The sequence below is a fragment of the Kluyvera sp. CHPC 1.2972 genome (assembly GCF_036759925.1).
Lineage (GTDB): Bacteria > Pseudomonadota > Gammaproteobacteria > Enterobacterales > Enterobacteriaceae > Kluyvera.
The window spans coordinates 56,381-113,589 of sequence record NZ_JAPKIB010000001.1; the positions used below are offsets into that span (position 1 = coordinate 56,381).

Annotated in this window: 53 protein-coding genes, 2 pseudogenes and 1 riboswitch (2 of these 56 running past the window's edge); of the genes and pseudogenes, 24 read left to right on the top strand and 31 right to left on the bottom strand. The window is 55.3% G+C overall.

Going from position 1 to position 57,209, the window contains the following annotated elements; all coding sequences use genetic code 11:
* Positions 1-1,582, top strand: partial view of a potassium/proton antiporter gene (locus tag V6944_RS00295; protein ID WP_333497462.1) — the 3' portion only. 152 nt of this gene lie to the left of the window's left edge; the window shows 1,582 of its 1,734 coding nt (coding positions 153-1,734); its start codon lies beyond the left edge, outside the window; the stop codon is at positions 1,580-1,582.
* Here V6944_RS00295 and V6944_RS23295 read toward each other — a convergent pair.
* The 3 genes and pseudogenes from V6944_RS23295 to V6944_RS00305 all read right to left on the bottom strand — a co-directional run.
* Positions 1,523-1,672: pseudogene (locus V6944_RS23295) on the bottom strand (hypothetical protein); the annotation flags it as partial. The gene V6944_RS00295 and the pseudogene V6944_RS23295 overlap by 60 nt on opposite strands.
* A gap of 10 nt (positions 1,673-1,682) precedes the next feature.
* Positions 1,683-2,753, bottom strand: coding sequence for a catabolic alanine racemase DadX (gene dadX / locus V6944_RS00300; protein ID WP_333497463.1), 1,071 nt, complete (start codon positions 2,751-2,753; stop codon positions 1,683-1,685).
* A gap of 9 nt (positions 2,754-2,762) precedes the next feature.
* Complete coding sequence (locus tag V6944_RS00305) at positions 2,763-4,061, bottom strand: D-amino acid dehydrogenase (RefSeq protein WP_333497464.1); 1,299 nt, start codon at positions 4,059-4,061, stop codon at positions 2,763-2,765.
* Between the two features lie 320 nt (positions 4,062-4,381).
* On the opposite strand from V6944_RS00305, the gene V6944_RS00310 reads away from it, so the two are divergent.
* Positions 4,382-5,914 carry a SpoVR family protein gene (locus tag V6944_RS00310; RefSeq protein WP_185667685.1) on the top strand — a complete coding sequence of 511 codons (1,533 nt, stop codon included), beginning with the start codon at positions 4,382-4,384 and terminating at the stop codon, positions 5,912-5,914.
* A gap of 108 nt (positions 5,915-6,022) precedes the next feature.
* Here V6944_RS00310 and fadR read toward each other — a convergent pair whose 3' ends face one another.
* Complete coding sequence (gene fadR, locus V6944_RS00315) at positions 6,023-6,742, bottom strand: fatty acid metabolism transcriptional regulator FadR (RefSeq protein WP_333494748.1); 720 nt, start codon at positions 6,740-6,742, stop codon at positions 6,023-6,025.
* A gap of 212 nt (positions 6,743-6,954) precedes the next feature.
* Here fadR and nhaB point away from each other — a divergent pair, with 212 nt between their 5' ends.
* Together nhaB and dsbB are read left to right on the top strand one after the other, a co-directional pair.
* Positions 6,955-8,499, top strand: a complete 1,545-nt coding sequence (gene nhaB / locus V6944_RS00320; protein WP_333497465.1) for a Na(+)/H(+) antiporter NhaB — start codon at positions 6,955-6,957, stop codon at positions 8,497-8,499.
* 147 nt (positions 8,500-8,646) lie between these two features.
* Positions 8,647-9,177 (top strand): disulfide bond formation protein DsbB, encoded by a 531-nt coding sequence (gene dsbB / locus V6944_RS00325; RefSeq protein WP_333497466.1) that lies wholly within the window; start codon positions 8,647-8,649, stop codon positions 9,175-9,177.
* Positions 9,178-9,432: 255 nt separating this feature from the next.
* Here dsbB and V6944_RS00330 read toward each other — a convergent pair whose 3' ends face one another.
* The 3 genes from V6944_RS00330 to V6944_RS00340 form a co-directional block, all read right to left on the bottom strand.
* Positions 9,433-9,879: a YcgN family cysteine cluster protein gene (locus V6944_RS00330; protein WP_185667681.1), complete on the bottom strand. Its 447-nt coding sequence runs from the start codon at positions 9,877-9,879 to the stop codon at positions 9,433-9,435.
* 93 nt (positions 9,880-9,972) lie between these two features.
* Positions 9,973-10,632: a fumarylacetoacetate hydrolase family protein gene (locus tag V6944_RS00335; protein WP_333497467.1), complete on the bottom strand. Its 660-nt coding sequence runs from the start codon at positions 10,630-10,632 to the stop codon at positions 9,973-9,975.
* Between the two features lie 56 nt (positions 10,633-10,688).
* A complete protein-coding gene (locus tag V6944_RS00340) occupies positions 10,689-10,970 on the bottom strand; it encodes a YcgL domain-containing protein (RefSeq protein WP_333497468.1) in 282 nt (93 codons plus the stop codon).
* A 127-nt stretch (positions 10,971-11,097) separates the two neighbouring features.
* On the opposite strand from V6944_RS00340, the gene minC reads away from it, so the two are divergent.
* Genes minC through minE form a run of 3 tightly spaced genes read left to right on the top strand, consistent with a single transcriptional unit; the run spans position 11,098 to position 12,914 of the window.
* Positions 11,098-11,805 carry a septum site-determining protein MinC gene (minC, locus tag V6944_RS00345; protein WP_333497899.1) on the top strand — a complete coding sequence of 236 codons (708 nt, stop codon included), beginning with the start codon at positions 11,098-11,100 and terminating at the stop codon, positions 11,803-11,805.
* Between the two features lie 23 nt (positions 11,806-11,828).
* Positions 11,829-12,641 carry a septum site-determining protein MinD gene (gene minD, locus V6944_RS00350; RefSeq protein WP_333494745.1) on the top strand — a complete coding sequence of 271 codons (813 nt, stop codon included), beginning with the start codon at positions 11,829-11,831 and terminating at the stop codon, positions 12,639-12,641.
* 3 nt (positions 12,642-12,644) lie between these two features.
* Positions 12,645-12,914: a cell division topological specificity factor MinE gene (gene minE / locus V6944_RS00355; RefSeq protein WP_035894584.1), complete on the top strand. Its 270-nt coding sequence runs from the start codon at positions 12,645-12,647 to the stop codon at positions 12,912-12,914.
* A gap of 129 nt (positions 12,915-13,043) precedes the next feature.
* On the opposite strand, the gene rnd is transcribed toward minE, so the two are convergent.
* From rnd to V6944_RS00380, 5 genes are all read right to left on the bottom strand, one after another.
* Positions 13,044-14,159: a ribonuclease D gene (gene rnd / locus V6944_RS00360; RefSeq protein ID WP_333497900.1), complete on the bottom strand. Its 1,116-nt coding sequence runs from the start codon at positions 14,157-14,159 to the stop codon at positions 13,044-13,046.
* 81 nt (positions 14,160-14,240) lie between these two features.
* Positions 14,241-15,926 carry a long-chain-fatty-acid--CoA ligase FadD gene (gene fadD, locus V6944_RS00365; protein ID WP_333497469.1) on the bottom strand — a complete coding sequence of 562 codons (1,686 nt, stop codon included), beginning with the start codon at positions 15,924-15,926 and terminating at the stop codon, positions 14,241-14,243.
* Positions 15,927-16,133: 207 nt separating this feature from the next.
* The gene (locus V6944_RS00370; RefSeq protein ID WP_333497470.1) at positions 16,134-16,715 is read right to left on the bottom strand and encodes a Slp family lipoprotein; all 582 of its coding nucleotides are present in this window, start codon (positions 16,713-16,715) and stop codon (positions 16,134-16,136) included.
* Between the two features lie 40 nt (positions 16,716-16,755).
* Positions 16,756-17,451 (bottom strand): tRNA (adenosine(37)-N6)-threonylcarbamoyltransferase complex dimerization subunit type 1 TsaB, encoded by a 696-nt coding sequence (gene tsaB / locus V6944_RS00375; RefSeq protein WP_333497471.1) that lies wholly within the window; start codon positions 17,449-17,451, stop codon positions 16,756-16,758.
* Between the two features lie 58 nt (positions 17,452-17,509).
* Positions 17,510-19,420: an ATP-dependent DNA helicase gene (locus V6944_RS00380; protein ID WP_333497472.1), complete on the bottom strand. Its 1,911-nt coding sequence runs from the start codon at positions 19,418-19,420 to the stop codon at positions 17,510-17,512.
* A 127-nt stretch (positions 19,421-19,547) separates the two neighbouring features.
* Here V6944_RS00380 and V6944_RS00385 point away from each other — a divergent pair, with 127 nt between their 5' ends.
* Entirely contained in the window at positions 19,548-19,892 is a 345-nt protein-coding gene (locus tag V6944_RS00385; protein WP_185667672.1) for a RidA family protein, read from the top strand.
* 99 nt (positions 19,893-19,991) lie between these two features.
* On the opposite strand, the gene V6944_RS00390 is transcribed toward V6944_RS00385, so the two are convergent.
* From V6944_RS00390 to V6944_RS00410, 5 genes are read right to left on the bottom strand one after another with little or no spacing between them, the layout of a single operon-like run.
* Positions 19,992-21,134: an alginate lyase family protein gene (locus tag V6944_RS00390; RefSeq protein WP_333497473.1), complete on the bottom strand. Its 1,143-nt coding sequence runs from the start codon at positions 21,132-21,134 to the stop codon at positions 19,992-19,994.
* 7 nt (positions 21,135-21,141) lie between these two features.
* Positions 21,142-22,236, bottom strand: a complete 1,095-nt coding sequence (locus V6944_RS00395) for an ABC transporter ATP-binding protein (RefSeq protein ID WP_220438837.1) — start codon at positions 22,234-22,236, stop codon at positions 21,142-21,144.
* Positions 22,237-22,246: 10 nt separating this feature from the next.
* Complete coding sequence (locus V6944_RS00400) at positions 22,247-23,086, bottom strand: carbohydrate ABC transporter permease (protein ID WP_185667670.1); 840 nt, start codon at positions 23,084-23,086, stop codon at positions 22,247-22,249.
* A gap of 9 nt (positions 23,087-23,095) precedes the next feature.
* Positions 23,096-24,037: a carbohydrate ABC transporter permease gene (locus tag V6944_RS00405; RefSeq protein WP_333497474.1), complete on the bottom strand. Its 942-nt coding sequence runs from the start codon at positions 24,035-24,037 to the stop codon at positions 23,096-23,098.
* 13 nt (positions 24,038-24,050) lie between these two features.
* Positions 24,051-25,340, bottom strand: coding sequence for an ABC transporter substrate-binding protein (locus V6944_RS00410; RefSeq protein ID WP_333497475.1), 1,290 nt, complete (start codon positions 25,338-25,340; stop codon positions 24,051-24,053).
* Positions 25,341-25,868: 528 nt separating this feature from the next.
* Here V6944_RS00410 and V6944_RS00415 point away from each other — a divergent pair.
* Both V6944_RS00415 and V6944_RS00420 read left to right on the top strand, forming a co-directional pair.
* Complete coding sequence (locus tag V6944_RS00415; protein ID WP_333497476.1) at positions 25,869-27,110, top strand: alginate lyase family protein; 1,242 nt, start codon at positions 25,869-25,871, stop codon at positions 27,108-27,110.
* On the top strand, positions 27,107-29,110 hold the full coding sequence (locus tag V6944_RS00420) for a heparinase II/III domain-containing protein (RefSeq protein ID WP_333497477.1): 2,004 nt from the start codon (positions 27,107-27,109) through the stop codon (positions 29,108-29,110). Before V6944_RS00415 ends, V6944_RS00420 begins: the two co-directional genes overlap by 4 nt.
* Positions 29,111-29,168: 58 nt before the next feature.
* Here V6944_RS00420 and V6944_RS00425 read toward each other — a convergent pair whose 3' ends face one another.
* Positions 29,169-29,897, bottom strand: coding sequence for a phosphodiester glycosidase family protein (locus V6944_RS00425; protein WP_333497478.1), 729 nt, complete (start codon positions 29,895-29,897; stop codon positions 29,169-29,171).
* A gap of 4 nt (positions 29,898-29,901) precedes the next feature.
* Positions 29,902-30,087, bottom strand: coding sequence for a YoaH family protein (locus V6944_RS00430; protein ID WP_035891624.1), 186 nt, complete (start codon positions 30,085-30,087; stop codon positions 29,902-29,904).
* A gap of 90 nt (positions 30,088-30,177) precedes the next feature.
* Between V6944_RS00430 and pabB the strand changes: the two genes are divergently transcribed.
* The 4 genes from pabB (at position 30,178) to V6944_RS00450 (ending at position 35,316) form a co-directional block, all read left to right on the top strand.
* Complete coding sequence (gene pabB / locus V6944_RS00435) at positions 30,178-31,533, top strand: aminodeoxychorismate synthase component 1 (protein ID WP_333497479.1); 1,356 nt, start codon at positions 30,178-30,180, stop codon at positions 31,531-31,533.
* Between the two features lie 2 nt (positions 31,534-31,535).
* Positions 31,536-32,114 (top strand): CoA pyrophosphatase, encoded by a 579-nt coding sequence (locus tag V6944_RS00440; protein WP_333497480.1) that lies wholly within the window; start codon positions 31,536-31,538, stop codon positions 32,112-32,114.
* Positions 32,115-32,279: 165 nt separating this feature from the next.
* Positions 32,280-33,644 (top strand): L-serine ammonia-lyase, encoded by a 1,365-nt coding sequence (gene sdaA, locus V6944_RS00445; RefSeq protein WP_333497481.1) that lies wholly within the window; start codon positions 32,280-32,282, stop codon positions 33,642-33,644.
* Positions 33,645-33,768: 124 nt separating this feature from the next.
* Positions 33,769-35,316, top strand: coding sequence for an EAL domain-containing protein (locus tag V6944_RS00450; RefSeq protein WP_333497482.1), 1,548 nt, complete (start codon positions 33,769-33,771; stop codon positions 35,314-35,316).
* A 142-nt stretch (positions 35,317-35,458) separates the two neighbouring features.
* Here the strand turns inward: V6944_RS00450 and yoaE are convergent, their stop codons facing one another.
* Entirely contained in the window at positions 35,459-37,012 is a 1,554-nt protein-coding gene (gene yoaE, locus V6944_RS00455) for a CNNM family cation transport protein YoaE (protein WP_333497483.1), read from the bottom strand.
* A gap of 459 nt (positions 37,013-37,471) precedes the next feature.
* On the opposite strand from yoaE, the gene manX reads away from it, so the two are divergent.
* The 5 genes from manX (at position 37,472) to mntP (ending at position 41,630) form a co-directional block, all read left to right on the top strand.
* Positions 37,472-38,440 carry a PTS mannose transporter subunit IIAB gene (manX, locus tag V6944_RS00460; RefSeq protein ID WP_035891635.1) on the top strand — a complete coding sequence of 323 codons (969 nt, stop codon included), beginning with the start codon at positions 37,472-37,474 and terminating at the stop codon, positions 38,438-38,440.
* A 62-nt stretch (positions 38,441-38,502) separates the two neighbouring features.
* Entirely contained in the window at positions 38,503-39,303 is an 801-nt protein-coding gene (locus V6944_RS00465; protein ID WP_035891636.1) for a PTS mannose/fructose/sorbose transporter subunit IIC, read from the top strand.
* 12 nt (positions 39,304-39,315) lie between these two features.
* Complete coding sequence (locus tag V6944_RS00470; RefSeq protein ID WP_333494730.1) at positions 39,316-40,170, top strand: PTS mannose transporter subunit IID; 855 nt, start codon at positions 39,316-39,318, stop codon at positions 40,168-40,170.
* 54 nt (positions 40,171-40,224) lie between these two features.
* The gene (locus tag V6944_RS00475) at positions 40,225-40,683 is read left to right on the top strand and encodes a DUF986 family protein (protein WP_333494729.1); all 459 of its coding nucleotides are present in this window, start codon (positions 40,225-40,227) and stop codon (positions 40,681-40,683) included.
* A 198-nt stretch (positions 40,684-40,881) separates the two neighbouring features.
* Positions 40,882-41,057, top strand: a riboswitch (yybP-ykoY riboswitch).
* A gap of 3 nt (positions 41,058-41,060) precedes the next feature.
* On the top strand, positions 41,061-41,630 hold the full coding sequence (mntP, locus tag V6944_RS00480; protein WP_185667656.1) for a manganese efflux pump MntP: 570 nt from the start codon (positions 41,061-41,063) through the stop codon (positions 41,628-41,630).
* Here mntP and rlmA read toward each other — a convergent pair.
* From rlmA to mgrB, 5 genes and pseudogenes are all read right to left on the bottom strand, one after another.
* Positions 41,627-42,424, bottom strand: coding sequence for a 23S rRNA (guanine(745)-N(1))-methyltransferase (gene rlmA, locus V6944_RS00485; protein ID WP_333497484.1), 798 nt, complete (start codon positions 42,422-42,424; stop codon positions 41,627-41,629). The genes mntP and rlmA overlap by 4 nt on opposite strands.
* Before the next feature lie 170 nt (positions 42,425-42,594).
* The gene (cspE, locus tag V6944_RS00490; protein ID WP_001062678.1) at positions 42,595-42,804 is read right to left on the bottom strand and encodes a transcription antiterminator/RNA stability regulator CspE; all 210 of its coding nucleotides are present in this window, start codon (positions 42,802-42,804) and stop codon (positions 42,595-42,597) included.
* Between the two features lie 12 nt (positions 42,805-42,816).
* A pseudogene (locus V6944_RS00495) lies at positions 42,817-42,961 on the bottom strand (DUF2627 domain-containing protein).
* Between the two features lie 762 nt (positions 42,962-43,723).
* A complete protein-coding gene (locus tag V6944_RS00500) occupies positions 43,724-44,023 on the bottom strand; it encodes a YebO family protein (protein ID WP_333497485.1) in 300 nt (99 codons plus the stop codon).
* A gap of 73 nt (positions 44,024-44,096) precedes the next feature.
* Entirely contained in the window at positions 44,097-44,240 is a 144-nt protein-coding gene (gene mgrB / locus V6944_RS00505) for a PhoP/PhoQ regulator MgrB (protein ID WP_035891646.1), read from the bottom strand.
* 168 nt (positions 44,241-44,408) lie between these two features.
* Here mgrB and V6944_RS00510 point away from each other — a divergent pair, with 168 nt between their 5' ends.
* Positions 44,409-44,648, top strand: a complete 240-nt coding sequence (locus V6944_RS00510) for a YobH family protein (RefSeq protein WP_333497486.1) — start codon at positions 44,409-44,411, stop codon at positions 44,646-44,648.
* 43 nt (positions 44,649-44,691) lie between these two features.
* Here the strand turns inward: V6944_RS00510 and kdgR are convergent, their stop codons facing one another.
* Positions 44,692-45,483: a DNA-binding transcriptional regulator KdgR gene (gene kdgR / locus V6944_RS00515; protein ID WP_185667651.1), complete on the bottom strand. Its 792-nt coding sequence runs from the start codon at positions 45,481-45,483 to the stop codon at positions 44,692-44,694.
* A gap of 177 nt (positions 45,484-45,660) precedes the next feature.
* Between kdgR and V6944_RS00520 the strand changes: the two genes are divergently transcribed.
* Positions 45,661-47,034, top strand: coding sequence for an MFS transporter (locus V6944_RS00520; RefSeq protein ID WP_333497487.1), 1,374 nt, complete (start codon positions 45,661-45,663; stop codon positions 47,032-47,034).
* A 92-nt stretch (positions 47,035-47,126) separates the two neighbouring features.
* Here the strand turns inward: V6944_RS00520 and pdxR are convergent, their stop codons facing one another.
* Entirely contained in the window at positions 47,127-48,596 is a 1,470-nt protein-coding gene (gene pdxR / locus V6944_RS00525) for a MocR-like pyridoxine biosynthesis transcription factor PdxR (protein WP_333497488.1), read from the bottom strand.
* Between the two features lie 130 nt (positions 48,597-48,726).
* Here pdxR and V6944_RS00530 point away from each other — a divergent pair, with 130 nt between their 5' ends.
* Positions 48,727-49,203, top strand: coding sequence for a GNAT family N-acetyltransferase (locus V6944_RS00530; RefSeq protein WP_333497489.1), 477 nt, complete (start codon positions 48,727-48,729; stop codon positions 49,201-49,203).
* Between the two features lie 75 nt (positions 49,204-49,278).
* Here V6944_RS00530 and htpX read toward each other — a convergent pair whose 3' ends face one another.
* From htpX to V6944_RS00550, 4 genes are all read right to left on the bottom strand, one after another.
* Positions 49,279-50,163 carry a protease HtpX gene (htpX, locus tag V6944_RS00535; protein WP_035891656.1) on the bottom strand — a complete coding sequence of 295 codons (885 nt, stop codon included), beginning with the start codon at positions 50,161-50,163 and terminating at the stop codon, positions 49,279-49,281.
* Between the two features lie 195 nt (positions 50,164-50,358).
* The gene (gene prc / locus V6944_RS00540; protein WP_333497490.1) at positions 50,359-52,407 is read right to left on the bottom strand and encodes a carboxy terminal-processing peptidase; all 2,049 of its coding nucleotides are present in this window, start codon (positions 52,405-52,407) and stop codon (positions 50,359-50,361) included.
* Positions 52,408-52,426: 19 nt separating this feature from the next.
* A complete protein-coding gene (gene proQ, locus V6944_RS00545; protein ID WP_185667646.1) occupies positions 52,427-53,119 on the bottom strand; it encodes an RNA chaperone ProQ in 693 nt (230 codons plus the stop codon).
* 97 nt (positions 53,120-53,216) lie between these two features.
* Positions 53,217-53,714 carry a GAF domain-containing protein gene (locus V6944_RS00550; protein ID WP_333497491.1) on the bottom strand — a complete coding sequence of 166 codons (498 nt, stop codon included), beginning with the start codon at positions 53,712-53,714 and terminating at the stop codon, positions 53,217-53,219.
* 143 nt (positions 53,715-53,857) lie between these two features.
* On the opposite strand from V6944_RS00550, the gene yebS reads away from it, so the two are divergent.
* Complete coding sequence (gene yebS, locus V6944_RS00555; RefSeq protein WP_333497492.1) at positions 53,858-55,141, top strand: membrane integrity lipid transport subunit YebS; 1,284 nt, start codon at positions 53,858-53,860, stop codon at positions 55,139-55,141.
* On the top strand, positions 55,110-57,209 hold the 5' portion of the coding sequence (locus V6944_RS00560; RefSeq protein WP_333497493.1) for a PqiB family protein. Its footprint extends 534 nt past the window's final position; the window shows 2,100 of its 2,634 coding nt (coding positions 1-2,100); the start codon lies at positions 55,110-55,112; the stop codon falls past the right edge of the window. Before yebS ends, V6944_RS00560 begins: the two co-directional genes overlap by 32 nt.

Sequence of the window (57,209 nt, forward strand, 5' to 3'; positions counted from 1 at the left end):
CGGCATCCCCTTCGATAACTACCCTTTCGCCTATATGGTCAGTAACCTGGCGCTGGCGGTGATCCTGCTTGACGGCGGGATGCGCACCCAGGCCAGCTCCTTTCGCGTTGCCTTAGGCCCGGCGCTGTCGCTGGCGACCGTCGGGGTGCTGATCACCTCCGGGCTGACCGGGATGATGGCGGCGTGGCTGTTCAAGCTCGATATAATGGAAGGGATGCTGATCGGCGCGATTGTCGGCTCAACCGATGCGGCGGCGGTGTTTTCACTGCTCGGCGGCAAAGGGCTGAACGAACGCGTAGGTTCAACCCTTGAGATCGAGTCCGGCAGTAACGACCCGATGGCGGTGTTTCTGACCATTACGCTTATCGAGATGATCCAGCAGCACGAAAGCGGGCTGAGCTGGATGTTCCTGGTGCACATTATTCAACAGTTCGGCCTCGGTATTCTGATTGGCGGCGCTGGCGGCTATCTGCTGTTGCAGATGATCAACCGCATCGCCCTGCCCGCCGGGCTCTATCCGCTACTGGCGCTCAGCGGCGGGATCATGATTTTCGCCGTCACCACCTCGCTTGACGGCAGCGGTATTCTGGCGGTCTACCTGTGCGGCTTCCTGCTCGGTAACCGGCCAATTCGCAACCGCTTCGGCATTCTGCAAAACTTCGATGGCCTGGCATGGCTAGCGCAAATCGCCATGTTCCTGGTGCTGGGGCTGCTGGTAACGCCGTCCGATCTGCTGCCGATCGCCATTCCGGCGCTGCTGCTCTCTATCTGGATGATTTTTATCGCCCGTCCGCTGTCGGTATTCGCCGGGCTGCTGCCGTTCCGCGGTTTTAATTTGCGCGAGCGCACGTTTATCAGTTGGGTTGGTCTGCGCGGCGCGGTGCCGATCATTTTGGCCGTTTTCCCGATGATGGCTGGGCTTGAGAACGCGCGTCTGTTCTTTAACGTCGCCTTCTTCGTGGTGCTGGTATCGTTGCTCTTACAGGGTACCTCGCTCTCCTGGGCGGCGAAAAAAGCCAAAGTGGTGGTGCCACCGGTTGGCTGGCCTATCTCGCGCGTCGGGCTGGATATCCACCCGGAAAATCCGTGGGAGCAGTTTGTCTATCAGCTGAGCGCCGAGAAATGGTGCGTCGGCGCCGCGCTGCGCGACCTGCATATGCCGCCGGAAACGCGGATCGCTGCGCTGTTCCGCGATAATGTGCTGCTGCACCCAACCGGCAGTACCCGACTGCGGGAAAACGATATTCTGTGCGTCATTGGCCGCGAACGAGACCTGCCGTCGCTCGGTAAAATGTTCAGCCAGTCACCGCCGGTCGCGCTGGATCAAAGTTTCTTCGGCGACTTTATTCTTGAAGCCGGGGCGAAGTTCGCCGACGTGGCCATGATTTATGGTCTCGACGGTGGTGAAGAGTTCCGCGATAACCAGCAGTCACTGGGGGATATCGTCGAGCATCTGCTGGGGGCAGCACCGGTCGTGGGTGACCAGGTGGAGTTTGCCGGTATGGTGTGGACGGTAGCGGAGAAAGAGGAAAATCAGGTGCTGAAGGTTGGCGTGCGGGTAGCTGAGGAAGAATCGGAGTAGTGTGTTATTGCCGGATGGCGCTGCGCTTATCCGGCCTACAATAACAATGCCGAACCTGTAGGCCCGGTAAGCGTAGCGCCACCGGGCAATCTTACAAAAGTTACACTGTCACAACAGGCACACGCGGCGCCAGAGCGCACATCAGCTCGTAACCGACGGTGCCCGCGCTGGCGGCCACTTCATCAATCTTAATCTCCTGCCCCCACAGCTCCACCGCCGTACCAATTCCCGCCTGCGGACACGGCGTTAAATCCACCGCCAGCATATCCATCGAGATAGCCCCGACGGTGCCGGTTCGGATACCGTCCACCAGCACCGGCGTGCCGTTGGCGGCAATGCGCGGATAGCCGTCGGCATAACCACAGGCCACGATACCGATACGTTGCTCCTCTTTGGCGCGGTAGCGGCTGCCGTAACCGACGGCATCGCCCGGCTTCAGAGTCTGAATACCAATAATCTGGCTGCTGAGGCTCATCACCGGCTTCAGCCCGGTATTGGCAATATCCTGCCACTGCCCGGACGGCGAAGCACCGTAGAGCACAATGCCCGGCCGCACCCAATCAAAGTGGGTCTCAGGGTGCCAGAGCGTTGCCGCCGAGTTGGCGAGCGAGCGCGGGCACTCCAGCCCTTCAGCGGCCTGTTCGATACGCAGCATCGGCTCCGCCACGCCGTCGGTCAGTTCCGACTGGGCAAAGTGCGACATCAGCGTTATGGTGCTAACGTTGCTAATACCCCGTAGCTGCTGCCACACGGTGTGGATGCGCTCCGGCGCAAAACCGAGGCGGTTCATGCCGCTGTTCACCTTGAGATAGACATCAATCGGCGCATGCAGACGCGCGTTCTGTAACGCCTTAATCTGCCAGTTGCTGTGTACGCTGGTGGTCAGGCGGTACTTATCAAACAGCTCCAGCTCATCGGCATGGAAGAAACCTTCCAGCAGCAGAATCGGCCCTTTCCAGCCGCGTTCGCGCAGCAAAATGGCCTCTTCAAGGTTGAGCATCGCAAAGCCGTCGGTTTCCCGCAGCGCATTCCAGATGCGATCCAATCCGTGGCCGTAGGCGTTAGCTTTCACCACCGACCAGACGCGAGCACCGCCCGCCGCCCGGCGGACAATGCCCAGATTCTGCTTCAGCGCCTGCAAATCAATCGTGGCGAGCACGGGACGTGACATGCGTTCTCCTTATTGGTGTGCGCCATGCAAATGCTGAGGATGTGCCGGGGTAAAGCCCGGCGAATAGCGTGCAACGCTAAGATCATCATAGGGGATAGCCGGCATTCGGCCAGACATTAAATCACTCAACAACTGACCGGAGCCGCAGGACATGGTCCAGCCCAGCGTGCCGTGACCGGTATTGAGCCACAGATTTTTAAACGCGGTTTTGCCCACCACCGGCGTGCCGTCTGGGGTCATTGGACGCAGGCCGGTCCAGAAGGTGGCCTCTTCGATTTTACCGCCGCGCGGGAAGAGATCCCCCACCACCATCTCCAGCGTCTCGCGGCGCGGTTGCAGCAGTTCGGTATTAAAGCCGACGATCTCCGCCATGCCGCCGACGCGGATACGGTTATCAAAGCGGGTAATGGCGATTTTGTAGGTTTCGTCGAGGATGGTCGACACCGGCGCACCGCTCTCCTCGACGATAGGGATGGTCAGCGAGTAGCCCTTTAACGGGTAAACCGGAATATCCACCAGCCCTTTCAGCATCGCGGTTGAATAGGAACCGAAGGCCATGACGTAGGCATCGGCTTTCACCAGTTCGTCACCGCACTTCACGCCAACGATGCGATCGCCTTCCTGAATCAGGCTGTCGACCGGGGTATTAAAGCGGAACGTCACGCCTGCCTGTTCGGCCATTTTCGCCAGTCGCTGGGTGAAGAGCTGACAGTCGCCGGTTTCATCGTTCGGCAGACGCAGGCCGCCGGTCAGTTTGTGGGCCACTTCCGCCAGTGCCGGTTCGACTTCCGCCAGGCGTGAAGCTTCGAGCAACTGATACGGGACGCCCGCATCTTCCAGCACTGCGATATCGCGGGTGGCGTTTTCATACTGTTGTTCGGTACGGAAAAGCTGCAGCGTGCCGCCCTGTCGCCCTTCATAGGCAATACCGGTGGTTTCACGCAGCGTTTTCAGGCAGTCACGGCTGTACTCGGCCAGCCGCACCATCCGCCCTTTGTTTTCCATGTAGTGGCGGGTGTCGCAGTTACGCAGCATCTGCCACATCCACTTCAGCTGGAAGCCGGTGCCGTCCAGACGGATCGCCAGCGGCGCGTGGCGCTGGAACATCCATTTAATCGCCTTCAGCGGCACCCCGGGTGCCGCCCACGGCGCCGCGTAGCCCGGTGAAATTTGCCCCGCGTTGGCCGCGCTGGTTTCCAGCGCCGGACCGGCTTCCCTGTCGATCACCGTAACCTGATGCCCCGCCTGACTTAAATACCAGGCGCTGGTTACGCCAACCACGCCACTTCCCAGTATGACAATGTGCATAGCCACTCCAGAATGAGTAAAAGAACAATCATCTAATTACAAATTGATAACCCAGATGAAAATATTATTCAACATATGCTTTTTTTATGGTGACTTACCTCACAGAGTGCCCACCATGCGGGGTAACGGAGAATTTGATATCTCCTGCTACCCTCTATTTTTTGTCAGCATAAAACTCTGCAAATATGAAAAATAAGCGCTATCAAAATGAATAAATCATGAAGAAAAGAAATGGCGCTTGTTACAGAATTTCTGCGGTGTTCTATTCTTGAAGAGAGGCTCTCCAGACAGAGAGAGTCGCCAACAATGAGGGCGCGCTAATGGCTACGATTGACTCGATGAATAAGGACACCACTCGTCTGAGCGATGGACCCGATTGGACGTTTCCGCTGCTCGAAACCTACCTGGCGGAGATCGACCGGGTGGCGAAGCTGTACCGGTTAGACACCTACCCGCATCAGATTGAAGTCATCACCTCCGAGCAGATGATGGATGCGTACTCCAGCGTCGGGATGCCGATTAACTACACGCACTGGTCCTTTGGCAAAAAATTTATTGAGACCGAGCGCGGCTATAAGCATGGGCAGCAGGGACTGGCCTACGAGATTGTGATCAACTCCAACCCGTGTATCGCCTACCTGATGGAAGAGAACACCGTCACCATGCAGGCGCTGGTGATGGCGCACGCCTGCTACGGCCACAACTCCTTCTTTAAAAACAACTATCTGTTCCGTAGCTGGACCGATGCCAGCTCCATCGTCGACTACCTGCTGTTCGCCCGCAAATACATTGCCGACTGCGAAGAGCGCTATGGCGTGGACGAGGTAGAGCGCCTGCTCGATTCCTGTCACGCACTGATGAACTACGGGGTAGACCGCTACAAACGGCCATCGAAGATTTCCATGCAGGAAGAGAAAGCGCGGCAGAAGAGCCGTGAAGAGTACCTGCAAAGCCAGGTGAATATGCTGTGGCGCACCCTGCCGAAGCGCGATGAAGAGAAAGCCGTCGAGTCGGCGCACCGCTATCCGTCTGAGCCGCAGGAAAACCTGCTCTACTTTATGGAGAAGAACGCGCCGCTGCTGGAGTCGTGGCAGCGTGAAATCCTGCGCATTGTGCGCAAGGTCAGCCAGTATTTTTATCCGCAGAAGCAGACCCAGGTGATGAACGAAGGCTGGGCGACCTTCTGGCACTACACCATCCTCAACCATCTGTATGATGAGGGGAAAGTGACCGAGCGCTTTATGCTCGAATTCCTGCACAGCCACACCAACGTGGTGTATCAGCCGCCGTACAACAGTCCGTGGTATAGCGGCATTAACCCGTATGCGCTGGGCTTCGCCATGTTCCAGGATATTAAGCGTATCTGTCAGAACCCAACGGATGAAGACAAGTATTGGTTCCCGGACATCGCAGGCTCGGACTGGCTCACGACCCTGCACTTCGCGATGCGTGATTTTAAAGACGAGAGCTTTATCAGCCAGTTCCTGTCACCGAAAATCATGCGTGATTTCCGCCTGTTCACGGTGTTGGATGACGATCGTAATAACTATCTGGAGATTTCGGCAATTCATAACGAGGAGGGGTATCGGGAGATTCGTTCGCAGCTTTCATCCCAGTACAACCTCAGCAATCTGGAGCCGAATATTCAGGTGTGGAACGTGGATTTGCGCGGCGACCGCTCGCTGACGCTACGCTATGTGCCGCATAATCGTGCACCGCTGGATAAAGGGCGTCGTGAGGTGCTCAAGCATGTGCATCGTTTGTGGGGGTTTGATGTGCATCTGGAGCAGCAGAATGCAGACGGCAGCGTGGAGTTGCTGGAGCGCTGCCCACCGCGACCAAATGCGCTGTAACCTGGCATCGTAGCCCGGACGAGGTGCAAAGCACCGACTCCGGGGCTGCCTTCCCTTTCTGTTGTAGGCCGGATAAGCGAAGCGCCATCCGGCCTACAGGGAACGAAACTAGCGGCTATGGATAGCCAAATCCCCCGGCAACGTCTTCTGCATCCGATGCCAGATCTCACCGCTATCATGACCGTAACGACGCACCGTTTCATACACCTTATCGTGCGCGCCTTCTTCACACAGCTTCGCCAGCTCGTGATAGAAACCAAGCGCCAGGCTACGTGCTTCCGGGCTTGAGAAATAATGACGACCAAGACGGGTGTACAGACCTTTCATGCCGTTGAGGATCAGCCCATAAATAGGGTTGCCGGAAGCAAACGCCAGACCACGGAACACACCGTAATCCAGCTCAGCAAACGCATCGGCGTAATCTTCCACTTCGCGCGTTTTCGCGAGCACTTCCAGCGCTTTTTCCGGGTGCTGACGGAAAGCGGTGCGGATGTAAATGGTCGCGATATTGGTGCGCACGGACAGCAGATTATCAATCAACTGCGGTACGCTGTCGTGATCGAGGCGCGCCAGCGTTTCCAGAATATTGAGGCCAGACGTTTCCCAGAAATTATTCACTTTCGTCGGCTTGCCGTGCTGAATGGTTAACCATCCATCGCGCGCCAGACGCTGCAACACTTCACGTAAGGTCGTGCGGGTCACACCAATTAATTCCGAGAGTTCACGTTCAGCGGGAAGAATAGACCCTGGAGGGAAGCGATTATTCCAGATACTTTCAACAATATACTCTTCAGCGAAACCCGCCGGGCTTTGCGCCTTAATGACCATAATAAGAATTCCATTACACAGCGTTGCAATTACACTCATCATACCAGAGGCGTCATAGGGCAGATAGCGGGGCCAATGAATTAAAAAGGGATCGCCGTTTCATTTTTCACATTTCTTTTTTACTCAGGAAAATGCTTATCCGGGCACATTTCTGGCAGTGCCGTTGATTTAATGGTAAAAAATGACATCTTTTCAGGAGGAAGACGGTAGTCATGGAAATCTCTTATGGTCGTGCGCTGTGGCGCAACTTTCTTGGTCAGTCACCGGACTGGTACAAGCTGCTGCTGATTATTTTCTTAATCATCAATCCGCTGGTGTTTTTAATTCATCCCTTTGTCGCCGGATGGCTATTGGTCGTGGAGTTTATCTTCACCCTGGCGATGGCGCTGAAGTGCTATCCGCTGATTCCTGGCGGGCTGCTGGCGATTGAGTCGGTGTTTATCGGCATGACCTCTGCCGACCACGTCCGCGATGAGATAGCCGCCAACCTCGAAGTGCTGCTGCTGCTGATCTTTATGGTCGCTGGCATCTACTTTATGAAGCAGCTTCTGCTATTTATCTTCACCCGCCTTCTGCTCACCATTCGCAGCAAACGGCTGCTCTCGCTGGCGTTCTGCCTCGCCGCCGCCTTCCTGTCGGCGTTCCTTGATGCGCTAACGGTGGTTGCCGTGATTATCAGCGTCGCGGTGGGCTTTTACAGCATCTACCATCGCGTGGTGTCGTCGCGTCCTGACGATGACGATCTGCTCGACGACAGCCATATCGACAAACACAATCGCGTGGTGCTGGAGCAGTTCCGTGCCTTCCTGCGCAGCCTGATGATGCACGCTGGCGTCGGTACGGCACTCGGCGGCGTGATGACGATGGTCGGCGAGCCACAGAACCTGATTATTGCAAAAGTGGCCGGCTGGCACTTCGGTGAATTCTTCCTGCGCATGTCGCCGGTCACCCTACCGGTGTTTATCTGCGGGCTGCTGACCTGTTGGCTGCTGGAGAAGTGCAAAGCCTTCGGCTACGGCGCGGAGCTGCCCGACCCGGTGCGTAAAATTCTTCACGATTTCGACGAGCGCAGCCGACAGCAGCGCACGCCGCAGGAGAAAATGCGGCTGATTGTCCAGGGCATCATCGGCGTCTGGCTGGTGCTGGCGCTGGCGCTGCACCTGGCAGAAGTGGGGCTGATTGGCCTGTCGGTGATTATCTTTGCGACCTCGTTCACCGGCATCACCGACGAGCACGCCATTGGCAAAGCCTTTACCGAGGCGCTGCCGTTTACCGCCCTGCTAACGGTCTTCTTCGCGGTGGTGGCGGTGATTATCGACCAGCACCTTTTTGCGCCTATTATCGACTTCGTATTGCAGGCATCACCGCACGCCCAGCGTTCGTTGTTCTACCTCTTTAACGGCGTGCTGTCGTCTATCTCCGATAACGTGTTCGTCGGTACCGTCTATATCAACGAAGCGAAAGCCGCGCTGGATAACGGGGCTATCAGCCTGCCGCAGTTTGAGCTGCTGGCGGTGGCCATCAATACCGGTACCAACCTGCCGTCGGTAGCCACGCCAAACGGCCAGGCAGCCTTCCTCTTCCTGCTGACCTCAGCCCTGGCGCCGTTGATTCGTCTTTCTTACGGACGCATGGTATGGATGGCGTTGCCCTATACGGTAGTCCTGACGCTGGTCGGTCTGTTGTGCGTCGAGTTTACGCTGCAGCCGTCGATAGACTGGATGATGAATCAGGGACTATTAGTTTTACCTAAATAACATTTTAATAACGGTTCCTTTATTAACGCCCGACAACTTTTGTTCGGGCGTTGAATCGCTATTTACGAATAATTGCGTATCAACCGATGGCATGGCTATCGTTTTCGTTTACACTGCGCTTTCAAAGCACGTTCCAGGGAAATGTTTATGTTTCGATATTTAAACCAGAGCTCACGTGGCCGCAGTGCCTGGTTATTAATGGCGTTAACCGCTTTTGCGCTAGAGTTAGTGGCATTATGGTTCCAGCACGTGATGCTATTAAAGCCGTGCGTACTCTGTATTTATGAGCGCTGCGCGCTGTTCGGGATTATGGGCGCAGGCTTAGTCGGTGCTATCGCGCCGAAGAGCCCGCTGCGCTATGTGGCCCTGCTTATCTGGCTGTACAGCGCTTTCCGCGGCCTGCAGCTGGCCTGGGAACACACCATGATTCAGCTGCACCCATCACCGTTTATGACCTGTGATTTTATGGCGCGCTTCCCAAGCTGGCTGCCGCTTGATAAGTGGCTGCCGCAGGTGTTCGTCGCATCAGGTGACTGCTCTGTTCGTCAGTGGGAATTCTTATCGCTGGAGATGCCGCAATGGCTGGTCGGCGTTTTTGCCGCCTATCTGATCGTGGCGCTGCTGGTGCTGATTGCCCAACCGTTCAAACCGAAAAGACGCGACCTGTTCGGCCGCTAATCACTACCTTGCCAGCGGCCTTGCGCAGGCTGCTGGCAAGCTATCTCACCAACGACCATATTCCATACCCCGCCGCAAGCAACAGACTCCAGCCGCCCAGATTGATAATCACCGCCAGCATTAACAGTTTTATTGGATTCCGCATATGCATCCTTATACCGAAGCGCTTTTATTCTCTATCGGCCCGGTATAAGAATTACGTAGGGATTTAGGGTGGGAAATATAAAAATAGTGAATGGTTCCGCAAATTGCGGTTTATTTAGCCCAATCTGGCTTATTTAAAATATGGTCCTGCCAGTCGTGCACTTCTGATTCTTTCACTGCAATATGACGCACGGAGATACGCTCACCGTGCATCGCCGCTTTAGAACCGGTGATGAGCGGGTGCCACTGCGGCAGCGGCTGCCCTTCCGCCAGCAAGCGATAGGCGCAGGTATGCGGCAGCCATTCGAAGGTTGGCAGGTTATCGCGGGTCAGTTTGATACAGTCCGGCTCGTACTCGAAGCGGCGTTCGTAGTTACGGCACTGGCAGGTTTTGATGTTGAGCTGACGGCAGGCCACGTTAGTGAAGTAGATTTCGTCAGTGTCATCATCCATCAGCTTGTGCAGGCAGCACTGCCCACAGCCATCGCACAGCGACTCCCATTGTGCATCTGTCATTTCATCAAGGGTTTTGCTCTGCCAGAAAGGTAATTCGCTCATCAGGATGTCCACATCAAAAATCAGGGTGCTTCTTATAACCAGTCTGGCACAGGGATGCAAGTTTTGCCGCCCGAATGGGGCGGCAAGGAGGGCTTACAGTACGCGGGTCGTCAGTGACAGGCCGTTAAACTGCACCTCAAGCTCATCGCCCGCGTGCAGCGGACCAACGCCTTCCGGCGTACCGGTCAGCACAACGTCACCCGGTTTCAGCGTAAAGAAGCGGCTCATATAGGCGATCAGCGGCACAATCTTGTGGATCATGTCAGACGTACTGCCCTGCTGGCGGACTTCGCCGTTGATAGTCAGGCCCAGTGGAATATTCTGCGGGTCGCCCTCAAAGGCAGAAACGGGAATAAAGCCGGAGATCGGGCAGGAATTATCAAAGCCTTTGGCTTTTTCCCACGGCTGACCGGCCTTCTTCATCGTCCCCTGAATGTCGCGCAGAGTGAGGTCCAGCGCCACGCCGTAGCCAGCAATGGCCTGCAGTACGTGATCCTCGGTTGCCTGACGCAGCGTGCTGCCAATCAGTACCGCCAGCTCAACTTCATGATGCACGGAGCCAAGGCCCTGCGGCAGAATCAGCGGCTGGCGTAGGTCGCACAGCGCCGTTTCCGGTTTGATAAAGAGAACAGGTTCTTCCGGCGTTGCGCTGCCCATTTCCTGGATATGTTTTGCATAATTACTGCCAACACAGACAACTTTGCTTACCGGGTAATCCAGCAGAGCACCCTGCCAGTTATGATGCTGATACATGCTTTTCCCTTACTCGTTGTTCAACCATGGACGCATTTTGGCCGGAAGCGAAGCGGTTACTCGCTCTTATTTTGCGACTCAGCCAAATGCTGCTTTAACAGATTTTCAGGCGGTGGCGGGATCTGTAAATAATAACCCTGCTCTTTTAGCGCCTGTTTTACTTTTTCCAGATCGGCATTGACGGTTTTCTTACGTCCATCAAGCGGCAGCAGCATGGCTAACTGCGGCTGACCGAAGCCCTGCATCAGTTCCTGAGGCACACGGGAGAAATCGTCTTTTTTTTCGACATACAAATAGGTTTGATCACGTTTAGTACTACGATAAATCACACAAAACATACTTTAGGCTCTGAAATAGGACAGTGGTTACTTGCTTGAATATATATGTGACTATAACATGACTGATAGTCTTCGGAATATCACTGCGCACGGCGCGGCGATAAATAGCAAATTGAGTAAGGCCAGGATGTCAAACACGCCAATCGAACTTAAAGGCAGTAGCTTCACCCTATCTGTGGTTCATTTGCATGATGCAAAGCCCGAGGTTATTCGTCAGGCGTTGGAAGACAAAGTCGCCCAGGCTCCGGCCTTTTTCCGTCATGCCCCGGTGGTCGTCAACGTCGGTAACCTTGAAGAATTCACCCAGTGGCGCGCGATTCAGCAGGCCATCATGTCCGTGGGTTTGCGCATTGTCGGCGTCAGCGGCTGTAAAAATCCGCAATTTAAGGCGGCTATTGACCAATCCGGCCTCCCTTTACTGACTGAAGGTAAAGAAAAAGTTGTCCGTCAGGCCCCTGTTGAACAGCCCAAGCCCGTAGAACCCGAACCAATTGTTAGTCCGATCACAAAAACGCGAATGATTGATACGCCTGTACGTTCCGGTCAGCGCATTTATGCACCAAACTGTGATCTGATTGTGACAAGCCACGTTAGCGCGGGCGCGGAGCTGATTGCCGATGGGAATATTCACGTTTACGGCATGATGCGTGGACGCGTTCTCGCCGGTGCCGGCGGAGACCGGGAAGCACAAGTATTTTGTACCCACCTGGCGGCGGAGCTGGTCTCCATTGCCGGGGAATATTGGCTGAGCGATCAGATCCCAGCCGAATTTTATGGCAAAGCGGCGCGTCTGCGTTTGGACGACAGCGCTTTGACTATTCAACCGTTAAATTAATCCCTTTTTAACAAGGAATTTCTATGGCACGCATTATTGTTGTGACTTCAGGTAAAGGGGGCGTGGGTAAGACCACCTCCAGCGCGGCCATCGCAACTGGTTTGGCGCAGAAGGGAAAGAAAACGGTCGTTATCGATTTTGATATCGGTCTGCGTAACCTTGACCTGATCATGGGCTGCGAACGTCGTGTAGTCTATGATTTTGTTAACGTTATTCAGGGCGACGCCACGCTGAACCAGGCGTTAATCAAAGATAAGCGTACCGAGAATCTCTTTATCCTGCCTGCATCTCAGACCCGTGATAAAGATGCGTTGACCCGCGAAGGCGTCGAGAAAGTGCTCGACGAGCTGAAGAAGATGGAATTCGACTTCGTGGTCTGCGACTCCCCTGCTGGTATCGAAACCGGCGCGCTGATGGCGCTCTATTTCGCTGATGAAGCGATCATCACCACTAACCCAGAAGTGTCGTCCGTTCGAGACTCCGACCGTATTCTGGGCATTCTGGCGTCGAAATCCCGCCGCGCCGAGAATGGTGAAGAACCGATTAAAGAACACCTGCTGCTAACGCGCTATAACCCAGGCCGCGTTAACAAAGGCGATATGCTGAGTATGGAAGATGTGCTGGAGATCCTGCGCATCAAACTGGTCGGTGTGATTCCAGAAGATCAGTCAGTGCTGCGCGCCTCTAACCAGGGCGAGCCGGTGATTCTGGATACCGTGTCTGACGCAGGCAAAGCCTACGCCGACACCGTCGATCGTCTGTTGGGAGAAGAACGTCCTTTCCGCTTCATTGAAGAAGAGAAGAAAGGTTTCCTCAAACGCCTGTTCGGAGGATAAATCATGGCATTACTCGACTTTTTTCTCTCACGGAAAAAGAATACCGCCAACATTGCTAAAGAACGCCTGCAAATCATTGTCGCGGAACGCCGCCGCAGTGACGCAGAACCGCACTATCTACCGCAGTTAAGGAAGGATATTCTGGAAGTGATTTGCAGGTATGTGCAGATTGACCCAGAAATGGTCACGGTGCAGTTAGAGCAAAAAGACGGGGATATTTCGATTCTGGAACTCAACGTCACGCTACCGGAAGCAGAAGAGTCAAAATCCTGACTTTCGGTGGTGTAAAAAAAGGCGCTAGTGATAGCGCTTTTTTTGTGTCTGGAGTTTGGTGCCTTCCCGGGGTCGCTGCGCTCGCCCGGGCTACACGCCCTGTAGCGCGGGCGAGTATTCGCGCCAGACTTAACGCGGGTACGCCGTTAACAGTTTGTCCAGCGCAGCCGAGAGCAGCTCACCGCGCCAGCCGGAGATCATCTCAGGTGCCGTGGTGCGCGGTTTCAGCTGCCAGTGCCAGTTCAGCAGCTGGTTGATCTGGCGACGGGATGCCAGCATTTCAGGGCTAACGTCATTCGCCTGCCCCACTTCCTGCACCAGCGCCTTAATCTCTTTAAACGCTTTGCGGTAACCCGGCATATCCATCAGGTTCAACAGCGGTTCCGGCAACGCGTCATCCGGCAGCGCCTGCGCTTTTTCCACCAGGCTAATCAGCGTTTTGCCGTGGAAACGAATTTCGCTGCCGGAAAGCCCCAGGCTGTCCAGCTCACCGAGGCTGCCTGGCATATAACGCGCCACGCTCCACAGATGCTCTTCACGCACCACAAAGTTCACCGCCAGGTCACGCTCGCGCGCTTTACGCAGCCGCCAGTCGGCGAGCAGCTGCAGGCATGCCAGCTGGCGCGTACGCAGCTGCCAGGCGTTAGTGATATCGCGCCAGGCGTCCGTCGGGTCGGTGACTTCCTGACGACGCTGCTGCATCAACTGACACTCATTGAGCGCCCACTCCAGTCGCCCGGCCTGTTCGGTCTCCGCCATCAGCTTGTGGGCGATAGGCAGCAAGTACCAGACATCCGCCGCCGCATAATCGCACTGGCGCGAGGTCAGCGGGCGAGCCAGCCAGTCGGTGCGGGATTCGCTCTTATCCAGCTCAACACCGGAATACTCAGCGACCATTGGCGCGAAGCCCCAGGACATAGGACGACCGCAAAATGCTGCTAGCACCTGGGTATCGATCAACGGCTGCGGCATTGAACCGAAGGTGTTCATGAACACTTCCAGGTCTTCACTCCCCGCGTGCAGGAATTTGGTGATATTACGGTCCTGCAGAATCGCCTGCAGCGGCGACCAGTCAGTAATATTCAGAGGATCAATCAGCGCCGTACGCTCGCCGTCGAAAAGCTGAATCAGCCCTAGCTGCGGGTAATAAGTACGGGTGCGGACAAACTCGGTGTCCAGCGCCACGGCGGTGGTCTGACGAACCGCATCGCACAGGGTGCTGAGTTCGTCGTTGGTGGTGATCATCTGATAGTTCAAATCGTACTCTCTTAGATTGCGCCAAAAAAAACGCCAGCAGAGCTGGCGTTTGGCATCATGACTCGTGACTTATCCCTTATTGTCCACTTTGGCGCGGGCTTCGTCACGTAATTCTCGTCTTAAAATTTTACCGACGTTCGACTTTGGCAATTCCTTACGGAATTCAACCAGTTTCGGCACTTTATAGCCGGTAAGCTGGCGGCGACAGAAGGTAATCAGCGCCTCTTCGGTGAGACTTTCATCCTTCTTGACCACGAAAATCTTCACTGCTTCACCGCTGTTGCCGGACGGCACGCCCACGGCGGCCACTTCCAGCACGCCGGTGTGCTGCATCACCACGTCTTCAATTTCGTTCGGATAAACGTTGAAGCCGGAGACCAGAATCATATCTTTTTTACGGTCGACGATGCGCAGGAAGCCCTCATCGTCCATCACCGCGATATCGCCGGTGTGCAACCAGCCGTCTTTGATGATTTCAGCGGTAGCGTCAGGACGCTGCCAGTAGCCTTCCATCACCTGCGGCCCTTTGACGCATAGCTCACCCGGCTGGCCAGCGGGCACTTCGTTATCGTCGTCATCCACCAGCTTCACGTCGGTCGACGGCACCGGCAGGCCAATGCTGCCGCTGTGGTAGTCGATATCGTGCGGGTTCACGCTCACCAGCGGCGCGCATTCGGTCAGGCCATAGCCTTCCAGCAGATACTGCCCGGTCAGCTTCACCCAGCGTTCCGCCACCGCGTGGTTCACCGGCATCCCACCGCCTGCGGAGAGATGCAGGGTTGAGAAGTCCAGCTGCTGGAACTCTTTATTGTTCAGCAGCGCGTTAAACAGGGTATTCACCCCGGTCATGGCGGTGAACGGGTATTTCGCCAGTTCTTTTACCAGCCCCGGAATATCACGCGGGTTGGTGATGAGGATATTTTTACCGCCCAGTTCGATAAACAGCAGGCAGTTCATGGTCAGTGCAAAAATGTGGTACAGCGGCAGCGCGGTAATAACCACTTCTTTGCCTTCGTGCAGCAGCGGCCCGTAGGTCGCTTTCACCTGCTCGAGGTTCGCCAGCATGTTGCGGTGGGTCAGCATCGCCCCTTTCGCCACGCCGGTAGTACCGCCGGTGTACTGCAGGAAGGCGATATCGTCGGCCTTCACTTCCGGCTTCACGTACTGCAGGCGATAGCCATTATGCAGCGCGCTGCGGAACGAAATGGCATCCGGCAGGTGATATTTAGGCACCAGCCGTTTGATGTATTTGACCACGAAGTTAACCAGCGTGCCTTTCGCCGTGGAGAGCTGGTCACCCATACGGGTCAGAATCACGTGTTTAACCGAAGTTTTGTCGACCACTTTTTCCAGGGTATGGGCAAAGTTGGAAACGATAACAATCGCCTGCGCGCCGCTGTCGTTCAGCTGATGTTCCAGCTCGCGCGGGGTGTACAGCGGGTTAACGTTTACCACGATCATCCCGGCACGCAGAATGCCAAACAGGGCGACCGGGTATTGCAGCAGGTTCGGCATCATCAGCGCGACGCGGTCGCTCTGCTTGAGCCCCAGCCCGTGCTGGAGATAAGCGGCAAAGGCGCGGCTGCGCTCTTCAAGCTTACGGAAGGTCATGACTTCGCCCATGTTGACGAAGCCAGGCTGGTCGGCAAAGCGCGTTGCCGAGTGTTCGAACAGTTCCACCAGGGATTGATAACGGTCAGGATTGATCTCTGCCGGGACGTCAGCAGGATAACGGTTGAGCCAAACCTTTTTCAAAGCATCACCTCTAAAATACGTATTCGTCGTCATCGCAACCCCAAATGATAAACTTTCGTTAACATTATATTAACTCAGCGTACCAGTTTAAGAATTAATCAGAATTAAGGTTGCGAAGCGCGTCACTCTTTATTTTTTTTATATCCATTACAACGAAGAAACAGCGGGCTAGCCGCTGTTTCTTTTTTGTCTGCTTTACATCAGATCTTATTCAGTTACAACGTTCCGCACTTCAGCGGGACCGCTGTTATACCATCCCCAACCACCGTAACCGTAGTTCCAGGGGCGCGGACCAAACATCCATGGGTCGATGGGCTGCGGCGGCATAACTACCTGCTGAGCCACATGCCAGCGTTTGTAACCCGTCGCTTTCATCTGCAGGAAGTTATATTTGGTGGTGCCGACTTTGCCTTCCACCGCGCCAACAATAGGCCCCACCACCGTGACAAGCTGACCACGGAAATCTACCGGGTCGAGGAAGCCGTTCACATCGGCATAGATTCGCCCACGCGAGGCTTCACCCAGAATCGGGCGCGCGCCGCTGTCCAGAGGGACGGTGGCGATTTCCAGACGGGTATTGCCCTGCTGGTTTTCAATGCCAACGACGGTCCCGCCAAAGCGAGCCTCCTGGCCCACATACAGCTGCGGCGCCGCCATGACCCGCACCAGATCCTGCTGCGGCGTTGGGCTACTGCCCTGAATGGCATCCGGCACGCTGACGCAGCCGCTTAACGCGAAGGCGATAAGCCCAACGGCGGCTCCACGAATCACAAAACTTTTACCTGCCATGATGCTGCTCCTGATTTTTACGCTCTCTACCTACTGAGATTCATTCGCGGCCAGGAAGTTTCTTCCACGCAACGTTGTTACGTAAATAAACCGGTTCTGCTTTGTCCACGGCGACGGTTTTCCCCTGCTCCAGCATGGCACAGGCGATCGGCAGCATGTCTTCAGCTTCCGGTAACGTCACGTTGCCATCGACCAGCGTGGCGTTCGCGCCCTTCGTCATATCAGGCCATGCGGCCCAACCGGTGCCCACGGTCGCCCATTCACCGCTCAACTCCGCCAGACGCTGTTGTACCGCTTCCGGTTTCAGCACCGCTTCGCTCTCTTCGCCGTGCCAGATACCGTTTTCATCACGCTGGTATTCGGCCCAGTAAACTTCACCCATACGGGCGTCGATAGCCGCCAGCACGCGGGTCGCACCCTGCTTACGCCAGGCGCCCTGCGCCATGGTAACGAGGGTCGATATGCCGATCATCGGCAGCTCTGCACCCAGCGCCAGCCCTTGCGCAATACCAATGCCGATACGCACGCCGGTGAAGCTGCCCGGCCCACGGCCGAACGCCAGTGCGTCGAGGTCGGTCAGGCTTACGCCGCCTTGAGTGAGGATATCCTGCACGATAGGCAGGATACGTTGGGTGTGTTCCCGAGGACAAAGCTCGAAGTGGGCACTGGTGTTGCCATCATTCCACAGAGCAGCCGAGCAGGCTTCCGTGGCGGTATCGATAGCCAGAATTCGCATGGTTAGTCGCGCTCTCGATCAACAAAATGGCGCGCATCTTACCACACTTTGCTCTGCATTACCGCGTCGATGACAGCGCCAGGAAACGCGTCGCCCGTCGAATATCACGGGTGCGCGGTGCCGGCGGCAGGCTGGCGAGGAAGGTTGCGCCGTAGGGGCGCATCACCAGGCGGTTGTCGCAAATCACCAGCACCCCGCGATCGTCAACGTCACGAATCAGTCGCCCTACCCCCTGCTTGAGAGTAATCACCGCATCCGGAAGCTGTACCTCCTCAAACGGGTCGCCGCCGCGCAGCCGGCAGTCTTCCATGCGCGCTTTCAGCAGTGGGTCGTCCGGAGAGGTGAACGGCAGTTTGTCGATGATCACCAATGACAGCGCATCGCCGCGCACGTCGACCCCTTCCCAGAAGCTGCTGGTCGCCACCAGCAGAGCGTTACCGGCGCTGACAAACTGCTGAAGCAGCTGGCCTTTGCTGGTCTCCCCCTGCAACAGCACCGGTAGCGTCATGGTGGCGCGGAACTGTTCAGCGAGGTCGCGCATCATGGCGTGTGAGGTGCAGAGCATAAAGCAGCGTCCGTCGTTGGCCTCAATTAGCGGTTTCAGCATCGCCGCCAGGTGGCGCGCGGCCCCCGGCTGATTCGGCAGCGGCAGGTTGCGCGGCACGCACAGCAGCGCCTGGGTGGCATAGTCAAACGGGCTTGGCAGCAGCAGCGATTCCGCCGCTTCAATACCGAGGCGTTCGGTAAAGTGGTGCAGGTCGTCGTTGACCGACAGCGTCGCGGAGGTAAAGATCCAGCTGCCCGGCTTGGCCGCCATCACCTCTTTGAATTTATCCGCTACGGTGAGCGGCGTCAGCGCCAGGGTAAAGTGGCGGGAGTTGCATTCGTACCAGTAGCTGTAGCCGGGCTTGTTGATCTCTTTAAGGCGCTTTAAGCGTGCGCGATACAGGGTCGCGCGTTCGAAAGCGGCATCGAGCAAGGCAGAGCGGCCCAGCGACAGCTTCGCCACGTCGTAGCACAGTTCCAGAGCATCATCGAGCAGCAGCAGCGAGCGCTGCACGGCGGTTTCCGCCAGCAGTTCACGCAGATTGCCACGGTAGCCGGGGTCGCCCACTTGCAGGCGGAAATCCTGGGTGGCCTGCGCCAGACGGTCGGCGCACTTTTGCAACTGCTGGGTATCTTTCAGTTCGGTGCGGTAGGCAATGACCACGTCTTTGGCGAGGTCCAGCAACTGACGGCTGGAGAGCGATTGACCAAAGTACTGGCTGGCGATATCCGGCAGCTGATGGGCTTCATCGAAGATCATCACGTCAGCCTCGGGGATAAGCTCGCCAAAGCCGCTCTCTTTCACCACCATGTCGGCGAGGAACAGGTGATGGTTGACCACCACCACGTCAGCATCCATCGCTTTTTTGCGCGCTTTCACCACAAAGCAGTCCTGATACTGCGGGCAATCGCTGCCCAGACAGTTATCGTTGGTGCTGGTGACCAGCGGCCAGGCCTGGGAGTCTTCCGCCACGCTGACGCAGGTGCTGATGTCACCGTCCACGGTCTGGTTAGCCCAGCTGCGCAGTAAAATAACGTCGCTGAGGGTTTGCACCGGCAGGTCGCCGCCCGCCATCGCCTGCTGCTCTAAACGCTCGAGGCAAAGATAGTTTGAACGCCCTTTCAGCAGCGCCAGCTTACCGGTAAAGGTCAGCGCCGTGGCGACGGTCGGCAGGTCACGGCTGTAGAGCTGATCCTGCAATGCCTTCGAGCCAGTAGAGATAATGGCTTTTTTACCTGAACGCAGCGCAGGAGCCAGATAGGCGTAGGTTTTCCCGGTCCCGGTCCCCGCTTCCACCACCAGCGGCTGGCCGTTATCAATCGCCTTCGCGACGGCGTGCGCCATCTGACGCTGCGGTTCACGCGGTTTAAAGCCGGTTATCGCCTGCGATAGCTGGCCATCTTCTGCAAAATCGTCCGTCACGTTACCCCCTGGAAAAATTCCCAGTGATTATGTCAGGCGAACCCCGCTTATGCCAGCCGAAGTCGTGACGCGGCGTCAACATTGTGGCAGTCTTAGCGCGTTTACGTGATGTTAAAAGGAAAATGAAATGACAATTGTACGTATTGATGCCGAAGCCCGTTGGTCTGATGTCGTTATTCATAACAATACGCTGTACTACACCGGCGTACCGGCAAACCTGGACGCCGATGCGTTTGAGCAGACGGCAAATACGCTGGCGCAGATTGATGCGGTGCTGGAAAAACAGGGCAGCAATAAGTCGCGCATTCTCGACGCCACCATTTTCCTGCCGGACGGCGACGATTTCGCCGCCATGAACAAAGCGTGGGATGCGTGGGTAGTCGCCGGTCACGCGCCAGTGCGCTGCACCGTGCAGGCGAAGCTGATGAACCCAAAATATAAGGTTGAGATTAAGATTATCGCCGCGGTGTAAATCGGTATATTGTGCCTTCCCGGAGTCGGCGCAGGCGCCTCGTCCGGGCTACATCTTGGGTAGCCCGGCCAAGCGCAGCGCCGCCGGGGGGACTCTCTTCTACAACCCCGGACACCACATCAGCTGCTCTTTCAACTGCAGCGTCTCCTGCGGCAAGCACTTCAGCACGTCGCGATAGCTCGGCGACTGCTTCGGATACCCGCGCTGCGTCTGCAGCAGGACCCGCAGCGCGCTATCCCAGACAATGCCCTGCAAATCGCTATACGGCCACAGATCCGGTTCGCGGATAAACGGCACCAGGTAATCAATCCCCTGCTTCACTCCGCGTCCGTCACGAATGTGGTTCCAGCGATCAAACTCGACGTGCTCGGCATAGCGGTTGAGCAGCAAATGCGCCTCAAGGTTGAATAGCGAGTAGTGGAACGGAATGGTACGCTCCAGCTCCATCGTCTGCTTGCCGTCCTGATCAATCTGCGCCGCCATCCGCTGGGTGATACCCTGCTCAATAATCCGCGCCACCAGCCCTTTATCACCGTAGAACAGCGCGTTGACCGCACGCTGGGCGTCGTACCAGGTGCCGTGGTTATTGTGCCAGACGTATTCGGAATGACCGATATCGCTGTAGTACATCCAGTGGTTAAAGTCGCGGAACCACTGGTGCAGGCCGATGATATCGTCGGTATCCAGCACGCTGGCGGCATTAATCAGCCCGATAGTATCGACCACCATCCACAGCAGGCGAGTGTCGATAAGCCCGGTGCCACGTCCGGAGACCACGCCGGGGATCGCCTGGCCGTAGTTCAGATGCGGGTTCATGCGCGTGTCGCCGTCGAGGAACCAGCAGCGGATCTGCACCGCGGCCGCCTGCGCATACTGGCGCTGCCCGGTGAAGTACCACGCCAGCCCCAGCGTCAGGCAGCGCTCGCACATGCGGATAATGCGCGAGGTGTCGGTATCGTTATTTTCGCACTGCGGGTTGATATGCCCGTCGCGGCGAATGTAGGGCAGCCCGTTGGGCCGCCGTGGGTTTGGCCACCAGTAGGTGCCCAGACTGTAGTAATCATGCGCGTCGCCGCTCGCCGGGCGCAGCTTTTTATGCACCACGCTTTCCGGCGGCTCGCGCTTAAGCGTATCCGCTTCGGCCACCAGCTTGCTCAGGGCCAGCTGCAGCGGCGAGAATGGCTGTTTCAGGCCCGCACGGGCGTTTTCCAGACAGGTTTCATCAAGGGTGTACAGCTTCATCGCCACCTTATTGACCCTCCAGGCACGCTATGCGCAGACCGCTTTGCGCATCAAACAGATGCACGCCGGAGAGCTTCGGCTGTAGCCAGATAGTGTCACCCTCTTTCACCGCCAGACGCTGCTTAAACACCGAGGTAAACGCCCCGCCGCCGGTATCGCAGAACAGCTGCATATCCGAACCGGTGTTCTCCACCGCCGTGACCTTCGCCGCTAGCGCATCGTCGCGGGCTTCGTGTACCACGTTGACCTGTTCCGGGCGAATGGCGTACACCACCTGCTGGCCGTCGGTCACCTGTAGCCCTACCGGCAGCGCCAGCAGCGATCCATCTTTCAGGCGCAGGCTGGTGCTATTGCCGCTGAGCACCACTTCCCCCTTCAACTGGTTAATTTCCGGCGAGCCGATAAACCCGGCAACGAACAGGTTGGCCGGTTGGTCGTACAGCTCCAGCGGCGTGCCCGCCTGTTCAATGCGCCCGTCGCGCAGGACCACGATCATCTGCCCCATGGTCATCGCTTCAATCTGATCGTGGGTGACGTACACCGAGGTGGTTTTCAGACGACGGTGCAGCTCGCGAATTTCACCGCGCACCTGGGTACGCAGCTTGGCGTCGAGGTTCGACAGCGGTTCATCGAACAGGAATACCTGCGGCTTACGTACGATGGCGCGCCCCATCGCCACGCGCTGACGCTGGCCGCCGGAGAGATCTTTTGGCAGACGCTCCAGCAGCGGCTCCAGCCCGAGCAGCGCCGCCGCTTCATCGACTTTCTGTTTGATTTCCGTTTTCGGCAGCCGCGCCATCTTCAGCGCAAAGCCCATGTTTTCGCGCACCGTCATCTGCGGGTAGAGCGCATAGCTCTGGAATACCATCGCGATATCACGCAGCTTCGGCTCCACCTCGGTGACATCACGTTCGTTGATGTGCACTTCCCCGGCGGAAATCTCCTCCAGCCCGGCAATCATCCGCAGCAGCGTCGACTTCCCGCAGCCGCTCGGCCCCACCAGCACGCAGAACTCGCCGTCAGGGATAGTCAACGACACATCTTTAATGACGTGAGCATCACCGTATGATTTGCGCACGCTATTTAATACAACAGATCCCATCGGTAACCCCTTATCCTTTGACCGCGCCGGACATGATCCCGCGGTTGAAATGTTTTTGCAGACCCAGATAGACGATGATGCTTGGCAGCATCGCCAGTAGCGTAATGGCGATAAAAATGTTCGGCGTGATGCTCTCATCGGTACGCAGCGTGCCGAGGATCACCGGAATGGTGTTCAGGCTGTCCTGATTCACCACAATCAGCGGCAGCAGGTACTGGTCCCAAATCATAATGAAGCCGAAGGTCACTACCGTACCCAGCGCCGGTTTCACCAGTGGCAGAATGACGTGGAAGAAGATCTGCCACTCGTTCGCGCCATCGATACGCGCCGCTTCTTCCAGCTCTTTCGGGATGGCCGACATAAACTCGGTCAGCACGAAGATGGAGAAGGCCCAGCCCACTACCGGCAGGATCATCCCGAGGTAGCTGTTGTACAGCGACGCATCGATAAACGGCAGCCGCCAGTTGATTATCATGTACAGCGGAATGGCGATAACCTCTTCCGGCAGCATCATGGTGGATAAAATCACCAGGCTGACCAGCGCGACGCCGCGAAACTTCTTACGGGCCAGGGCATAGGCCGCCAGCGCGCTGACCGACACCTGCAGGATGGTGCCGAAGAACACCACCAGAATGGAGTTCAGCAGATACTGCCAGACGCCGATATCCATCCACGCGAAGATGAAGTTTTCAAACGAGAACTGATTCGGCCAGGCCAGCAGTTCGCCCGGCTTGACCGGCGCGCCGCTAAAGGCGGTAGCCACAATGCCCCAGAACGGCCCGACGAAGACAATCAGCAGCAGCGCGTAGATGCACCAGCGCCCAACGGTATCCCAACGTTTACTCAACATCACGGCTCCTTAGTAACGTGCGATACGTTTTTTCAGCGTCAAATGACAAATGGTTAAGATAACGGTGAAGGTGAACAGCAGGAACGACACCGCCGAGGCGTAGCCATAGTCAAACTGTTCAAAGCCCAGCTTATAGATATGCGTCATGACCATTTCCGTGGCGTTAGATGGCCCGCCGCCGGTGGTGGCATACACCTCGGCAAACACGCGGAACCCACGGATAAAGGAGAGCATCAGCACCACCGACAGCGCCGGGATCATCCCAGGCAGCGTCACGTAGCGCAGACGGTTCCACCAGTTCGCACCGTCGACGTTCGAGGCGTCGTACAGGTCACGGCTGATGCCCGCCAGACCGGCGATGAAAATCACCATGTTGTAGGGCACCGCTTTCCAGATATGCAGCAGCATGATGACCCCCAGCGCCTGATCGGAGCTGGCAAGGAACCCCTGATCCGCCACGCCAAACCAGCTGAGAATATGGTTCACCACGCCGTTTGGCGTCGGGTTGAACAGAATGCGCCACATCTCGGCGACGATCGCCGCACTGGTTACCGCCGGTAAGAAGATAGCGGTACGAATAAAGCGCAGATGGCGCGCCGGGCCTTCCAGCAGCATGGCGAGGAAGAACGCGAGTATTGCGGCGGCAAACATCGTCACCACCACGTACAGCAGCGTATTTATCACCGCCGCGTGCAGCTCTACGTCAGCAAAGGCGCGGGTAAAGTTATCGAACCCGACCCACTCGTCCGGCTGATTAAAGTTGACCTTGTAAAAGCTCATCACCAGACCCTGAATCATCGGGATGAACTTAAACCAGCTAAAAATAATCAGCGCGGGTGCCAGGAACAGCCACGGAATCAGCGCCCGCTTGCGTTTTGCCGTCAGCCAGCCGGTCGCGTCAGGCGAAGCGGCTTGCTTTAGCGGCGCGGACTTCGTCTCATGCAGCGTCATTACTTACTCCCTCTCACTTAGCCAGCACGTTTTGTTTTTCCAGCTCGGCGTTGACCTTCACGTCGATGGATTTCAGCTCAGCGCTGATATTGCTATTACAGTCGGCGAAAATACGGTTGAAGCCGTCGGCTGCCACCTGACGCACCGGCGTCCAGTTTGGAATTTGCGGCACGTAGCGGCCCTGCTCGTTATACAGTCTGGCGAAGGTTTCCCAACGCGCATCCTGGTAAACGGCTTTGACATCGACATTTTTGTTCACCGGCAGACGCACCACGGGAATATGCTGGCTGCCTTTACCCATGCCGATCTCCTGGCCTTCCGCCGAGATCATAAATTCGATAAATTTCTGCGCGGCCTCTTTCTGCTTGCTGCTCTTCATCATAAAGACGGTGGTCCCTTCGGCGAGGGTGGCTTCCCCTTTCGGCCCCACCACCGGCACGACTTCGAAGTTGTCTTTGCCTGGATCTTTATCAAACAGCGCGATGTGGTAAGGGCCGCTGAAGAACATGCCGCTCTGACCGGAACGGAACGAGGGGATAACGTCGGCGGTGGTGGCGTTAATCGCCCCCGGCTGGGTCACTTTTTCGCACATCATGGTGCGCATAAAGGTCATCGCCTGAGCCACTTCTGGAGTATCGAGCGAGGCGCTGAATTTGCCGCCGTTCTCTTTAACGAAATCACCGCCCGCCTGCCAGATAAAGCTGCTCATAAACCAGCTGGCGTAGCCGCGGGTGGTAGAGGCAGGCACGATAAAGCCGTAGGTGTCGTTTTTACCGTTGCCGTCCGGGTCCTGGGTGGTGAAGGCTTTGGCCAGCGTCTGGATATCATCCCAGCTTTTTGGCTGCGGCAGGCCCAGCTTCTCGCGCCAGTCTTTGCGCACAAACAGCGCGAAGGTTTGCGCAGAGGTAGGCACACCGTAGTATTTGCCGTCGATGTAGCGGGTACTGTTCCAGGCGGTCTGGTATAGCTGGTCGCCGCCGCTGATGGCTTTCGGGTCAATTTCGTCGGCAATGCCAAGCTGAATAAACTGACCGAGCGAAGCGGCATCGTTGAAGATCAGATCCGGTAACGCATTACCCGCCGTGGCGCGCGCCAGCCGCTGTTCGAAGTCGGTGGTGGCATTGAAGTACTCAATCTTAATACCGGTCTTCTCTTCGAACTTCTCGGCTTCTTGCTTGTAGATATTTTTGGAGTCGTTGCTCGCACGGATCCAGACGTTCAGGGTGGTGGCAGCGTAGCTTTGCCCGATACCCAGTCCTAGAGCAGAAAGCAGTAATAATGAGCGTAATTTATTCGCAGACATGATTGCATATCCTTTATTGTGTAGGGCACAAAGATAATTAAATTCTCACAAAATGCATTTCCGTGATCTGGATTAACATTTTGCGGTGAATACAACATGCGTAAAAAATTATTTCCGAACATTAAATAGAAATATATTTTCCAATACAACCACACAAAAAAGAAATCGTATTTCAGAAACGGAAAAGTTGAACGAGATCACACATAAAAGTGACGAAAAAAGTGACATAAATATTTTATCATTTAAATTCAATGCATTAACATTTTGTTTATTTTTTTGATAAACTCAACAAAATAAGAAAAACAGCTAAAAACGTGAACTTCACTACAATAAATGCGTCATTTTTTATTCAACTCGATAACCATGATGAACATCACAAAAAAAATCACTTTGTCTTTTACACTGCACGCCAACCTATTTATTAATGCGTTATCTTTTAATTAAATCGCCTGCTTTTAGTGTTGTTAAAATACGCTAAAGGCAAAATTCTCTTGTTATCTTTTCTCTATTTGCAGAAGGGTTATCACTATGAGTTCAATACATCGCCGTGGAATATTAGGCATTGCGCTACTCTGCTCTGGGTTCAGCGCTTCACTGTATGCGGCAGAGCCTTATACGCTTGATGGCAACGATCTGGCGTTCAGCCGTGAACAGATTGCAGCCAAAGACCCGCTGTTCTTACAGGCGGAAAGCGCACTGCTGAAAAAAGCGGATGCTGCGCTGAAACACCCGCTCTATTCGGTGATGGATAAAACGCTGGTTGCCGCCAGCGGTAATAAGCACGACTACTACAGCTTCCCGCCTTATTGGTGGCCGAACCCGGAGACCAAAGACGGCCTGCCGTACATCCGCAAAGATGGTCAAACCAACCCGGACGCCAACAGCGATGCCACCGATAAAAATCGTCTGGTGAAGATGAGCAACGATGTCTCCACGCTGGCGCTGGCATGGTACTTCTCGCATGACGACCGCTACGCACAGAAAGCGGTCGAACAACTCAAAAGCTGGTTCCTGGCCCCGGAAACCCGCATGACGCCAAATCTGCAGCATGCTCAGGCTATCCCGGGGATCAACACCGGCCGCGGCATCGGCATTATCGACAGCCGGGCGCTGGTTGACGTGGTGGATGCCATTGCCCTGCTGCAAGCATCCGGTAAGTTAAGTGATGCAGATGTGACCGAGCTGAAAAAGTGGTTTGGCGATTTCTATCACTGGATGACCACCAGCCAGAATGGTTTTGAAGAAGAGAACTGGCACAACAACCACGGCACCTACTTTGATATGCAGGCGGCGACCTTTGCGCTGTTCAGCGGCAAGCCGGAAGAGGCTAAAAAGCGCCTGTATGTCACCCAACTGCGCCGTATTGCCGGGCAGTTTGACGTTGAAGGCCGCCAGATGGCCGAACTGGAGCGCACTCGCCCGTGGCACTACAGCAACTTTAACCTCGACGCTTACAGCCGCCTGGGTCGTCTGGGTGAAAAAGCCGGGGTCGATATCTGGAACTTTACCCTCGACGATCACAGTCTGCGCAAGGGCTATCAGTACATCGCCGGATTTGTCGACAGCGACACGCCGTGGCCGTGGAAAGACCTCGACAAAAAAGATGACAAGAAGGCGCTGCGCAACATTGCCACTGCTGCCCATGCCTGGCCTGACGACGCACTGTTCCGCGAGAAAGCGCGCTGGCTGCGGGCAAAATATCCCGACGATATCACCACGCTCATTGCACCGCTTACCGCGTCTTCAGAGGTCAGGGAAAACCAAAAATGAGACAATTTTCTGGGCTATGGCCGGAGATCGCCGCGCGTGCTGTCGGCGAACAGGGCCTGATTCAACAGCTCGTGAAGGATGCACAACCGATGCTTGACGCCGCTGTGTGCATCCCGCAAACCGGGATCGCCAGCTGGAATCTCTACTATTTCTGCCCGCACCACGGGGTGCGGCTGACCTGGCTGCCAGATTCACCTCACCACCACGCTTGCCCGGTGGACGGTGAGGTATTCAGCGGTGAACCGTGGGACGGCGCCTGGTGGCGAGAAATGAACGGCCGTAACGCCAGCGCCTGCCAGCAGTTGGGCTTGCTCTGGCGACTGACCGGCAACGCGGTGTACCGCGATAAAGTGCGTACGCTGCTGATGGGCTATGCGGATGTCTACCCTGACTACGCGGTGCACGGCGATATTCCGCACAATGGTCCCGGCAAGATGAACGCCCAGACCCTGTGCGAAGCCAACTGCATTCTGGATATGGCGCTAGGCTATGACTTTATTGCCGAGAGCCTGACGGTGGACGAGCGTCAGCATATCAGCGACAACCTGCTGCGCTGTGCGGCGACTTTTTTATGCGAACACCGCAGCCCGCAGATCCATAACCACGAGGTCAAAATCGGCGCCGCGCTGGGGGTGCTCGGTTTTGTACTGGAGGACGACAGCCTACTGGAGTTTGCGGTAAACGCGCCTTACGGGCTGCGCTGGCAGCTTGAACATGGTCTGCTGGCGGAGGGGATGTGGTTTGAGGGTTCCATCCACTATCACTACTACGCGTTACAGGGATTCTTTGCCTTCGAGAAGCTGGCGCACGGCACCCGCTGGAGTCTGATTGACGGCCCGTGGTACCCGCAGATGCTGCGTTTCCCGCTTGAGCTGCTGCTGCCAGATGGCACCTTCCCCCGGCTCAACGACTGTCTCGCCGGGCAGGAGAAGTTGCATCACCGGGATCTGTACGAATTTGCCTGGTTTATCTGGCGCGACCCGCGCTACGCTGCAGTGCTGCAGTTTACCGCCGGTGAGCCTGACGAGCGTGAAACGCTGCTCTGGCGCCATCAGCCGCTGCCGGAAACGCATCTGAACCTGATTCCGCAGCAGTCGCTGTACGCACCCGGAGCGGGGATCACCCTGTGGCGACGCCCACAACAGCAGCAGGCGGTGTTGATTAAACACAGCCCGTGGGGCGGCGAGCACGACCATTATGACCGCCAGAGCCTGATGCTATGGCAGGGCAATGGCTGGCTACTGCCGGACCTCGGCACCACCGGTTACGGTGCCAAAATGCACTACGACTATTACAAAAACAGCGCCACCCACAATACGCTGACGGTTAACCAGACCAATCAGCCTCCCGCCAACTCTGACGTGCTCGGCTGGCATATGGGCGAAGAGTACCTGTGGCTGGATACCGAAACCGATTGGGGGAAACCACCGCCGCAGTTGAATAGCCACACCCGCGTGGAGTGGGATGTCGAAGCCTGGCGCGGCGTGCGTTTTCGCCGCCGTCTGCTGTGGTTGGATGACGTGCTGATCGACCTGTCGACGGTGGAAAACCCGCACCGCCAGCAGCTTGACTGGACGTTGCATCTGGCGGCCGATGCGCTGGACCAGAGCGGCGAGCCGCAGCCCTTCTCACTCAGCGGCCCGCTGCGCGACATGCGCAACGCGACCGTCACGCCGCTGCACGGCTGTCAGCCGCGCCATTTCTCCCATCAGGGCGACACCTTTGCCCTGTGGCTGTCGGGTGACGGTGAACTCTGGCAGGGGCTGGCGGCCGATAACCCGGCCATCAGCGATTTGAGCTATCTGGTGTTGCGCAACCATCTGCCGCAGGCGCGTTTTGTCTGTCTGTGGGATTTGGCGAAGCAGTCACCGCTGACGGAGGTGAGCGTGCATCACACCGCTATTGGCACGCAGCTAACCTTCTGGCGTGGAGAGCGAGTGGCGCACGTCACGTTGTATGACGATCCTGCGCTACGGCCTGAGTTCGTGGGGCAAGCCTGATATTTGTCATATAGGCCGGATAAGCGAAGCGCCATCCGGCCCACCAAGCCCCCAGAGCTCAGCGTTTTTCCACGGTTATCATGGTAACGAAAGGATGGTACTGCCAGGGGACACTGCTCCCCTGCTGGTACATCTTCGAAATGGTGCCGTCGAGATAGAGCATCTGCCGCACGTTGAGGCGCGATTTCGCATAACAGGCGAAATCATAGAAGTTGGTCTCCCGCTCGCTCAGCATAAACACTACCTTGCCCTGCGCGGTGATCCCTACGCCGTTGCGCAGCTTGCGCGAACTTGCCGACGGCTTCAGCCGCCAGTTAATCACCCCGTTTTCAATCAGCATCGGGCCGGACTGCACCGCATAATCCATGCCTTTGATCGATTTCAGCTTATCGAGGCTAACTATCCCCGCGCGATCGCCGCGAAGGTAAAAAACGCCGCCGGGTTTGATAAAGAAGTTCCCGCCGCCGGAGGCACGGTTCACCGCGACCCTTTGCTGGCCGTTTTCAATGTACAGCCCAAGGGGAGCGTAGGCTTTGTCGTAGATGCCACCGTTCATCGCCATGCGCACGCGCCCGTCGCCGTTGATCTCGGACAGCAGCGCGCGCAGCGAACCGTACGCTTTACCGTTGGCTTTTTGCCAGTACATGGCGATGCGTTGATGTTGGGGATCGGCGGTATAGCTTTGCAGCGTCAGGCTGGGGTCGGTGAGCCGACATACGCTTTCCGCTGCTGCCGTTAAGGGCGCTGCCATCAGCGTCAGCAGCAGCGGTATTGAACGGATGAACATGACGTTACTCGTCTTCGTCTTCATCCTCAAAGCGAGCGACAATACGTTCGCCGGTGTGGGTAGCACGCAGCTCTTCGGCCACCAGCGCGATCGCCTGACCGCTTGCCATCCCCTGCGACATCAGTTCCTGAATACGCTCGACGGCTTTCTGTTGCTGTTCATGGCTTAGTGAAGGTAATCCTGCAAACATCATTGACTCCTGCTACATTGTGGGCGCTTATTATTTCATGCTGCCCGAACATTCGCCAGAGGCAGTGCAACAAGGCTGGACAGAGAAACAATGTTACCCCCTTCAACGATGATGCTTCCCTGGCGACAGGATGCCGCAGAACACTACTTTGCCCCGTTAAACACCTCGCCCTGGGCGATGATGCTGCACTCCGGCTACGCGGACCATCCGCACAGCCGCTACGACATCGTGGTCGCCGACCCTCGCCAGACGCTGGTGACGCGCGGCGACGTCACTACCGTGAGTCATAACGGTACCGCCGAAGTCTCCCTGGACGATCCCTTAACGCTGTTACAGCAGGCGATGGATCGGCTGAACACCAGCGACAAGCCGCTGGCCGATTTGCCCTTTACCGGCGGCGCCGTTGGGCTGTTTGGCTATGATTTAGGCCGCCGCTTTGAGAGATTGCCCGAGCAGGCGCAGCAAGATATCAGCGTCCCGGACATGGCGGTGGGCGTTTATGACTGGGCGTTGATCGTTGACCATCAGCGTCAGGTCGTTACCCTGCTGTGCCACGGTGATATCCACGCCCGCCTGCGCTGGCTGCAGGAACAAACCCGCCCGGCGACGGCACCGTTCGCCCTGACCTCTGGCTGGCAATCCAATATGAACCGCGCGCAGTACGGCGAGAAGTTCCGCCAGGTACAGGCCTACCTGCAAAGCGGCGACTGCTACCAGGTCAACCTCGCCCAGCGCTTTCAGGCGCGCTATGAGGGTGATGAATGGGCGGCGTTTGTGCGGCTGAACCGCACCAACCGCGCCCCGTTCAGCGCGTTTTTACGATTTGAAGAGAGCGCCATTCTGAGCCTCTCGCCGGAGCGTTTTATCCAGCTCGAGCAGGGGCAGATTCAGACCCGCCCGATTAAAGGCACCCTGCCACGTCTGGATTCCCCGCAGGCGGACGCGGAACAGGCTCAGCGGTTGGCGAACTCACCGAAGGATCGTGCAGAAAACCTTATGATTGTCGACCTGATGCGCAACGACATTGGCCGCGTGGCGGTGCCGGGCAGCGTACGGGTGCCGGAGCTGTTTGTCGTGGAGCCGTTCCCGGCGGTGCACCATCTGGTCAGCACCATCACCGCACAACTGCCGCCGACGCTGCACGCGACCGATCTGCTGCGCGCGGCGTTTCCTGGTGGCTCGATTACCGGCGCGCCGAAGGTGCGGGCGATGGAGATTATCGACGAGCTGGAACCTCATCGCCGCAACGCGTGGTGCGGCAGCATTGGCTATCTCAGCGCCTGCGGCAATATGGACACCAGCATTACCATTCGGACGGTCACGGCGACAAACGGGACGCTTTACTGCTCGGCGGGCGGAGGCCTGGTGGCCGACAGCGACGAAGATGCGGAATATCAGGAAACATTTGATAAAGTGAATAGAATCCTACAACAACTGGAGTCCTGACCATGCAAGAGCCCGCGCTGAACCTGGATGATTTTCTCTCCCGCTTTCAGCTGCTTCGTCCGCAGACGACGCGTACGGCGTTAAACGCTCGACAGGCCGCGGTATTGATTCCCATCGTGCGACGCCCTGAGCCAGGGCTACTGCTGACGCAGCGTTCCGCTCGCTTGCGCAAACATCCCGGTCAGGTCGCCTTTCCCGGCGGGGCGGTAGACAGCAGTGACGCATCGCTGATTGCGGCGGCGCTGCGCGAGGCGCAGGAAGAGGTCGCCATTCCCCCGGAGTGCGTGGATATTATCGGCGTGCTGCCGCCCGTCGACAGCGTGACCGGTTTTCAGGTCACGCCGGTGCTCGGGGTTATCCCGCCGGATCTGCACTATCACGCCAGTGAAGATGAAGTGGCATCGGTGTTTGAAATGCCGCTTGCCGAAGCGCTGCGTCTGGGGCGCTATCACCCGCTTGATATTCATCGCTGCGGCAACGCACATCGCGTCTGGCTCTCCTGGTATCAGCACTATTTTGTCTGGGGCATGACCGCCGGTATTATTCGTGAGCTAGCGCTACAGGTGGGCCTTAAACCCTGACTATACTTACCCTGATAACCGGCTTTTCAGCATTAGTAAAATCAACGCTACGCATTAATTAAATTCATGTGAATAGTTAAGCTGGAGTTCAGGTTCCCTCATACACTATGCGCAGTTATTACATCGTTGCCGCAACAACGTGGCAACCCTGTCAGGAGTGTTAAAGTGATTAGTATATTCGACATGTTTAAGGTGGGGATTGGTCCCTCATCTTCCCATACTGTAGGGCCGATGAAGGCTGGCAAACAGTTCGTCGATGACCTGGTCGAAAAGGGACTGATTGATGACGTGACGCGCGTTGCCGTTGACGTCTACGGTTCACTGTCCCTCACCGGTAAGGGCCACCATACCGATATCGCGATTATTATGGGTCTGGCGGGCAACCAGCCGGATACCGTCGATATTGATGCCATCCCGGCATTTATTCGTGACGTAGAAGCGCGTGGCCGCCTGCTGCTGGCGCTTGGCCGCGTCGAAGTTGATTTCCCGGCCGATAGCGGCATGCGTTTCCACAACGGTAATCTGCCGCTGCACGAAAACGGCATGCAGATAACCGCCTGGTCGGGCGAGACGCAACTCTACAGCAAAACCTACTACTCTATCGGCGGCGGCTTTATCGTCGATGAAGAGCATTTTGGCAAAGCGGACAGCGGCGAAGTACAGGTCCCTTACCCGTTCGCTTCAGCTACCGAAATGCTCAACTACTGCAAAGAGACTGGCCTGTCGCTTTCAGGCATGGTGATGCAGAACGAACTGGCGCTGCACAGCAAGAAAGAGATTGAAGAGTACTTCGAGAACGTCTGGCAGACCATGCGCGCCTGTATTGACCGCGGCATGAATACCGAAGGTGTGCTGCCAGGGCCGCTACGTGTACCGCGTCGTGCTTCCGCCCTGCGTCGTATGCTGGTTTCCAGCGACAAGCTCTCCAGCGACCCGATGAACGTGATCGACTGGGTCAACATGTTTGCGTTGGCGGTAAACGAAGAGAACGCCGCCGGTGGCCGCGTGGTGACAGCGCCAACGAACGGTGCCTGCGGTATCGTTCCAGCGGTGCTGGCCTATTACGATCACTTTATCGAGTCCGTCAGCCCGGATATCTACATTCGCTACTTCCTGGCCTCCGGTGCCATTGGCGCACTGTACAAGATGAACGCCTCTATCTCCGGTGCCGAAGTGGGCTGCCAGGGCGAAGTGGGCGTAGCCTGTTCAATGGCAGCAGCTGGTCTGGCTGAACTGCTGGGTGCCAGCCCGGAACAGGTATGCGTCGCGGCGGAAATAGGTATGGAGCATAACCTCGGTCTGACCTGTGACCCGGTTGCCGGTCAGGTTCAGGTACCGTGCATCGAGCGTAACGCGATTGCCTCCGTGAAGGCGATTAACGCCGCGCGTATGGCGATGCGTCGTACCAGCGAGCCGCGCGTCTCCCTCGATAAGGTCATTGAGACCATGTACGAAACCGGTAAAGACATGAACGCCAAATATCGCGAAACCTCGCGCGGCGGTCTGGCCATTAAGGTTCAGTGCGACTAATACGCCTTTTCGCCCACCCCTAATTTGGGTGGGCGATTTATCCCTACTATTTTCGCGCCCCACTTCACTTGCTCTGTCGTCACTGCTATTTTCATAACCACTCAATGCGCGCCGAGCAGCGGAAATGCAATCAGCACAATGGATTATCAGAAAATATCTACGCAAGCGAATCGCCGTCTGTGCGATCGTCGCGGTGTGTGCCTTTGCGCTGACATTAGGGGTACGATTTATTTCGCAGCGCAGCATAAATCAGAAACAGATAAATACCCTCACCGCCCACTCGGTCGATCGCCTCGATAGAATTCTTCAGCCGCTCAAAACCCAGCGTGAGGCCATGCTTGCCCTGGTCGGTCAGCCCTGCGAGGCCATTCATTTGCCGTTGCGCAAGCTGGCGGTGATGCTGCAAACCGTGCGCTCTATTGCGCTGGTGAAAGAGGGCCAGCTTTACTGCTCCAGCGCGCTCGGCTCACGCGGTATTGCGGTCAATGCCCTGCAACCACAGTTGCCCAATACCGCGCCGCTACTGCTGCTGGGCACCGATCATTCGCTGCTGGTCGGTACGCCGATTCTGGTTCAGTGGTTTCCCGCATCGAAGGACGGTAAAGACGGCGTGATGGTCTCCATCAATATCGATTTACTCAGCAATATTATTCTCGAGCCCTCACCACCGCTCATCACCCACATCAGTCTTAACGTTGGCGAACGCCACTATCAGCACAATATCGGCATCACCGGGGAGATGGATGATGACGGCAACCGCGTATTCACCCGCTCGTCAACGGACTTCCCATTTAGCATTGCCGCGCTCAGCCCCGGCCCCGATCGCCTCGCCCTGAATAATCTGGTCACCGACCTGCCGCTGGCGGCCATCATGAGCATTCTGTTTACGTGGATTGCCTGGCTTGCCACCGCCGGGCGACTGAGCTTTTCGCGGGAAATTAATATGGGCATCGCCGGTAAGGAGTTTGCCCTGTACTGCCAGCCGCAAATGGACGCGCGGACTCAGCGCTGCGTCGGTGCAGAGATCCTGCTACGCTGGAATAACCCGCGCGTGGGCTGGGTGGCGCCGGATGTGTTTATTCCCATTGCTGAGACGCAGAACCTGATTATTCCGCTGACACGTTACGTCATCGGCGAAACGGCGCAGCGGCTGCATCTGTTCCCTCAGGCGCGCGATTTCCAGATAGGCATCAACGTGGCCGCCCCGCACTTTAAGAACGGTCAGTTGCTGAAAGATTTAAAGCAGCTCTGGTTCAGCCGCAAGCCGCTACAGCAGCTTACGATCGAACTGACCGAGCGCGACGCGCTGAACGATGTGAACTATCAGCTGCGCAGCGAGCTTGGCAACCATCAAATTAAGCTGGCGATAGATGATTTTGGTACCGGCAATAGCTCGCTCTCCTGGCTTGAAATGCTGCACCCGGACGTGCTGAAAATCGACAAGGCCTTTACCGGCGCGATCGGAACCGACGCCGTGAACTCCACGGTAACGGATATTATTATTGCGCTGGGGCAGCGGCTGAACGTTGAACTGGTCGCGGAAGGGGTGGAGACGCAGGAAGAGGCGCTCTATTTGCAGCAGCACGGGGTACATTTGTTGCAGGGGTATCTTTATGCGCAGCCGATGCCGCTGGAGGAGTTTCCGCAGTGGCTGAAGAAGCATAAAAATTGAATTCGCAGATATTGTAGTCCGGTCGCAAGAAGTGACCCCGGGAGTTCCCCGGAGTCGGCGCTTGCGCGCCTCGTCCGGGCTACGGGATCAACCATCACTGTAGCCCGGCCAAGCGGAGCGCCGCCAGGGTTAGTCAGTTATCTTATTCGTCTTCGTCGTGCGCTGAAGCCAGCTTCACGACGCGAATCTGATCGACGCGATAGTTATTGGCCGCGGTAATCGTGATGTGCAGCGACGGCAGCTCAATCACGTCACCGACATGCGGGATCCGCCCATTAACGGCAATCACCAGGCCAGCTACCGTGGCGATATCGTCATCCACCAGGTTATCCAGCCCCAGCGTATGCTGGAACGCATGCAGGTCCGTCGTCCCTTTCACTAACCAACCGTCGCCATCGGCGACAATTTCCGGGGTTTCATCGGCATCCGGGAACTCACCGGCAATCGCTTCCAGCACGTCCAGCGGCGTCACCAGCCCCTGCACCACACCAAACTCGTTGGTCACGATAACGAAGCTACCGCGCGCCCGGCGCAGCACGCCCAGCAGGTTGATGGGGTCGAGCGTATCCGGCACGATAATCGCCGGGTTGGCCGAGGCAATGGCCAGCACGTCTTCACCGGCTTCCAGCGCCACCAGCAGCTCTTTAGCACGCACGATACCAACGATTTCATCCAGCTCGCCCCGACACACTGGGAACAGGCTGTGCGGCGACGACAGCAACTGCTGACGGATCTCTTCCGTACTCAGATCCGCGTCCACCCAGCTGATCTCCCCACGCGGGGTCATAATGCTGCGCAGGGAACGCGAGGCCAGTGTCAGAACACCGTTGATCATATAGCGTTCTTCTTCCACGAACGCCCCTTCCGGCACCGGCATTGCCGACTGATGGCCTTCGTCGTGCGCCGCGTTCACCTGCTTGCGGTTACCCATCAGACGCAGAATGGCATCCGCCGTGCGCGCACGCAGCGGCAGCGTCGACTGGTGGCGAATAAAGTTACGACGGGCAATCTGGTTGAACAATTCGATGATTATCGAGAAGCCAATCGCCGCGTACAGATAACCTTTCGGAATATGGAAACCAAAGCCTTCTGCGACCAGGCTCAGGCCGATCATCAGCAGGAAGCTCAGACACAGTACCACCACCGTTGGGTGCTGGTTGACGAAGTTCGTCAGCGGCTTTGAAGCCAGCAGCATCACACCCATCGCAATCACTACCGCTGCCATCATGACCGGCAGATGGTTCACCATCCCGACCGCCGTGATCACTGCATCCAGCGAGAAGACGGCATCCAGCACAACAATTTGTGCCACCACCACCCAGAAGCTGGAATAACCTTTACCGTGCCCGGAATCGTGCTGGCGGTTTTCCAGCCGTTCGTGCAGCTCGGTCGTCGCTTTAAACAGCAGGAATAGACCCCCGACCAGCATAATCATGTCTCGTCCGGAGAAGGTTTGCCCCCACACGCTGAATAGCGGCGCGGTCAGCGTCACCATCCATGAGATCACGGAAAGCAGTCCCAGACGCATCACCAGCGCCAGCGACAGGCCGATAAGTCGTGCTTTATCTCGTTGTTTTGGTGGTAGTTTATCGGCAAGGATGGCGATAAACACCAGGTTATCAATACCGAGAACGATTTCCAGAACGACCAGCGTCAATAATCCGGCCCAGATTGACGGGTCCATTAACAATTCCATAAACCACTCCAACGAGAGACGAGACGAGTCATCGCTATGTCATGTTTAAGCGAGACGATACCAGACGATAGAAAAGCGTGGCGCAAAAGGCCGGGAGATGCGTCGCAAAAGCGAACGTGTGCGAAAAGGCGTCGGTGACGATCCATACTACGGGCTGATGCCCTATACTCCTGTGTGATTAAACGAAGCATTAACATAGCAAAAACAAATGACATTTTGGCAGAGATTTACGAGTCTTTGCAAAATGTAAGGTAATTTTTTGCACCACAAAATAATTGCGGTCCTTTAACTAAATTACGGATCTTCATCACATTAATTATTCTTTCACTGTCTAAAATAATTCTCGGTAGTTATTTATTTTTTTGTCTCTAACCCTTGTCTGAATCGATTCGGTTACCGTTTCGACTCAAGAGAATGTATCAGCCCTACTGATACACACGATAATAAAGGAGGTAGCAAGTGACGATTGCTATTGTAATAGGCACACATGGTTGGGCAGCAGAACAACTGCTGAAAACGGCAGAAATGCTGTTGGGCGAGCAGGACAATGTTGGCTGGATCGACTTCGTGCCTGGCGAGAATGCAGACACGTTAATCGAAAAATACAACGCGCAGCTGGCGAAGCTTGATACCAGTAAAGGCGTGTTGTTCCTTGTTGACACCTGGGGCGGCAGCCCATTCAACGCTGCAAGCCGTATTGTTGTCGATAAAGAAAACTATGAAGTGATCGCGGGCGTCAACGTACCGATGCTGGTCGAAACCTTCATGGCGCGTGACGATAACCCAAGCTTTGATGAACTGGTGGCGCTGGCGGTGGAAACCGGTAGCGAAGGCGTGAAAGCGCTGAAAGCCAAACCCGTCGAAAAAGCGGCTCCGGTTGCTGCACCTGCTGCACCGAAAGCTGCCGCTCCGGCAAAACCAATGGGCCCGAACGACTACATGACTATCGGTCTGGCGCGTATCGATGACCGTCTGATTCACGGTCAGGTTGCGACCCGTTGGACCAAAGAGACCAACGTCACCCGCATCATTGTGGTCAGCGATGAAGTTGCTGCCGATACCGTGCGTAAAACCCTGCTGACTCAGGTTGCTCCTCCAGGCGTAACGGCACACGTTGTCGATGTCGCCAAAATGATCCGCGTTTACAACAACCCGAAATATGCGGGCGATCGTGTGATGCTGCTGTTCACTAACCCAACCGACGTTGAACGTATCGTCGAAGGCGGCGTGAAACTGACCAGCGTAAACATTGGTGGCATGGCATTCCGTCAGGGCAAAACCCAGGTCAACAACGCGATTTCCGTTGATGAAAAAGATATCGAAGCCTTCAAGAAACTGAACGCACGCGGTATTGAGCTGGAAGCCCGTAAGGTCTCCACCGATCAGAAACTGAAAATGATGGATCTGATTGCCAAAGCGGATAAATAACCGCTTGGGCAACGTTTTTTAGCCTTCACACTTAAGTCTGTATAAGCAATAGGAGAAGTACAATGGAGATTACCACTCTTCAGATTGTGCTGGTGTTCATCGTCGCATGTATCGCGGGTATGGAGTCGGTACTTGATGAATTTCAGTTCCACCGTCCATTGGTGGCCTGTACGCTGATCGGTGCCGTTCTCGGGGACATGAAAACCGGTATTATCATCGGTGGTACCCTTGAAATGATCGCGCTGGGCTGGATGAACATCGGTGCAGCAGTAGCACCGGATGCCGCACTGGCCTCAATTATTTCTACCGTTCTGGTTATTGCCGGTCACCAAAGCATTGGTGCAGGTATCGCTCTGGCGATTCCACTGGCAGCAGCAGGCCAGGTTCTGACCATCATCGTTCGTACTATCACCGTTGCTTTCCAGCACGCGGCGGATAAAGCGGCTGAAAACGGCAACCTGACGGCCATCTCGTGGCTGCACGTCTCTTCCCTGTTCCTGCAGGCAATGCGTATCGCTATCCCAGCGGTTATCGTTGCGGTATCCGTAGGCACCAGCGAAGTTCAGGGTCTGTTGAACGCCCTGCCAGAAGTAGTCACCAGCGGTCTGAACATCGCCGGTGGTATGATTGTGGTAGTAGGTTATGCGATGGTCATCAACATGATGCGCGCAGGCTACCTGATGCCGTTCTTCTATCTCGGCTTCGTTACCGCGGCGTTTACTAACTTCAACCTGGTTGCTCTGGGTGTGATTGGTGCAGTCATGGCCATCCTCTACATTCAGCTGAGCCCGAAATATAACCGCGTAGCCGGTGCGCCAGTTCAGGCAGCTGGTAATAACGATCTTGATAACGAACTGGACTAACAGGTGAGCGAAATGGTTGATATGACTAAAACTACCACCACCGAGAAAAAACTCACACCGGGTGATATTCGTGGCGTGTTCATTCGTTCTAACCTGTTCCAGGGTTCATGGAACTTCGAACGTATGCAGGCGCTGGGCTTCTGCTTCTCTATGGTTCCAGCGATTCGTCGCCTGTACCCGGAGAACAACGATGCGCGTAAACAAGCTATCAAGCGTCACCTGGAATTCTTTAACACCCACCCATACGTAGCGGCACCGGTACTCGGCGTAACGCTGGCGATGGAAGAGCAGCGTGCAAACGGCGCTGAGATCGACGATGGTGCCATCAACGGTATCAAAGTCGGTCTGATGGGGCCGCTGGCAGGCGTGGGCGACCCAATCTTCTGGGGTACTGTACGTCCGGTATTCGCGGCACTGGGTGCGGGTATCGCGATGAGCGGCAGCCTGCTTGGGCCACTGCTGTTCTTCATCCTCTTCAATGCAGTACGTCTGCTGACCCGTTACTACGGCGTCGCTTACGGCTACCAGAAAGGGATCGATATCGTTAAGGATATGGGCGGCGGCTTCCTGCAGAAACTGACTGAGGGGGCGTCTATCCTCGGCCTGTTTGTCATGGGGGCATTGGTTAACAAGTGGACGCACGTGAACATCCCGTTGGTGGTTTCGACCATCACCGGTCAGGATGGCCAGACTCGTGTGACCACCGTGCAGACTATCCTCGACCAGCTGATGCCGGGCCTGGTACCGCTGCTGCTGACCTTCGCCTGTATGTGGCTGCTGCGTAAGAAAGTTAACGCCCTGTGGATCATCATTGGCTTCTTCGTCATTGGTATCGCAGGTTACGCTGTCGGCCTGCTGGGTCTGTAATATTAGTAGTATGCCGGGGGCCCCTGCCCCCGGTTTTTTTTATCTGGAGGCTGAATGACATTAACGGATTTGGTACTGGTTCTCTTTATCGTGGCAATGCTGGCATTTGCCATCTACGACCAGTTCATCATGCCCCGCCGTCATGGCACCACCCTGCTGTCCGTCCCGCTTTTGCGCCCCGGCCGCGTCGATAGCGTTATCTTTGTCGTGCTGATCGTTATCCTGGTGTACAACAATGTGACCAGCCACGGCGCATTAATTACCACATGGTTATTATGTGCACTGGCGTTGACTGGTTTTTATCTGTTCTGGATCCGCAGCCCGAAAATTATCTTTAAATCGGAAGGTTTCTTCTTCGCAAATGCCTGGATTAAATACAGCCGAATTCAAAAAATGAATTTATCGGAAGATGGTGTACTGGTGATGCAATTAGAACAGCGTCGTCTTCTTGTCCGCGTAAAGAATATTGATGACCTGGAGAAGATCTACAAACTTCTCGTTAATTCTCAATGATTTAAAATATAGCCATCGCTATATCTGCGCTATTTCCAGGCAGTTAAGTTATAGCGTTGGCTATGTTTATTCCGCACATATCCTTCATATTTGTTAACCTTCTGATTACGCAATAAACCTAAATGAAAATCGTTATCATTAAACGATTAAATAAGCAAGCCTTAGAGTTGTTTTATATTCTAAAAATATGTTAAGGTTGCGCCCGTCGTTGGGGAGTAGCTAATTTCCATCAAATGGAAGTGTACGTGTCAACATACTCGTTGAAAAACGTGGTGCGTACGGATTACATCGTAATCAAGCGAGACCATAGACGCATTACTGCTGATTACTGGGGGCAGGAATGTGTCATATGGAAACTTCCCGGTCTGGACCTTCGCATGAACTTAACCGCCACTATCCTTCTCGCCCTTGGTATGTCAATGGATGCCTTCGCAGCATCGATTGGTAAAGGCGCGACGCTGCACAAACCGAAATTCTCCGAAGCCCTACGTACTGGCCTGATTTTTGGCGTCATTGAGATGCTTACCCCGCTCATCGGCTGGGGGCTTGGCATGCTGGCGAGTCAGTTCGTCATGGAATGGAGCCACTGGGTAGCCTTCGTCCTGCTGGTGTTCCTCGGCGGGCGTATGGTGCTGGAAGGGATCCGCGGCACAGATGATGATGAAGAAGCGGAAACGCCGCGTCGTCACGGTTTCTGGCTGCTGGTCACCACCGCGATTGCCACCAGCCTGGATGCGATGGCCGTGGGCGTAGGTCTGGCCTTCCTGCAGGTCAATATTCTCGCCACCGCATTTGCCATCGGCTGCGCCACTTTTGTGATGTCCACTCTTGGCATGATGGTCGGTCGCTTTATCGGCCCGCTGCTCGGCAAACGGGCTGAAATTCTGGGCGGGATCGTGCTTATCGCTATCGGCGCACAAATCCTCTACGCTCACTACATGGGTTAATCGGCGTCTCTTTGCCAGGCGTGAATCGCGAAATCCGTCTGGCAAGCAAACTGCGCCTGCTGTGCTAACGCCTCCCACACTTCTGGCTTCGCCCGCCACGCAAACGGCGTCATCTGCAATAACGTCACCGCTTCCTCACCGGTCAACTGCATCGGATAGGCCAACGCATCATGGCTCTCCAGGCTAAACCCGTCCAGTACTTCGGAATGCGGCGCATGCAGCTGCACTTCGCTATAGATAAGCCCTTTCAGCTCAACAAGATGGCGCGGCCCCGGCGTGACGGTAATGACCCAACCGCCCGGTTTCACTACGCGCTTCAGCTCTTGCGGATTACACGGCGCATAGATCCTAACGATAGCGTCCATGCTGGTGTCAGCAAACGGCAGACGCTGGCTGGAGGCGACGCAAAAATCCACCTGCGGATAGCGCTTCGCACCATAGCGAATAGCGGTTTTCGACACATCCAGCCCCCAGGTAGCCTGCGCCTCAGCGGCAAAGGCGTGGGTGTAGTACCCTTCCCCACAGCCAATATCCAACAGCTGTTCTGGCTTAATAGCGCGTAGCTTCGCACTCACGGCGTCGCGCAGCGGTTGATAGTGCCCAGCATCGAGAAAGGCGCGGCGCGCCTGCATCATCTCTGCGCTGTCGCCCGGGTCTCGAGAGCGTTTGTGCTGTACCGGCAGGAGATTGACGTAGCCCTCTTTCGCCCGATCGAACTGGTGACGCTGTGGGCAAAGATAACTATTGCCGCTGCGCGTTAATGGCGCATGGCAAAGCGGACAACTGTAGGACATAGCAACTCCGGCTCTATTTCAAAGGGCGAAAGTGTACCGCTATTCGAGCGAGGGAGAAAGGCGAAGCGGCGGTTAAGACAGTGGAGGTAGAAATGATAAAGCCCCGCAGAAGCGAGGCTTTATGTCTGATAATGTTACGCTGACGCGCCGCAAGATCAGTGATTGTCGAATCAGATAGCGGTTACGTTAACAGCCGCTGGGCCTTTCTGGCCGTCCTGAATTTCGAACTCAACGTTCTGGCCTTCAGCCAGAGTTTTGAAGCCGTTACCCTGGATTGCAGAGAAATGTACGAATACATCTTTGCTGCCGTCAGCAGGAGTAATGAAGCCAAAACCTTTAGACTCGTTGAACCACTTAACTTGACCTTTAATCTTTGCCATTTGCAAAATTCCTTAGAGTGTTTTCTGCGCCCGCAGGCGTTTTCATAGATAAAACTGAGACATGACTGCATGAGGCACTAATATAAGGTTCGGCAGAGAAGCGGTATTCAACGTCAACGTGTTTACTCAGAACTTCTTTACTGATAATGCCATACATAAACAGAACTGTACCTCGTTTAACCCAAAACGTGTTATCACATACAACGATAATAATGGCAAGCCATTTTTAAAGGTGTCTCGATCGGCCGCACAAATCCCAACAAATCCTTTGTCATGGGGCGAATTTCTCCCCAACGAAACGTCTCGCTGAATGGATGTTAGCAGATCTAAAATGTGACCTAGCTTACGGTAACGTAAGACATTTTTAACATAGCCCAACATTTTTCCAGCGTCCAGAATATCCTTATCGCCTCAAAAATTTTTATATCGTTAGACTATTTTCGCTATAACATTTTCGCATGCCGTTCGGCTAGCTGGTTATAAGTGCTTCACATGAGTACGGTTATCCAGCAAGTCTCCGGCGATTAACATCGCGGGCTATATTGCACCAAAATAATGAAACTTTCGTGACATTGCTTCATTACAACGCAATAAAAACGTTTCGCTATTACTCTCTGGATTAAGCTCCGCCAAATGGGTGATCAATTCGCCAATTTGTACAGTGTTAATACGAACAATAATATTAAGGTGCGATAAATAGAATTTAGGAATGATTCACTGATAACAATAACATAACGTTATAGATTATACCGATACGTGAACGCGAATATCGCCGCGCAGCACGTCAGTTGCGCAAAGTGAATATCACATCGCGTAACGTGTACGGGTTAAGCGTTTAGAGAATAGGCGCACCAGGATAGTGCAACGTGGGATGTCCGGCAGCCCAGAACAGGCTGCCCGGCGTTAGCATACAAAGAGGTTATCGCTCCGCCACCAGACGGATAAAATCTTCTTTGCCTTCTTCTTCAACGTCTTCTGCTTTTGCTTTTGGCGCTTCTTCTTCCTTCACGTCTGGCTCATTAGCCTCGCATAAACGACGCAGCAGCGCATTCTGGCGCTTTTGCAGGTCGAGTAGCGATTCAAGGAGTTCGATTTGCTCATTAGCGCGGGAACTGGCGCGATTCACAAAGAACCACAACACCAGACCGACCAACAGCAGCAGGAAGGAAAATGCCAGAGATACCAGATTTAATGCCCCAGAACTTACAAGATCACTCATTTTACCACCTCAAAAAGAACGATCCATTCTACCACTCACATTACGGAAGGAAATCGCTGCCGGCAAAAATGTTTTACCAGGGTATAAACCGGTTAATGCTGCATATGCCGCTGAAAAACTGAACGTCCTGATCGCACATCACGTTGATCATCTGGGTCCAGAGCAGCAGGCAGGCGGCAATCACGAGTATCAGTAATACCCACCGAAACTTTTTCACTCAACTCTCCGCATGAATTCTTATTCAGATGCAACCAGGTTAGCATGCTAACCTTAAACCGCGGCTAACTGTAACGGCATCTCACGCTTTTAGGAATCATAGACTTGTGTCAATCCGTTATTGCAGTAACGTAGCAATCATGAAAGATATAATAGAAGAGGAATTTTTATGCGCCTGTTTATCAGAACTATCGTTTTTCTGGTTATCGTCGCGATCGGGGTGCTTCTGAGCGGGTACGGCGTACTGGCCGGGAGCCAGAAAACGGCGGGTGGCCTTGGGTTACAATGTAAGTATCTGACAGCACAAGGTTATAGCACCGCATTTTACCTACACAGCGACAACGGTGTCGTCGGTCGCTCCAGCTGCCCGCTGTTTCGTAAGAGCACAAGCGTGGTAGATAACGGCTAAAAATGGATAAAAAACCTGGTTTAATACCAGGTTTTTTTGTCACTCAGAACGGGTAGTCGTTATAACCCATCTGCTCTGAAATCTTACGCGCAGCGGTATGCAGCATCTCAACATACTCATGCAGACGTTCTTCAGAGAAGCGCAGCGTCGGGAAGGAGATACTCAAACCGGCGATAACCACGCCAAAGCGGTCAAATACCGGTACGCCGATACAGCGCAGCCCTTCTTCCTGTTCTTCGTTATCTTCGCCCCAGCCCTGTTTGCGGACCTGCTCAAGAACGGTAATCAGCTCATCGGTGTTGGCAATCGTGCGCTCGGTGCTGCACTTATACTCAACGCCTTCGAGGATCTGACGAACTTCGGCCGGATCGCGCCAGGCCAGCAGAACTTTACCGATCGCGGTGCTGTACAGTGGGTTACGACGACCCACGCGGGAGTACATACGCAGGTTGTACATTGAGTCAATTTTGTGGATATAGACAATGCTGTCTTCATCCAGCGCACCCAGGTGAATGGTCTCTTTCGTCAGGCGAGAGAGTTCACGCATCTGGATATCCGCACTGCGGATTAAATCAACGTTCTGCAGGGCACGAGCACCCAGCTCAAACAGCTTCAGCGTGAGTGAATACTTTTCGGATTCCCCTTCCTGGGCAACGTATCCCAATGACTTCATGGTTTGCAAAAAGCGATAAACGGTGCTTTTCGACATCATGACGCGTTGCGACAGTTCAGTAATACCAATTTCGCGTTCTTCGCCAAGTGCCTGCAGGATACCAAATACCTTGAGTACCGAAGAGACAGAATCTGGTTGTTTGTCCAAATCCGTTGCTGACATTTATCACCTCATCGCAACTGTTTTATAAAAATTAGAACCGGTTTTTATTATAATTTCGCAAAGCGTCTGTAGCAATGAAACTTCTGTGACCTGGTTACAAATCTGCGACATTAGGTCGAATAATCAATGCTAGAATCATTCTTTGGTTAATAATTCACACAAAAACAAGTTTCTAACATGACTCGAAACCTGATCGACGGCCTGCCGACGCCCCAACGCTACGGCGCCATTTTGACTATTGTTATCGGTATTACGATGGCCGTTCTTGATGGCGCGATTGCCAACGTTGCGCTGCCAACCATCGCTACCGACCTGAACGCCTCCCCGGCAGCCTCCATCTGGATAGTCAATGCCTACCAGATTGCCATTGTTATCTCCCTGCTCTCCCTCTCCTTCCTCGGCGATATGATTGGCTACCACCGCATTTATAAAGCCGGTCTTGTCGTCTTCACCCTCGCCTCACTGTTCTGCGCCTTCTCGAACTCGCTCGAGATGCTCACGCTGGCGCGCATTCTGCAGGGGTTTGGGGGCGCAGCGCTGATGAGCGTCAACACGGCGCTGATCCGTCTGATCTACCCGCAGCGTCAGCTAGGGCGCGGGATGGGGATAAACTCCTTCGTGGTGGCCGTGTCGTCGGCAGCGGGGCCAACCATCGCTGCGGCCATTTTGTCACTGGCTTCATGGCAGTGGCTCTTCTTTATTAACGTGCCGCTGGGGATTATTGCCTGGCTGCTGGCCGTACGCTTCCTGCCGTCAAACGGCACCCGCAGCCAGTCACAGCGTTTCGACCTGCCAAGCGCGGTGATGAATGCCCTGACCTTCGGCCTGCTAATCACCGCGCTTAGCAGCTTTGCGCAAGGACAGTCCACTGAAGTGGTACTGCTGGAAATCGTTGCGCTGCTGGTGATTGGCTTCTTCTTCGTGCGTCGCCAGCTACGGCTGCCGGTGCCGCTGCTGCCTGTCGACTTGCTGCGCATTCCGCTGTTCTCACTCTCTATCTGTACCTCTATCTGCTCTTTCTGTGCACAGATGCTGGCAATGGTATCGCTGCCCTTCTTCCTGCAGTCGGTCGTTGGCCGTACCGAAGTGGAGACCGGTTTACTGTTGACGCCGTGGCCGCTGGCGACCATGGTGATGGCTCCATTGGCAGGCTATCTTATCGAGCGCGTTCACGCGGGCCTGCTGGGTGCACTGGGCATGGCGATTATGGCCTGCGGCCTGTTTGGATTGGCGCTACTGCCATCGTCACCGAGCGATATCGATATTATCTGGCGTATGCTGCTGTGTGGCGCAGGCTTCGGGCTGTTCCAGTCACCGAACAATCACACCATTATTGCCTCTGCACCGCGTAATCGCAGCGGCGGAGCCAGCGGAATGCTCGGCACGGCGCGCCTGCTGGGGCAAAGTACCGGTGCAGCGCTGGTCGCGCTGATGTTTAACGCCTTCGGCAACGGCGGTACCCACGTGTCGCTGTTGCTGGCCGGTACGCTGGCGGTCGTCGCCACACTGTTCAGCGGGCTACGCGTCACCCAGCCACGCGCCCAGAGCTAAAAACCGGTATTGTCATATCGCAACCGCCCGATGTTAAGCGTCGTATCTTGCTCGGGCGGTTTGACACAAGTGTCCCCTAACTTTAAGCGCGTTTATATCACGCTGGACAATCGGCGAATGCCCTCTTGCAAGACCTCCGGGGAATGGTTGGCAAAACCAAGCAAAATACCTTCACGCGACATCGGACGCTGGCAATAGCGTTCAAAGGATTGAATCCCCATCCCCAATTGGCTGGCTTTCATTTCCACCTCCTTCCCCGTGAGGCCGTTGAGTAGCCAGCACACCATATGGATCCCAGAGTCGGACGGATGTACCACCATTTTCCCCGGCAAATAAGCGGCTATTGCTGCCGCTAATGCGTTCTTACGTTCGTAGCACGCTTTACGCACACGGCGAACGTGACTCGCGTAATAGCCTTCTGCAATAAAACGCGCCAGAACGGCCTGCTCCAGATACCCGGTACAGAGATCGGAGAAATATTTGGTCATCATGAACTGCTCGCGTAATTCCGGCGGCACGACCAAAAACCCCAACCGAAATTCCGGATACATCATTTTGGAAAACGTTCCGGAATAGATAACCCGATGATATTTATCCAGCCCCTGCAACGCCTGCAATGAGCGTGCGGCATAGCGAAACTCGCTGTTGTAGTCATCCTCAAAGATCCATGCCTGTCGGGATTCGGCCCATTCCAGCAGCGCTAACCGTCGCGAAAGGCTGAGCGTCCCACTCAATGGAAACTGGTGCGACGGGGCGGTATAGACCAGTTTTGCATCGGGAAAATGCTGTATCCCGTCGTGAATATCCATCCCCTGGTCGTCAACGCTGACCGGCCTGACGATTGCCCCAGTCGAGGTAAAGGCGCCTCGGGCACCATCATAACCGGGATCGTCTACCCACACTTCGCTACCTTTAGGCAGCAGCGCTCGTGCGGTGACATTCAGCGCCTGTTGGATACCATTGACAATAATTATCTGACTTTCATCGCAGTTAACGCCGCGAGTGGCTTGGATGTAATGATTAATCGCGCGGCGCAGCGGTTGATAGCCACAGGCGTGCGTATGCAAACCAAGCTCCCGCCGGGACTGTCGCCAGACCCGCCCCAGCAGTCGCCCCCATAAATCATGGGGGAAAAGATCGGTACAACCTACGCCAACGGCAAATAAGCGGCTCATCCCATCGCTTTTCTGCCCTTCAGACCACAAGGGTCGCAGCGCCGCAATATCAGGATTGAGCGAACCGACTGCCGATACAGGCGGTGTAGATTCCGGCACCGGATAATGTCCATCAATGGTTTTGTCCGGAATGCTTTCGGTCACAAACGTTCCTGCGCCTTTGCGTGCGACCAGATAGCCCTCATCCAGCAAACGTTCAAAGCCAGCAATAACAGAGTTGCGTGAAATCGCCATCATTTCCGCTAGCGCCCGGCTTGACGGTATTTTCGAACCTGCAGCCAAACGCCCTTCCAGAATGGCATGGCGGAGCACCTCGTAGACCTGATCTTTAATAATGCCGCCAGGTAGTAGTAGGTCCTGGAACAGGGGGGAAACCGGCTTTTTCATCTCAATGCACCGCAACGGAAGTGGATCCTATAAAGATACATAAAGTGGAACTTCATAGGAACCATAACGTCTTCTAACATAGCACTACCGCATGCAGATAAGGCTATTTTTTGAACAATAAGGAAGAGTCATGAACGATAAAAAGGCAGGTAGTCATTTGGCAAAGATCATCATCAGACCCGCAACGGAGAGCGATTATGCGCAGTGGCTGCCGTTGTGGAAACAGTATCAAACGTTTTATCGCGTCGACATTCCTGACGCGGTAACGCAGCAGACATGGCGTCGTTTTTTAGATTCTGACGAGCCGATGGTTTGCGCCATTGCCGAATGTGACGGCAACATTGTGGGCCTTGTTCATTACTTGTTCCACCGCTCCACATGGGCCACAGCAGATTATTGCTATCTTGAGGATTTATTCGTTACCCCGGAGGTTCGTGGTCAACAGATTGGCAGGCAACTGATTGAATACGTACAGCAACAGGCGAGTGTACAACACGCCTCCCGCCTGTACTGGCACACCCATGAAACCAACGTCCGTGGGCAACGTCTTTATGATTGGGTGGCGAATAAAAGCGGCATGATTGAGTATCAGATGTCGGTGAATTAACACCGCTTGCGGCGTACTGTCACGGCATCCCTGATGCATTCAAGGATGCCGTTTAGTGCTATTGACGTAAATCCGTTACTTCATATATTCGCCGCTGCGCAGCGCTTCAATACGCTTATCCAGCGGTGGGTGGGTCATGAACATTTCGCTCAACGACTTCGATTTGCCGTTGATGCAGAACGCCATCATGCTGCTGGCTTCCTGCGGCTCATAGCTGGTTTTCAGACGCTGCAGCGCAGCAATCATCTTCTCACGGCCGACCAGCTTCGCAGAGCCCGCATCAGCGTGGAATTCACGGTAGCGCGAGAACCACATGGTAATAATGCTCGCCAGAATACCAAACACCAACTCCAGCACCGTGGCTACCGCGAAGTAAATCAGCGGGTTACCGTTGCTGCTCTCTTCGCCATCGTCACGGTTACCACCGAGGAAACCGGCGGCAATCTGCGCGATAACGCGCGAGATAAAGATAACGAAGGTATTCACGATGCCCTGGATCAGGGTCATGGTGACCATGTCGCCATTTGCGATGTGGCTGATTTCATGGGCGATAACGGCTTCCGCTTCGTCACGGCTCATGTTCTGCAACAGACCGGTGCTCACGGCTACCAGCGACGCATCACGACGTGCACCGGTAGCAAAGGCGTTCATGTCCGGCGCGTGGTACAGCGCAACCTGCGGCATAGCAATACCCACCTGCTGCGCCTGACGCGCAACGGTGTCCACCAGCCAACGTTCCTGTTCGGTACGCGGCTGCTCAATCACTTCACCACCGACTGATTTCAGGGCCATCCATTTCGACATCATCAATGACACAATGGAACCGCCGAAACCAAATAGCAGCGCCATAATCAGCAGACCGGTCATGCTGCTCGATTGAATTCCTGTCAGGCTTAGCACCAGCCCAAACACAACCATTACCGCCAGGTTGGTCATCAGGAAGAGCGCGATTCGCATCATAATTTACTTTTAACCTCTTTTTAACAAAACGCACTATGCGATTACCCATATCGTAGGGGCAATACGCGAATTTTCAACGATTACGTTAGGCTAAGTCACGAGAAAGACACAACTTTACATTTTGTAGCATCGTGATTTACGAGAAGATACGAGAGATAAAAAAAACAGGCACAATGACTTGTGCCTGTTGGGGGATTACTTGGTTTCTGCCGGCTGGTCTACCGGTGCGGCCTTCTCAAGCCTTGCCAGATCGATGGCGATGTCCACCGTCTCGTCAAGGTATGGATCCGGCTCTTTATAGTCCTTTGGCAGATCTTCCAGTTTCTTCAGCGGCGGCTTACCTTCACGCTTGTAGCGATCGTTAATCCGCGCCAGACGCGTTGCATCGTCCTCTTCGTTCTCTTTCTCACGCTGAGCGTAGTTCAGAGAAACGATACTGCGCTTATCCTTCAGTGCATTGAAGTGAGCAATATCTTTGGCGATGTACTGGAATTCTGGATCTTTCGCAATGCGATCGCTATGCAGTTTCAGCAGTTCCGGCTCGAACGTTTTCATGTCGCCAGACTTCACATAGGTGGCAGCATTAATGCTGTCCCACGGCAGTGCGTTGTCTTCAAACTTCTCACCGGTTTCGGTCTCTTCCGTGCCGGTTGGCATCATGATGTCCGGCGTTACCCCTTTACGCTGGGTACTGCCGCCGTTGATACGGTAGAACTTCTGAATGGTGTACTGGACCGATCCCAGCGCTGGCCATTCAGGACGCAGCATCTGATCGTAAATACGGTTCAGCGAACGGTACTGCTGGACGGTGCCTTTGCCGAAGGTCGGTTCACCGACGATCAGCGCACGACCGTAGTCCTGCATGGCAGCAGCAAAGATTTCTGAGGCCGAGGCGCTAAAGCGGTCTACCAGCACCACCAGCGGGCCTTTGTAATAGACGACGCCATCGGTATCGCTATCTTCGCGAACCTTACCGTTGTTATCACGCACCTGTACCACTGGGCCAGACGGAATGAACAGACCGGAGAGCGAAACAGCCTCAGTCAGCGCACCACCGCCGTTGCTGCGCAGATCGATAATCACGCTGCTGACGTTCTGTTTTTCCAACTTCTGCAACTGAACCTTCACATCTTCAGTGAGGCCAACGTAGAAGCCTGGGATATCCAGCACGCCGACTTTATCTTTACCGGTACCTTTAACCGACATTTTCACCGCGCGGTCTTCAAGACGAATACGCTCGCGGGTCAAGGTCACGATACGGGTTTTAGAACCTTTGCCTGCCGGAAGCACTTCCAGACGGACTTTGCTGCCTTTCGGCCCTTTGATCAACGCTACGACGTCATCAAGACGCCAGCCAATCACATCTACCATGCCTTTACCGGCCTGACCCACGCCGACGATACGATCGCCAACGCTAATGGCCTTGCTCTTCGCCGCCGGGCCGCCGGCCACCATAGAGTTAATGACGGTGTAGTCGTCATCCATCTGCAGCACCGCGCCAATACCTTCCAGAGACAGACTCATTTCGGTATTAAACTGCTCGGTGTTACGCGGAGAGAGGTAGTTGGTGTGCGGGTCGATTTCACGGGCGAATGAGGTCATCGCCAACGAGAACACGTCTTCACTGTTGGTCTGCGCCAGGCGACGAATCGCAAACTTGTAGCGACGCGACAGCGTGTCGTGGATCTCTTTGTCGTCTTTGCCCGCCAGCTTCAGACTCAGTTGGTCAAATTTGACCTTGCCGTCCCAAAGCGCATTCAGTTCGGCTTCGTCCTTCGGCCACGGCGCTTTGCTGCGATCGAGGTTAAAGGTGTCGGTACCGGAGAAGTTCATCGGACGCTCGAGCACCTTCAGCGCATACTCATAGCGCTCAAAGCGACGTTTTTGCGCCAGATTGTAGAGGTCATAGAAGACATCAAGCTTGCCAGAACGCAGCTCATCGCCAATCTGACCTTTCTTCGCGGAGAATTGCTCAACGTCGCTGGCCAGCAGCACGTTGTGGCTATAGTCCAGCAGGTTCAGATAGCGGGTGAAGATTTTGGCCGAAAAGGCCTCGTCAAGATCGAACTGGCGGTAGTGGGAACGGGTAAAGCGCGATGTCACGCGCTCGCTCACCGTTGCGTGTTGCGTCTCTTCCTTCAGAACCGGAAGCTGATCAACACGGGTAATATCTTCCACCGCTAAGACCTGGCCTGTTATCACTAACAGACCAGCAAGCGCGGAGAGCCTAAAGAATTTGTTCATGCCTGGCCAGGCCTCCGTTTCAGAACACCAGGTGTTCTGCGCGTACAATCATTGACATACCAGAAGTAAGCTGCACACGAACGCCATCTTTGGTGATTTCCAGGATTGTGGCATCCATGGCGTTATTGCCCGCTTTAACTTTCAGGGATTGACCGACCGTCAGCGCAGACAGATCGGATACGGGGGTAAACTTCTCTTCGCGGACTTCACGAACAGGTTTAGCCGCCGGTTTTGCTGCCGCAGGACGTGGTTTACGCTCTGCGCCTTCTTTGCGACGTACTGGAGGACGTGGTTTACGCTCACGACGTGGCGCATCACCTTGTTCGCCCGCAGCAGCCGCCGCTTCGCGTTTCTTCGCCTGCTGTTCAGCACGCTGTGCCTGAACGCGAGCTTTCGCTTCTTCGAGCTGCTGACGCGCATGCGCCACGTGCTGCTCATCCAGTTCGCCGCAAGGGTTGCCGTCGAGATCGACGCGCACGGCACCTGCTTTGATACCGTAGAGGTAGCGCCAGCTGGAAGTATAAAGACGTAATGCGGAGCGCAGTTGCGTTTTGCTGAGGTTCATTTCCCCTTCAACGCGCGCAACGAGATCCTGAAAAATACCGACTTTCAGGGGGCGAGCCTCGCCTTCCGCACTAAAGCACTGCGGGAAACGTTCGGCCAAAAATGCGATAACTTCTTTACTGCTGTTCAACTTAGGTTGATTTTCCATGAAATTTCCTGATTACAACGGACGTAGCCAACAAGCCGCAGGCATGAACAGGCGACATTATAATGACGCATTTCGTAAATGCTACGTTATCCGTTGATTATCCTTCGACGGGTGCAAAGAATTTTTGATAATCGGTCGCTTCGAGCACTTTTTGAAGGTGGACGACCAGTTCACGCAAGCCTTTTTCATCTTCTTCGCTAAAGCGGGAGAAGACGGTGCTGTCGATATCCAGTACGCCAATGACCTGACCGTTCACCTCAAGAGGCAATACGATTTCGGCGTTGCTGGCAGCATCACAGGCAATATGACCATCAAAAGCATGGACATCTTCAATGCGCTGAACGCGATTTTCCGCCACCGCTGTACCGCAAACACCCCGACCTACCGGAATGCGTACGCAGGCAATTTTGCCCTGGAACGGCCCGAGGACCAGCGTATTGCCTTCCAGCAGATAAAATCCTGCCCAGTTCACATCAGAAAGACGCTCGTACAGCAGCGCGCTGGTATTGGAGATTACGGCCAAGAAACTGGTTTCGCCTGCCATCAATGCCTGAAAATCGCGGTTAAGATCCGCGTAAAATTCTGTTTTGCTCATTATCTAATCACTATAGTTTACGGTGTTACTGATGCGTTGTTCAGCTTACAGCCTTATAAAATACGCATTAAGTGCGTTCGGGCTCAAGATGAATCGATACTTAGGTTAAGATAGAGTTATACATTCATTTCTCAATGTAATAAATGGCACTGAAAACATCACGCATAACGCCGTCGAAAAAAATACATATTCACAAGATTGATGCACCGTTGCCGTGGGCACATTACCAACGTTGCCCCCAGTGCGATATGCTTTTTCGGTTACCGGTCGTAAAATCATCGCAAAGTGCCTATTGCCCACGCTGTAACGCCAAAGTGCGCGACGGGCGTGATTGGTCATTGACCCGCCTCGGCGCGATGGCCATCACCATGCTGCTGCTGATGCCCTTCGCGTGGAGCGAGCCGCTGCTGCGCCTGCATCTGCTGGGTGTACGCATCGATGCCAACCTGCTGTCCGGGATCTGGCAGATGACCGATCAGGGTGACCCCATCACCGCCGCGATGGTCTTTTTCTGCACCGTCGGCGCGCCTTCGGTGCTGGTCGTCTCTATTGCCTATCTGTGGCTCGGCAATATTCTGGGCATGAACCTCCGCCCTGTCCTGCTGATGCTCGATAAGCTGAAAGAGTGGGTGATGCTGGATATCTACCTGGTTGGGATCGCCGTTGCCTCGATCAAGGTGCAGGATTACGCCTTCCTGCAGCCGGGAATCGGCCTGCTGGCATTTATCTCTCTGGTGGTACTCAGCATCCTGACCCTGATTCATCTGAACGTTGAACAGCTGTGGGAACGCTTTTATCCTCAACGCCCCGCTACGCGTCCGGACGGCAGCCTGCGAGTCTGCCTTGAGTGCCACTACACCGGTTTTGCCGATGCGCGCGGGCGCTGCCGACGCTGCCATACGCCGCTGCGCTACCGTCGGCGGCAGAGCCTGCAAAAAAGCTGGGCGGCGCTGGTCAGTTCGATCGTCTTTCTCATTCCCGCTAACCTGCTGCCAATCTCCGTTATCTATGTTAACGGCGGTCGGCAGACGGACACCATCCTTTCCGGGATCATGTCGCTTGCCAACAGCAACGTGGCGGTGGCGGCGGTGGTGTTTATCGCCAGTATTCTGGTGCCGTTTACCAAAATTATCGTGATGCTGACGCTACTGACCAGCATTCACTTTAAATGCGAACAGGGGCTGCGTACGCGCATACTGCTGCTGCGCTTTGTCACCTGGATTGGCCGCTGGTCAATGCTCGATCTGTTTGTGATTTCGTTAACCATGTCGCTCATCAATCGTGATCAGCTTCTCGCCTTCACGATGGGCCCCGCTGCGTTTTATTTCGGCGCTGCGGTAATATTAACTATTCTTGCTGTTGAATGGCTGGACAGCCGCATACTTTGGGACGCACATGAGTCAGGAAACGCCCGCTTCACAGACTGAGGCGCGAATTAAAACCAAACGCCGTATCTCTCCGTTCTGGCTGCTGCCGGTCATCGCGCTGATGATTGCCGGTTGGCTTATCTGGAACAGCTATGAGGATCGCGGTACCACCATCACCATCGACTTCATGTCGGCGGACGGTATTGTGCCGGGCCGAACCCCAGTACGCTTCCAGGGCGTCGAGGTCGGCACGGTTCAGGATATTCGTCTTGCCCAGGACCGCAGCAAAATTGAAGTGCGCGCCAGCATTAAATCCGATATGGAAGATGCGCTGCGCGACGAAACCCAGTTCTGGCTGGTCACCCCGAAGGCGTCTCTTGCCGGGGTATCCGGGCTCGATGCCCTGGTTGGCGGCAACTATATCGGCATGATGCCTGGCAAAGGCGAAGCGCGCGATCACTTTACCGCGCTGGATACGCAGCCGAAATATCGCCTCAACAACGGCGAGCTGATGATCCATCTGCACGCCCCGGATTTAGGTTCGCTCAACAGCGGGTCACTGGTCTACTTCCGCAAAATTCCGGTCGGCCGCGTCTATGACTACGCCATTAACCCGAACAATCAGGGCGTCACTATTGATGTGCTGATCGAGCGTCGCTTCACCAATCTGGTGAAAAAAGGTAGCCGCTTCTGGAACGTCTCAGGCATTAAGGCGGATGTAGGACTCAGCGGCGCGAAGGTGCAGCTCGAGAGCCTCGCAGCGCTGGTCAACGGCGCGATCGCCTTCGACTCCCCGCCCGATTCGCAGGCCGCTGCACAGAACGATGAATACGGCCTCTATGAGGATCTTGCTCACAGCCAGCGCGGCGTGCTGGTGCAGCTTCAACTGCCAAACGGCGATGGTCTGAAGGCCGGTTCGACGCCAATGCTTTATCAGGGGCTGGAAGTGGGTCAGTTGACCAAACTGACGCTCAACCCGGACAACTCCGTTACCGGTGAAATGACCGTTGACCCAAGCGTGGTCTCACTGCTGCGGGAAAAAACGCGCATTGAACTGCATCAGCCAAAGCTGTCGCTGGATAACACCAACCTGAGCTCGTTGCTTACCGGCAGCACCTTTGAGCTGGTACCGGGCGACGGCGAACCGAAAGATCGCTTTACCGTGCTGGCGGCGGATAAAACGCTGCTGCAACAGCCGGGCGTCATGACGCTGACGCTGACCGCGCCAGAAAGCTACGGTATCGATGCCGGGCAGCCTATCATGCTGCATGGGGTAAAAATCGGCCAGGTCATGGAACGCGCGTTGACGGCGAAAGGCATTAGCTTTGCTATCGCCATTGACCCGCAGTATCGCGACCTGATCCATGGCGACAGCAAGTTTGTGGTCAACAGCAAGATGGATGTCAAAGTAGGCATCGACGGCGTTGAGTTCTTAGGTGCCAGCGCCAACGAATGGCTCAGCGGCGGGATTCGTATCCTGCCGGGTGAAAAAGGGCCAATGAAGTCGATCTACCCGCTGTTCTCTAACCTCGAAAAAGCGCAGGAGAACAACCTCAGCGACTACCCAACCACCACCCTGATGCTGACGGCGGAGACGCTGCCGGATATTCAGACCGGCTCTATCGTACTGTATCGTAAATTTGAAGTCGGTGAGGTCACCTCGGTGCAGCCTCGCGCCAACGCGTTCGATATTGCGGTGCACATTAAACCGGAATACCGTTCGCTGCTGACCCCAAACAGCGTCTTCTGGGCTGAAGGCGGCGCGAAGGTGCAGCTCAACGGCAGCGGCCTGACGGTGCAGGCCTCCCCGCTCTCCCGTGCGTTAAAAGGGGCGATCAGCTTTGACAATCTCGATGCCGCCGGCGCAGGCAGCCGTAAAGGCGATAAACGCCTGCTTTACGCATCGGAGACCGCCGCGCGCGCCATTGGTGGGCAAATTACTCTGCACGCCTTTGATGCCGACAAGCTCTCGACCGGTATGCCAATTCGCTACCTCGGTATTGATATCGGTCAGGTGCAGAACCTGGAGCTAAACGCGTCGCGCAACGAAGTACAGGCCAGCGCGGTACTCTATCCTGAATACGTTTCGACCTTCGCTCGACGCGGCACCCGCTTCTCGGTGATCACC

What these genes read in the sequence shown, in the direction of transcription:
- dadX (WP_333497463.1), bottom strand. Translation starts at nt 2,753, where the DNA reads ATGTCACGTCCCGTGCTCGCCACGATTGATTTGCAGGCGCTGAAGCAG.
- V6944_RS00305 (WP_333497464.1), bottom strand. Translation starts at nt 4,061, where the DNA reads ATGCACATTGTCATACTGGGAAGTGGCGTGGTTGGCGTAACCAGCGCC.
- V6944_RS00310 (WP_185667685.1), top strand. Translation starts at nt 4,382, where the DNA reads ATGGCTACGATTGACTCGATGAATAAGGACACCACTCGTCTGAGCGAT.
- fadR (WP_333494748.1), bottom strand. Translation starts at nt 6,742, where the DNA reads ATGGTCATTAAGGCGCAAAGCCCGGCGGGTTTCGCTGAAGAGTATATT.
- nhaB (WP_333497465.1), top strand. Translation starts at nt 6,955, where the DNA reads ATGGAAATCTCTTATGGTCGTGCGCTGTGGCGCAACTTTCTTGGTCAG.
- dsbB (WP_333497466.1), top strand. Translation starts at nt 8,647, where the DNA reads ATGTTTCGATATTTAAACCAGAGCTCACGTGGCCGCAGTGCCTGGTTA.
- V6944_RS00330 (WP_185667681.1), bottom strand. Translation starts at nt 9,879, where the DNA reads ATGAGCGAATTACCTTTCTGGCAGAGCAAAACCCTTGATGAAATGACA.
- V6944_RS00335 (WP_333497467.1), bottom strand. Translation starts at nt 10,632, where the DNA reads ATGTATCAGCATCATAACTGGCAGGGTGCTCTGCTGGATTACCCGGTA.
- V6944_RS00340 (WP_333497468.1), bottom strand. Translation starts at nt 10,970, where the DNA reads ATGTTTTGTGTGATTTATCGTAGTACTAAACGTGATCAAACCTATTTG.
- minC (WP_333497899.1), top strand. Translation starts at nt 11,098, where the DNA reads ATGTCAAACACGCCAATCGAACTTAAAGGCAGTAGCTTCACCCTATCT.
- minD (WP_333494745.1), top strand. Translation starts at nt 11,829, where the DNA reads ATGGCACGCATTATTGTTGTGACTTCAGGTAAAGGGGGCGTGGGTAAG.
- minE (WP_035894584.1), top strand. Translation starts at nt 12,645, where the DNA reads ATGGCATTACTCGACTTTTTTCTCTCACGGAAAAAGAATACCGCCAAC.
- rnd (WP_333497900.1), bottom strand. Translation starts at nt 14,159, where the DNA reads ATGATCACCACCAACGACGAACTCAGCACCCTGTGCGATGCGGTTCGT.
- V6944_RS00370 (WP_333497470.1), bottom strand. Translation starts at nt 16,715, where the DNA reads ATGGCAGGTAAAAGTTTTGTGATTCGTGGAGCCGCCGTTGGGCTTATC.
- tsaB (WP_333497471.1), bottom strand. Translation starts at nt 17,451, where the DNA reads ATGCGAATTCTGGCTATCGATACCGCCACGGAAGCCTGCTCGGCTGCT.
- V6944_RS00385 (WP_185667672.1), top strand. Translation starts at nt 19,548, where the DNA reads ATGACAATTGTACGTATTGATGCCGAAGCCCGTTGGTCTGATGTCGTT.
- V6944_RS00390 (WP_333497473.1), bottom strand. Translation starts at nt 21,134, where the DNA reads ATGAAGCTGTACACCCTTGATGAAACCTGTCTGGAAAACGCCCGTGCG.
- V6944_RS00395 (WP_220438837.1), bottom strand. Translation starts at nt 22,236, where the DNA reads ATGGGATCTGTTGTATTAAATAGCGTGCGCAAATCATACGGTGATGCT.
- V6944_RS00400 (WP_185667670.1), bottom strand. Translation starts at nt 23,086, where the DNA reads ATGTTGAGTAAACGTTGGGATACCGTTGGGCGCTGGTGCATCTACGCG.
- V6944_RS00405 (WP_333497474.1), bottom strand. Translation starts at nt 24,037, where the DNA reads ATGACGCTGCATGAGACGAAGTCCGCGCCGCTAAAGCAAGCCGCTTCG.
- V6944_RS00410 (WP_333497475.1), bottom strand. Translation starts at nt 25,340, where the DNA reads ATGTCTGCGAATAAATTACGCTCATTATTACTGCTTTCTGCTCTAGGA.
- V6944_RS00415 (WP_333497476.1), top strand. Translation starts at nt 25,869, where the DNA reads ATGAGTTCAATACATCGCCGTGGAATATTAGGCATTGCGCTACTCTGC.
- V6944_RS00420 (WP_333497477.1), top strand. Translation starts at nt 27,107, where the DNA reads ATGAGACAATTTTCTGGGCTATGGCCGGAGATCGCCGCGCGTGCTGTC.
- V6944_RS00425 (WP_333497478.1), bottom strand. Translation starts at nt 29,897, where the DNA reads ATGTTCATCCGTTCAATACCGCTGCTGCTGACGCTGATGGCAGCGCCC.
- V6944_RS00430 (WP_035891624.1), bottom strand. Translation starts at nt 30,087, where the DNA reads ATGTTTGCAGGATTACCTTCACTAAGCCATGAACAGCAACAGAAAGCC.
- pabB (WP_333497479.1), top strand. Translation starts at nt 30,178, where the DNA reads ATGTTACCCCCTTCAACGATGATGCTTCCCTGGCGACAGGATGCCGCA.
- V6944_RS00440 (WP_333497480.1), top strand. Translation starts at nt 31,536, where the DNA reads ATGCAAGAGCCCGCGCTGAACCTGGATGATTTTCTCTCCCGCTTTCAG.
- V6944_RS00450 (WP_333497482.1), top strand. Translation starts at nt 33,769, where the DNA reads ATGCAATCAGCACAATGGATTATCAGAAAATATCTACGCAAGCGAATC.
- yoaE (WP_333497483.1), bottom strand. Translation starts at nt 37,012, where the DNA reads ATGGAATTGTTAATGGACCCGTCAATCTGGGCCGGATTATTGACGCTG.
- V6944_RS00465 (WP_035891636.1), top strand. Translation starts at nt 38,503, where the DNA reads ATGGAGATTACCACTCTTCAGATTGTGCTGGTGTTCATCGTCGCATGT.
- V6944_RS00470 (WP_333494730.1), top strand. Translation starts at nt 39,316, where the DNA reads ATGGTTGATATGACTAAAACTACCACCACCGAGAAAAAACTCACACCG.
- V6944_RS00475 (WP_333494729.1), top strand. Translation starts at nt 40,225, where the DNA reads ATGACATTAACGGATTTGGTACTGGTTCTCTTTATCGTGGCAATGCTG.
- mntP (WP_185667656.1), top strand. Translation starts at nt 41,061, where the DNA reads ATGAACTTAACCGCCACTATCCTTCTCGCCCTTGGTATGTCAATGGAT.
- rlmA (WP_333497484.1), bottom strand. Translation starts at nt 42,424, where the DNA reads ATGTCCTACAGTTGTCCGCTTTGCCATGCGCCATTAACGCGCAGCGGC.
- cspE (WP_001062678.1), bottom strand. Translation starts at nt 42,804, where the DNA reads ATGGCAAAGATTAAAGGTCAAGTTAAGTGGTTCAACGAGTCTAAAGGT.
- V6944_RS00500 (WP_333497485.1), bottom strand. Translation starts at nt 44,023, where the DNA reads ATGAGTGATCTTGTAAGTTCTGGGGCATTAAATCTGGTATCTCTGGCA.
- V6944_RS00510 (WP_333497486.1), top strand. Translation starts at nt 44,409, where the DNA reads ATGCGCCTGTTTATCAGAACTATCGTTTTTCTGGTTATCGTCGCGATC.
- kdgR (WP_185667651.1), bottom strand. Translation starts at nt 45,483, where the DNA reads ATGTCAGCAACGGATTTGGACAAACAACCAGATTCTGTCTCTTCGGTA.
- V6944_RS00520 (WP_333497487.1), top strand. Translation starts at nt 45,661, where the DNA reads ATGACTCGAAACCTGATCGACGGCCTGCCGACGCCCCAACGCTACGGC.
- pdxR (WP_333497488.1), bottom strand. Translation starts at nt 48,596, where the DNA reads ATGAAAAAGCCGGTTTCCCCCCTGTTCCAGGACCTACTACTACCTGGC.
- V6944_RS00530 (WP_333497489.1), top strand. Translation starts at nt 48,727, where the DNA reads ATGAACGATAAAAAGGCAGGTAGTCATTTGGCAAAGATCATCATCAGA.
- htpX (WP_035891656.1), bottom strand. Translation starts at nt 50,163, where the DNA reads ATGATGCGAATCGCGCTCTTCCTGATGACCAACCTGGCGGTAATGGTT.
- prc (WP_333497490.1), bottom strand. Translation starts at nt 52,407, where the DNA reads ATGAACAAATTCTTTAGGCTCTCCGCGCTTGCTGGTCTGTTAGTGATA.
- proQ (WP_185667646.1), bottom strand. Translation starts at nt 53,119, where the DNA reads ATGGAAAATCAACCTAAGTTGAACAGCAGTAAAGAAGTTATCGCATTT.
- V6944_RS00550 (WP_333497491.1), bottom strand. Translation starts at nt 53,714, where the DNA reads ATGAGCAAAACAGAATTTTACGCGGATCTTAACCGCGATTTTCAGGCA.
- yebS (WP_333497492.1), top strand. Translation starts at nt 53,858, where the DNA reads ATGGCACTGAAAACATCACGCATAACGCCGTCGAAAAAAATACATATT.